Origin of the sequence: Vibrio hippocampi (genome assembly GCF_921292975.1) — a bacterium.
GTDB classification, from domain to species: domain Bacteria; phylum Pseudomonadota; class Gammaproteobacteria; order Enterobacterales; family Vibrionaceae; genus Vibrio; species Vibrio hippocampi.
The window spans coordinates 749,727-807,397 of sequence record NZ_CAKLCM010000003.1 but is presented as its reverse complement, the minus strand read 5'-3'; the positions used below and the strand labels follow the sequence as shown (position 1 = coordinate 807,397).

The 57,671-nt window shown below is 44.0% G+C and carries 48 protein-coding genes (2 of these 48 cut by a window edge); 19 read left to right on the top strand and 29 right to left on the bottom strand.

Annotated features, from left to right (window positions below):
* Together L9Q39_RS16730 and L9Q39_RS16725 are read left to right on the top strand one after the other, a co-directional pair.
* A protein-coding gene (locus L9Q39_RS16730) for a VWA domain-containing protein (protein ID WP_237486235.1) crosses the window boundary here: on the top strand, nucleotides 1-91 show its 3' end. The gene continues 1,607 nt to the left of window position 1, outside the view; only the last 91 of its 1,698 coding nucleotides appear in the window; its start codon lies off the left edge, out of view; it ends in the stop codon at nucleotides 89-91.
* Nucleotides 88-1,422: a hypothetical protein gene (locus tag L9Q39_RS16725; protein ID WP_237486234.1), complete on the top strand. Its 1,335-nt coding sequence runs from the start codon at nucleotides 88-90 to the stop codon at nucleotides 1,420-1,422. The genes L9Q39_RS16730 and L9Q39_RS16725 overlap by 4 nt, the downstream gene beginning before the upstream one ends.
* Before the next feature lie 248 nt (nucleotides 1,423-1,670).
* Here the strand turns inward: L9Q39_RS16725 and focA are convergent, their stop codons facing one another.
* Nucleotides 1,671-3,119, bottom strand: coding sequence for a formate transporter FocA (focA, locus tag L9Q39_RS16720; RefSeq protein ID WP_237486233.1), 1,449 nt, complete (start codon nucleotides 3,117-3,119; stop codon nucleotides 1,671-1,673).
* 349 nt (nucleotides 3,120-3,468) lie between these two features.
* Between focA and L9Q39_RS16715 the strand changes: the two genes are divergently transcribed.
* A complete protein-coding gene (locus tag L9Q39_RS16715; RefSeq protein ID WP_237486232.1) occupies nucleotides 3,469-4,365 on the top strand; it encodes a LysR substrate-binding domain-containing protein in 897 nt (298 codons plus the stop codon).
* Between the two features lie 177 nt (nucleotides 4,366-4,542).
* Here L9Q39_RS16715 and L9Q39_RS16710 read toward each other — a convergent pair whose 3' ends face one another.
* Nucleotides 4,543-6,174, bottom strand: coding sequence for an ATP-dependent endonuclease (locus L9Q39_RS16710; RefSeq protein WP_237486231.1), 1,632 nt, complete (start codon nucleotides 6,172-6,174; stop codon nucleotides 4,543-4,545).
* A 275-nt stretch (nucleotides 6,175-6,449) separates the two neighbouring features.
* Here L9Q39_RS16710 and L9Q39_RS16705 point away from each other — a divergent pair, with 275 nt between their 5' ends.
* Nucleotides 6,450-8,165, top strand: coding sequence for a bifunctional metallophosphatase/5'-nucleotidase (locus L9Q39_RS16705; RefSeq protein WP_237486230.1), 1,716 nt, complete (start codon nucleotides 6,450-6,452; stop codon nucleotides 8,163-8,165).
* 123 nt (nucleotides 8,166-8,288) lie between these two features.
* On the opposite strand, the gene L9Q39_RS16700 is transcribed toward L9Q39_RS16705, so the two are convergent.
* Together L9Q39_RS16700 and L9Q39_RS16695 are read right to left on the bottom strand one after the other, a co-directional pair.
* Nucleotides 8,289-8,525, bottom strand: coding sequence for a YgjV family protein (locus tag L9Q39_RS16700; RefSeq protein WP_237486229.1), 237 nt, complete (start codon nucleotides 8,523-8,525; stop codon nucleotides 8,289-8,291).
* A 336-nt stretch (nucleotides 8,526-8,861) separates the two neighbouring features.
* Nucleotides 8,862-9,179 carry a DUF496 family protein gene (locus L9Q39_RS16695; RefSeq protein ID WP_237486228.1) on the bottom strand — a complete coding sequence of 106 codons (318 nt, stop codon included), beginning with the start codon at nucleotides 9,177-9,179 and terminating at the stop codon, nucleotides 8,862-8,864.
* Nucleotides 9,180-9,461: 282 nt separating this feature from the next.
* On the opposite strand from L9Q39_RS16695, the gene L9Q39_RS16690 reads away from it, so the two are divergent.
* The 4 genes from L9Q39_RS16690 (at nucleotide 9,462) to L9Q39_RS16675 (ending at nucleotide 14,452) form a co-directional block, all read left to right on the top strand.
* Nucleotides 9,462-10,145 carry a YceH family protein gene (locus L9Q39_RS16690; RefSeq protein ID WP_237486227.1) on the top strand — a complete coding sequence of 228 codons (684 nt, stop codon included), beginning with the start codon at nucleotides 9,462-9,464 and terminating at the stop codon, nucleotides 10,143-10,145.
* Nucleotides 10,146-10,171: 26 nt separating this feature from the next.
* The gene (locus L9Q39_RS16685; protein WP_237486226.1) at nucleotides 10,172-10,462 is read left to right on the top strand and encodes a GIY-YIG nuclease family protein; all 291 of its coding nucleotides are present in this window, start codon (nucleotides 10,172-10,174) and stop codon (nucleotides 10,460-10,462) included.
* Between the two features lie 271 nt (nucleotides 10,463-10,733).
* The gene (locus L9Q39_RS16680) at nucleotides 10,734-11,831 is read left to right on the top strand and encodes an autoinducer 2-binding periplasmic protein LuxP (protein WP_237486225.1); all 1,098 of its coding nucleotides are present in this window, start codon (nucleotides 10,734-10,736) and stop codon (nucleotides 11,829-11,831) included.
* Complete coding sequence (locus L9Q39_RS16675; RefSeq protein WP_237486224.1) at nucleotides 11,831-14,452, top strand: LuxQ periplasmic sensor domain-containing protein; 2,622 nt, start codon at nucleotides 11,831-11,833, stop codon at nucleotides 14,450-14,452. The genes L9Q39_RS16680 and L9Q39_RS16675 overlap by 1 nt, the downstream gene beginning before the upstream one ends.
* Before the next feature lie 54 nt (nucleotides 14,453-14,506).
* On the opposite strand, the gene L9Q39_RS16670 is transcribed toward L9Q39_RS16675, so the two are convergent.
* The 3 genes from L9Q39_RS16670 to yccS all read right to left on the bottom strand — a co-directional run bounded on the left by L9Q39_RS16670 (nucleotide 14,507) and on the right by yccS (nucleotide 18,563).
* Nucleotides 14,507-15,766, bottom strand: a complete 1,260-nt coding sequence (locus tag L9Q39_RS16670) for a hydroxymethylglutaryl-CoA reductase (protein ID WP_237486223.1) — start codon at nucleotides 15,764-15,766, stop codon at nucleotides 14,507-14,509.
* 137 nt (nucleotides 15,767-15,903) lie between these two features.
* Nucleotides 15,904-16,065, bottom strand: a complete 162-nt coding sequence (locus L9Q39_RS16665; protein ID WP_237486222.1) for a hypothetical protein — start codon at nucleotides 16,063-16,065, stop codon at nucleotides 15,904-15,906.
* A 305-nt stretch (nucleotides 16,066-16,370) separates the two neighbouring features.
* Entirely contained in the window at nucleotides 16,371-18,563 is a 2,193-nt protein-coding gene (yccS, locus tag L9Q39_RS16660) for a YccS family putative transporter (RefSeq protein WP_237486221.1), read from the bottom strand.
* A gap of 169 nt (nucleotides 18,564-18,732) precedes the next feature.
* On the opposite strand from yccS, the gene helD reads away from it, so the two are divergent.
* Both helD and L9Q39_RS16650 read left to right on the top strand, forming a co-directional pair.
* The gene (gene helD / locus L9Q39_RS16655) at nucleotides 18,733-20,841 is read left to right on the top strand and encodes a DNA helicase IV (RefSeq protein ID WP_237486220.1); all 2,109 of its coding nucleotides are present in this window, start codon (nucleotides 18,733-18,735) and stop codon (nucleotides 20,839-20,841) included.
* A gap of 472 nt (nucleotides 20,842-21,313) precedes the next feature.
* On the top strand, nucleotides 21,314-23,380 hold the full coding sequence (locus L9Q39_RS16650) for an ATP-binding response regulator (protein WP_237486219.1): 2,067 nt from the start codon (nucleotides 21,314-21,316) through the stop codon (nucleotides 23,378-23,380).
* Nucleotides 23,381-23,444: 64 nt separating this feature from the next.
* Here the strand turns inward: L9Q39_RS16650 and cqsA are convergent, their stop codons facing one another.
* The 3 genes from cqsA to L9Q39_RS16635 form a co-directional block, all read right to left on the bottom strand.
* The gene (gene cqsA / locus L9Q39_RS16645; protein ID WP_237486218.1) at nucleotides 23,445-24,626 is read right to left on the bottom strand and encodes an alpha-hydroxyketone-type quorum-sensing autoinducer synthase; all 1,182 of its coding nucleotides are present in this window, start codon (nucleotides 24,624-24,626) and stop codon (nucleotides 23,445-23,447) included.
* 252 nt (nucleotides 24,627-24,878) lie between these two features.
* Nucleotides 24,879-27,077, bottom strand: a complete 2,199-nt coding sequence (locus L9Q39_RS16640; RefSeq protein WP_237486217.1) for a TonB-dependent hemoglobin/transferrin/lactoferrin family receptor — start codon at nucleotides 27,075-27,077, stop codon at nucleotides 24,879-24,881.
* Between the two features lie 204 nt (nucleotides 27,078-27,281).
* Nucleotides 27,282-29,942, bottom strand: a complete 2,661-nt coding sequence (locus L9Q39_RS16635) for a bifunctional acetate--CoA ligase family protein/GNAT family N-acetyltransferase (protein ID WP_237486216.1) — start codon at nucleotides 29,940-29,942, stop codon at nucleotides 27,282-27,284.
* A gap of 233 nt (nucleotides 29,943-30,175) precedes the next feature.
* On the opposite strand from L9Q39_RS16635, the gene L9Q39_RS16630 reads away from it, so the two are divergent.
* From L9Q39_RS16630 to yciH, 4 genes are all read left to right on the top strand, one after another.
* Nucleotides 30,176-30,769 carry an SPOR domain-containing protein gene (locus L9Q39_RS16630; RefSeq protein WP_237486215.1) on the top strand — a complete coding sequence of 198 codons (594 nt, stop codon included), beginning with the start codon at nucleotides 30,176-30,178 and terminating at the stop codon, nucleotides 30,767-30,769.
* 148 nt (nucleotides 30,770-30,917) lie between these two features.
* A complete protein-coding gene (locus L9Q39_RS16625) occupies nucleotides 30,918-31,916 on the top strand; it encodes a D-alanine--D-alanine ligase (RefSeq protein ID WP_237486214.1) in 999 nt (332 codons plus the stop codon).
* A gap of 132 nt (nucleotides 31,917-32,048) precedes the next feature.
* Nucleotides 32,049-32,426 (top strand): DUF3319 domain-containing protein, encoded by a 378-nt coding sequence (locus tag L9Q39_RS16620; protein WP_237486213.1) that lies wholly within the window; start codon nucleotides 32,049-32,051, stop codon nucleotides 32,424-32,426.
* Nucleotides 32,427-32,433: 7 nt separating this feature from the next.
* The gene (gene yciH / locus L9Q39_RS16615; protein WP_237486212.1) at nucleotides 32,434-32,745 is read left to right on the top strand and encodes a stress response translation initiation inhibitor YciH; all 312 of its coding nucleotides are present in this window, start codon (nucleotides 32,434-32,436) and stop codon (nucleotides 32,743-32,745) included.
* Between the two features lie 518 nt (nucleotides 32,746-33,263).
* Here yciH and L9Q39_RS16610 read toward each other — a convergent pair.
* The 9 genes from L9Q39_RS16610 to L9Q39_RS16570 all read right to left on the bottom strand — a co-directional run bounded on the left by L9Q39_RS16610 (nucleotide 33,264) and on the right by L9Q39_RS16570 (nucleotide 42,540).
* Complete coding sequence (locus L9Q39_RS16610; RefSeq protein ID WP_237486211.1) at nucleotides 33,264-33,692, bottom strand: excinuclease; 429 nt, start codon at nucleotides 33,690-33,692, stop codon at nucleotides 33,264-33,266.
* 789 nt (nucleotides 33,693-34,481) lie between these two features.
* The gene (locus L9Q39_RS16605) at nucleotides 34,482-34,634 is read right to left on the bottom strand and encodes a YoaH family protein (protein WP_237486210.1); all 153 of its coding nucleotides are present in this window, start codon (nucleotides 34,632-34,634) and stop codon (nucleotides 34,482-34,484) included.
* 93 nt (nucleotides 34,635-34,727) lie between these two features.
* Nucleotides 34,728-35,822: a conjugal transfer protein TraF gene (locus L9Q39_RS16600; RefSeq protein WP_237486209.1), complete on the bottom strand. Its 1,095-nt coding sequence runs from the start codon at nucleotides 35,820-35,822 to the stop codon at nucleotides 34,728-34,730.
* Between the two features lie 83 nt (nucleotides 35,823-35,905).
* A complete protein-coding gene (locus L9Q39_RS16595) occupies nucleotides 35,906-36,781 on the bottom strand; it encodes a DUF2861 family protein (protein ID WP_237486208.1) in 876 nt (291 codons plus the stop codon).
* Entirely contained in the window at nucleotides 36,781-37,440 is a 660-nt protein-coding gene (gene vxrB / locus L9Q39_RS16590) for a response regulator transcription factor VxrB (protein ID WP_237486207.1), read from the bottom strand. The genes L9Q39_RS16595 and vxrB overlap by 1 nt, the downstream gene beginning before the upstream one ends.
* On the bottom strand, nucleotides 37,415-38,809 hold the full coding sequence (vxrA, locus tag L9Q39_RS16585; RefSeq protein WP_435532847.1) for a sensor histidine kinase VxrA: 1,395 nt from the start codon (nucleotides 38,807-38,809) through the stop codon (nucleotides 37,415-37,417). Before vxrA ends, vxrB begins: the two co-directional genes overlap by 26 nt.
* Nucleotides 38,810-39,033: 224 nt before the next feature.
* A complete protein-coding gene (gene pntB, locus L9Q39_RS16580) occupies nucleotides 39,034-40,410 on the bottom strand; it encodes a Re/Si-specific NAD(P)(+) transhydrogenase subunit beta (protein WP_237486206.1) in 1,377 nt (458 codons plus the stop codon).
* Nucleotides 40,411-40,419: 9 nt separating this feature from the next.
* A complete protein-coding gene (pntA, locus tag L9Q39_RS16575; RefSeq protein ID WP_237486205.1) occupies nucleotides 40,420-41,958 on the bottom strand; it encodes a Re/Si-specific NAD(P)(+) transhydrogenase subunit alpha in 1,539 nt (512 codons plus the stop codon).
* 303 nt (nucleotides 41,959-42,261) lie between these two features.
* Nucleotides 42,262-42,540, bottom strand: a complete 279-nt coding sequence (locus L9Q39_RS16570; protein WP_237486204.1) for an HlyU family transcriptional regulator — start codon at nucleotides 42,538-42,540, stop codon at nucleotides 42,262-42,264.
* 261 nt (nucleotides 42,541-42,801) lie between these two features.
* On the opposite strand from L9Q39_RS16570, the gene L9Q39_RS16565 reads away from it, so the two are divergent.
* Nucleotides 42,802-44,034, top strand: a complete 1,233-nt coding sequence (locus L9Q39_RS16565) for a GGDEF domain-containing protein (RefSeq protein WP_237486203.1) — start codon at nucleotides 42,802-42,804, stop codon at nucleotides 44,032-44,034.
* Between the two features lie 3 nt (nucleotides 44,035-44,037).
* On the opposite strand, the gene L9Q39_RS16560 is transcribed toward L9Q39_RS16565, so the two are convergent.
* Entirely contained in the window at nucleotides 44,038-45,081 is a 1,044-nt protein-coding gene (locus tag L9Q39_RS16560; RefSeq protein ID WP_237486202.1) for a Solitary outer membrane autotransporter beta-barrel domain, read from the bottom strand.
* A 48-nt stretch (nucleotides 45,082-45,129) separates the two neighbouring features.
* Nucleotides 45,130-46,113: a diguanylate cyclase domain-containing protein gene (locus tag L9Q39_RS16555; protein ID WP_237486201.1), complete on the bottom strand. Its 984-nt coding sequence runs from the start codon at nucleotides 46,111-46,113 to the stop codon at nucleotides 45,130-45,132.
* 247 nt (nucleotides 46,114-46,360) lie between these two features.
* Here L9Q39_RS16555 and L9Q39_RS16550 point away from each other — a divergent pair, with 247 nt between their 5' ends.
* Nucleotides 46,361-46,798, top strand: a complete 438-nt coding sequence (locus tag L9Q39_RS16550) for a DUF3069 domain-containing protein (RefSeq protein WP_237486200.1) — start codon at nucleotides 46,361-46,363, stop codon at nucleotides 46,796-46,798.
* A 123-nt stretch (nucleotides 46,799-46,921) separates the two neighbouring features.
* On the opposite strand, the gene modC is transcribed toward L9Q39_RS16550, so the two are convergent.
* Genes modC through L9Q39_RS16530 form a run of 4 tightly spaced genes read right to left on the bottom strand, consistent with a single transcriptional unit; the run spans nucleotide 46,922 to nucleotide 50,983 of the window.
* Nucleotides 46,922-48,022, bottom strand: coding sequence for a molybdenum ABC transporter ATP-binding protein ModC (gene modC / locus L9Q39_RS16545; RefSeq protein WP_237486199.1), 1,101 nt, complete (start codon nucleotides 48,020-48,022; stop codon nucleotides 46,922-46,924).
* Nucleotides 48,019-48,714, bottom strand: coding sequence for a molybdate ABC transporter permease subunit (gene modB, locus L9Q39_RS16540; protein WP_237486198.1), 696 nt, complete (start codon nucleotides 48,712-48,714; stop codon nucleotides 48,019-48,021). The genes modC and modB overlap by 4 nt, the downstream gene beginning before the upstream one ends.
* Nucleotides 48,715-48,719: 5 nt before the next feature.
* Entirely contained in the window at nucleotides 48,720-49,478 is a 759-nt protein-coding gene (modA, locus tag L9Q39_RS16535) for a molybdate ABC transporter substrate-binding protein (protein ID WP_237486197.1), read from the bottom strand.
* 35 nt (nucleotides 49,479-49,513) lie between these two features.
* Complete coding sequence (locus L9Q39_RS16530) at nucleotides 49,514-50,983, bottom strand: cobyric acid synthase (RefSeq protein ID WP_237486196.1); 1,470 nt, start codon at nucleotides 50,981-50,983, stop codon at nucleotides 49,514-49,516.
* 287 nt (nucleotides 50,984-51,270) lie between these two features.
* Between L9Q39_RS16530 and L9Q39_RS16525 the strand changes: the two genes are divergently transcribed.
* Together L9Q39_RS16525 and L9Q39_RS16520 are read left to right on the top strand one after the other, a co-directional pair.
* Complete coding sequence (locus tag L9Q39_RS16525) at nucleotides 51,271-51,660, top strand: YgiW/YdeI family stress tolerance OB fold protein (protein ID WP_237486195.1); 390 nt, start codon at nucleotides 51,271-51,273, stop codon at nucleotides 51,658-51,660.
* 221 nt (nucleotides 51,661-51,881) lie between these two features.
* Nucleotides 51,882-52,418 carry a hypothetical protein gene (locus tag L9Q39_RS16520; RefSeq protein WP_237486194.1) on the top strand — a complete coding sequence of 179 codons (537 nt, stop codon included), beginning with the start codon at nucleotides 51,882-51,884 and terminating at the stop codon, nucleotides 52,416-52,418.
* A 66-nt stretch (nucleotides 52,419-52,484) separates the two neighbouring features.
* On the opposite strand, the gene L9Q39_RS16515 is transcribed toward L9Q39_RS16520, so the two are convergent.
* The 4 genes from L9Q39_RS16515 to nrdD form a co-directional block, all read right to left on the bottom strand.
* Nucleotides 52,485-53,177: an ATP-dependent zinc protease family protein gene (locus tag L9Q39_RS16515; protein ID WP_237486193.1), complete on the bottom strand. Its 693-nt coding sequence runs from the start codon at nucleotides 53,175-53,177 to the stop codon at nucleotides 52,485-52,487.
* A 48-nt stretch (nucleotides 53,178-53,225) separates the two neighbouring features.
* The gene (locus tag L9Q39_RS16510) at nucleotides 53,226-54,410 is read right to left on the bottom strand and encodes an amino acid aminotransferase (RefSeq protein WP_237486192.1); all 1,185 of its coding nucleotides are present in this window, start codon (nucleotides 54,408-54,410) and stop codon (nucleotides 53,226-53,228) included.
* A 143-nt stretch (nucleotides 54,411-54,553) separates the two neighbouring features.
* Nucleotides 54,554-55,021 carry an anaerobic ribonucleoside-triphosphate reductase-activating protein gene (gene nrdG, locus L9Q39_RS16505; protein ID WP_237486191.1) on the bottom strand — a complete coding sequence of 156 codons (468 nt, stop codon included), beginning with the start codon at nucleotides 55,019-55,021 and terminating at the stop codon, nucleotides 54,554-54,556.
* Between the two features lie 188 nt (nucleotides 55,022-55,209).
* A complete protein-coding gene (gene nrdD / locus L9Q39_RS16500) occupies nucleotides 55,210-57,330 on the bottom strand; it encodes an anaerobic ribonucleoside-triphosphate reductase (protein ID WP_237486190.1) in 2,121 nt (706 codons plus the stop codon).
* 297 nt (nucleotides 57,331-57,627) lie between these two features.
* Here nrdD and L9Q39_RS16495 point away from each other — a divergent pair, with 297 nt between their 5' ends.
* Nucleotides 57,628-57,671, top strand: partial view of an endonuclease/exonuclease/phosphatase family protein gene (locus tag L9Q39_RS16495; RefSeq protein ID WP_237486189.1) — the 5' end (the start) only. The gene runs 850 nt beyond the window's last position; only the first 44 of its 894 coding nucleotides appear in the window; its start codon is at nucleotides 57,628-57,630; its stop codon lies beyond the right edge, outside the window.

The window sequence follows — 57,671 nt, the reverse complement described above, 5'->3', positions numbered from 1 at the left end:
GTGGCTGCGTAAGGTTGAAGCGGATCCGCAAAAATTTCTTCGCGCTAAGTTTCAGCTGCAACTGAATCAACAATTGGAGGGGAAACAGTGAATCGATGTAAAGGCTTTCCCCGGTTAGCGCTCCCAAAGACCGTTGGTTTAGGGCGATTAGTTGTCGCACTGATGTTGGTGGCGGTGGCTAACAACGCCTATGCCGCGATGACGATAAACCAACTTGAACAACAAGGGGGCGTTAAGTTAAATGCTTGGCTCAGTGATGGCACGGATGTATCCGAGCCGGCAGCGGTAACGCAGCAGGTTATTATGGTGATTGAAGTCGCCACGCCACGTTGGTTTACTGGAGGAACCCGTATTTCTGCGTTTGGTTTACCTGAGCTGATCGTTAAACAACGTAACCCGTTTGCCACTAATTACACTCGCCGAGAAAAGGGTCAAACATGGTCCTATCAGCATTGGGAAGTGACGCTCTATCCTCAGCAGAGTGGTGAATACCAATTGCCGAAGGTCGCGGTTAAGGTGCAAGTCTCTGCGCCTGATGGAAGTAACGTATCTGGAACACTCTATACTGAGCCCATGTCTCTGTTTACCTATCTGCCAGATGCAACGCTGACCCAGCAGCAAGCGTGGTTTGCTGCCAGCAATGTCAACGTGCAGCAGTCATGGGACTCATCGTCTGACTCATTGCAAGCGGGAGACACCATCAGTCGCCGCATCACGGTGAGCGCTGACGATACACTATCAATTTTATTGCCACCCACAAATCAATTAAGTGATGCATTAATAGGCTTAAAAGCCTATCCCAAACCATCTGAGTTGCTAGACAGCCAGAGTCGAGGGGATTATCAGGCGAAACGCGTGGATGAAACCGTGTACCTTTTAGCACAAGGAGGCGATTTCACTCTACCAGCGCAAACTGTGACTTGGTGGGATACCGACAGCCAACAAATCAAAACGGTGGAGCTTGCTGAGAAAACCATCCATGTTGCTCACACTTTGCGCTCTTTGACCACTCAATACTGGCAGCAGATTGTGTTCGTTGGCTTTGGTCTTATCGTAGCGATAGCGACGTTGTTGGCAGTGTTGCGCTACTACCGACATCGACCTAAGCCACAAGTATGGCAACTGTTACGCCAAGTAAGTCAGAGCAATTGGCCCCAAGTGCGTACCTTGATTTATCGTCGTGTTAGAACGCGAGCTAATACACGCCAGTTGAAACAGGTTTCTTTTAGCGATACTGGTGAACAAACGGCATGGCAGGATCATTCTCATCGCATACAAAATCAAACACCTACCGCCAAGCAGAGTCTTTGGTTGTGGCGACGAATTAAACAAAGAAAGTCGTTAAAAAACAAACGTATTCTCAAACAACTAGAACAATGGCGACCATCAATAAACGGCGATGTCGAAATTGGTGGTGAGTGAAAAATGCTAACATTAACCAGCTTCCTGAATTCGTGACTATTGATGAAGAGTAGAACCTATCTAACGCAGCGAAACGTTTGGAAATAGGATAACCCGCGGTAAGTGCGACAAGTAAAGCATTGGAATGACGGAGAGCGGTTTAGAAGAGTTGCTGGTTAGAACATGAGCAAGTGATAAATATGGGAATGCCCCGACACCTCTGCCGGGGCTATTTTGGCCAAACGACTTATTTTCCAGCCAAAAATTCTTTACGCTGTTGCCAGTTCTTCAGTGACAACGTTTAGGCGCTCGCCATAGATAGGGCGCATCGCTTTTAGTACATCAACGCGAGTCAACATACCGATAAATATACCGTTCTCAAGTACAGGTAGGTTTTGTGGACGACTTACCTTGATGGCTTTGGCACGTTCTTCAACCGATAGTGTGCTAAAGCGCGTCGCAATACCCATTGAAGTGGTTGGGTATAGTTGGTCTTTGTCGATACATAGGTACTCAGCAACATCGACGAGCTTTTCGTTGGCATCAATGGCAATGACGTCACGAGTCATCAGATCCACCACCTTTTGACCAGCTTCAGGTAGGTAGTCTTGGCACCAAAGGTCAACCATCACATCGTGTACAGAGAAGAAACCAACAAGGCGCTGTTCAACATCGATGACCGGAGCGCTGATCATGTTGTTCTCCATAAGCGTGTCAAGAGCTACAGAAGTTGGCATCTCTACGCTAAGAGTGACAGGTTGAGTGTTCATAATGTCTTTGATAATGATGTTGCTGTTCATAGTGGTTTCCTTAACTGACGTAATTTCGGTGGTTTGGGTAATGGTTGTAACGTTGGTTGCTTTTAGTTGTGGTCTACGGTAGATGCTCCAGTTCGCAAGGCCTACCAGTACAGAACCACCAATGATGTTGCCAAATGTCACAGGGATTAAGTTGTTCGTTAAAAAATGCATCGGGGTTAAATCGCTAAACTGTGCAGCCGTTGTCCCTGTTGCGCTCCAGAACTCTGGACTCGCAAAGTTTTGAATCACAATACCTAGTGGCACCATAAACATGTTTGCGACACAGTGTTCAAAACCCGTGCTGACAAACATCGCCACAGGCAATACCGTCATTGCGGCTTTGGTCATGGCATTGGCTGAGCTAAACGTTAGCCAAATCGCGAGACAGACCAATAAGTTACACAACACACCTAAAGCAAAAGCCTGTAGCCATGTGTGATGCAGCTTATGCTGAGCAATATGCAGAGCATTGAGCCCCCATTGACCGTTGTCGAGCTGATATAAGCCAGCAGCTGCAACAATAGCGAGTAGGAACATCGCGCCGATAAAGTTACCGATATAGACCTTGCCCCAGATAGAGAGCATCTTGCCGAAGCTAATTTGTTTGTTTGCCCACGAGATGCTAGACAAAACAGAACTGGTAAATAGTTCACCGCCGCATATCACAATGAGAATTAACCCCATACTAAATGCGACACCGCCGGCTAATCGACTGATCCCCCAACCAGCATCTGCGCTGCCTGTGGTCACAGTGATGTAAAACAAGAAAGCCAGTCCTATAAACGCGCCCGCCATGATTGCCAGACCAAAAATCATACTGCTGGTTTTCTTTGCCTTACTTAGTGCAAACTTTTCTGCTTCTGCCATCATTTCGACAGGAGAGAAAAGTAGACCATTGTCAGAGCTAGCTGTTGCCATTGATTACTCCTTTATGGATTCGAGATAATTGCCGCTCTTGTTCATTGCCTTAGATAAGAGCGAGAACTAAGCCCCATGCTTGGTTCGTAATTAGATTAAGGCGGTTTTGGGGTAGTAGTAAAATTGATAATTTTTAGAAAACGCATCAGATAATTTGATACATTGAGAAATCCAGTTAGAATAGGGGTCGACAGGGGTTTGGCGTTAAGGATCTGTAAGTAAAGGATTAGAATTTATAGTTAAAAACAGTCTCCAAACTCTGTGTTTTAGCCTAGAAACAATTCAGTATAAGCGAAACTGATATTTTAAAATTCGAACCACTTTGAATTGTGTAAGTAGAAGGAATTCAATGCGTTATTCATTAAAACAGTTGGCAGTATTCGATGCGATTGCTGACACTGGTAGCGTGAGTCAAGCGGCAGACCGATTGTCGCTTACTCAATCCGCCACCAGTATGTCACTTGCGCAGTTAGAAAAGATGCTTGGACGACCTTTGTTTGAAAGACAAGGCAAGCAGATGGCACTCTCTCATTGGGGAGTTTGGTTGAGACCGAAGGCAAAACGCCTGCTACAAGATGCTCAGCAAATAGAAATGGGGTTCTATGAGCAGCATTTATTGAGTGGCGAGCTAAAAATTGGCGCAAGCCAGACACCAGCTGAACACTTAGTGCCTGATCTTATCAGTGTTATTGATAATGATTTCCCAGAAATGCGTATTTCACTGCAAGTCAGAAGTACCGATTCAATTATCGATGGTCTGTTAGATTACAAATACGACTTAGGCATCATAGAAGGGCGCTGTGATGATCACCGTATTAACCAAGAAACTTGGTGCAGCGACCATTTGACGGTCGTCGCCGCTGCACATCATCCTTTTGCACAACGCGATAAAGTCAGCTTGGCTCAACTTGAGCAAGCACGCTGGGTTCTTCGTGAGCATGGTTCCGGTACACGGGCTATCTTTGATAGCTCGATCCACCATTTAATCGCCGATTTAGATGTATGGCGAGAGTACGAACACGTTCCTGTACTGCGAAGCATGGTGTCAAATGGTCAATATCTCACTTGTTTGCCTTATCTCGATGTAGAACGTTTTATTGAGTCGGGGCAACTGGTGGCGCTTAACGTGCCTGAGTTAAAAATGGAAAGGACACTTTCCTTTATCTGGCGTGCTGATATGGCGGAAAACCCGTTAGTCGAGTGTGTTAGGCGTGAAGGGCTACGCATGATGAAACATAAGCGGTAGCGAGAAACATATAACGTTAATAAGAAACATAAGGTAACAGGTTGGTCATCATTAAAATTGATGATCAATTTATTACCTTTTTTTTGGTTTCACCGATTGGCACTTATACATCGGAACCTATTCATTCAAGCTTATTCATTAGAGCTTATTCATCAGAACATATACATCAAAAGCAACTTACACATTGCCATTTGCCATAGTGACCACGCGTTTTAAAATCCAACGTATTAGCAATGGTATTGATTCCGTTCCGCGGTCTTCACACTCGGCAACAATCGCTAAGGCTAAATCAGGCTTGGCGAATTTCTTCAATACTCGCATGACGACTTTTTTAGCCGGAACTGGATGGTCGAGTGGTATTTTGACTAACTCACGGAAAAAGTCTTCAAATCCATGTTGATATAGGAAGTGTTCAATATCTCTATCGGGTAATTCGGTCAGATGGTGGCGGGGATGATCACCGCTAAGTTGGTGCATGACGGTGGCGGCATACTTTTTACCCGCGGGATCACCATCTGTCACCACATGCCACTCAATATCGAGGGATTTGGCCACCTTAATCAACGATTTTAAGCCGGATTGTGCAAACTCGATGATTTGCACCCCTTCAGCCGCAAGGTTATAGCCACATAAGTTGGCTAATTCATTAAATAACCATACCTCAGTTTCGCCTTCAACCAACAACCAACAGCGAGCAAATAGCGCCCTAGAGCGATGAAATCGAATATGGAATCCAACGCGGCGTAACTCATCTTTACTGAATTGTTCGACGGCAAGTTGCGTCGCGATGGTACGGTCTGACTGACGTACCAAGCGGCGAATAGAGCGCATGGGCACGGTGCTGATGAGATCACTGCTGTTGGTAGTGACGATTTTTTGCATCGGCAACATTTGTAGCAAGCTCCATGCTCTCGCTAAATGAGTAGGATGCAGTCGCCCTTCGGGATCTTCCACAATCAGTATCGGACGCGCGCAGCGTCTCAATTGGTTTGGTCCTTTTGCCTGTAGGTAGGCATTGAGCAACCCGAGTAGCAACAAACGTGTCTGTTGACTACTGGTACTATCAATCAATTGCACCAGATTTCCATCATGATTAACGCGATTGTAAAACACACCATCACGATTATGCTTGTGGGGTGAGCGTGAGTGGCTTTTAAAGGAAAAGTAATGCTCAACTAGGTTTCGCATTGAATTAAGTGTGCTTTTGATTTCGGCTTTATCGACATGTCCCGGTTTAGAGACCAGCCTGCGACAGGTATTGTTAATGCGTTTCTCAATCCGTGAGTTACTTTGTATCGGGCTTGTGTCGGCGCGATAAAAGCGGCGTGAATCACGTAGACGGATAATAGGGTGCAGAGTCATTAATTCTTGAGCCAGCTTTTCACTGTGATGCAATGGTAGGGTATTGCCTTTAATGTCTAAAAATGCATAACTTTGGCTAATAGTATGACCATCGCGACTGGCACTAATACGGTAGTAGATTTTCTGTTGTTGATTATCGTCTATTTGCCATAACGGCTTCAGCTTACGATAGCGACCGGAATGTAGCTCTTGTGTGTCGATAGCACCGAAAGTAAGGACAATTTGAATACTCTGAGATTGAGGGTGAGCAACGGAATAATCCACATGAAAATCGCGAATCTCAAACGAATAAAGAGAACCGTTGGATGGCAGTGCAACAGACAGTGCATCAAGCAGTGACGATTTACCCCAGGTATTTTCACCAATCAGGGTAGTCAACTCGTTAAGAGGCAGGGAAAGACGTTTAATACCTCGAAATCCGGCGATGTCGACTCGCTCTAGTTTCATACCATACTCCCAAAAAATATTTGTGACTTTTACAGATAGATTTACCAGGTATATTGCCGATAATAAGCGTGCCTTTTTAAGGTTGAACCACACGTTATCTCATTAAATTATAAGAGGTTTGCCTGTTTGGATGTGTAAGCTTAGTCATAAAACTGAGCAGTAACATTTATTTGTTTGCACTCATCGCTAGTTCCTTTGATAATAGTTGGCTTGTGACCGGGCTTCATCTATCTGTCATATAATTAGGTTTAACATCGCAGAAGAGAGAATGAGATTTGCTTATGAAAAAACAACAGAAACCTCTTACTGTGAGCATTGCCCATATCAATGACACGCATTCCTATTTTGAACCGACACCGCTGCAATTGACCGTGAATCATCTCGGTCAGGACTATCACCCGTTCGTTAGTGCTGGGGGCTTTGCTCGTATCGCGACCCGAGTAAAAGCGTTAAAACAGCAGGCTGATACCGATGGTTTCCTGTTTTTACATGCGGGCGACTGCTTTCAAGGCACGCTGTATTTCTCCTTGTTCAAAGGGGAAGCGAACGCGGACTTGCTCAATCAACTTGACCTTGATGCGATGGCGTTAGGTAATCATGAATTAGATCTTGGCAACGAGCCCGTCGGGCAATTTGTTCGACGTATCAATTTTCCTTTATTGGCTGGGAACTGGAACTTAAGCCAAGAGGGCAAGAAACAGTATCCGCTGGCGAATCAATCTAACCTTTATCACTACGATCCTGAGCAACAGGTCGCTCAGTGGATAGAGAAGCGCATCAATGGCGATTCGGTGGCGATTTTTGGTCTGTCCCTCGACAAAATGGCGGATATCGCCAATCCCGATAGCGATACGTGGTTTGAGTCAGCCCAGCAGACGGCAGAAAATACGCTCCGCCAAATCCGTCAGGCGGGTATCAATAAGATTATTTTGCTGAGTCACTTAGGCTATGACGCTGATCTTGAATTGGCAAAGGCTGTCTCAGGCATCAGCTTAATTATCGGTGGACACAGTCATGTGTTACAGGGTAACTTTTCTGAGCTGGGTATTGCTAGCCAAGATCAATACGGTGAAAAAGTCGCTGATACTTATGTGGTTCAGGCTGGATACCACGCATTAACCTTGGGTCACTGTGAAGTTACCTTTGATAGTGAAGGCGTGATTAGCCAGTTTGCCGGTAACAATGAACTGTTGGTGGGAAGGCGACTATTTGTAAACACCGAAGGGTTTGAAGCTGACAATGACTACGATGCGATTAAGCAGCGCGTACAACAACACCCTAACGTTGTGGTTTGCCGTAAAGACCCGCAGATAAAGCGTCTTTTAATCGAGAAATATCAAACCAAAGTACGAGCGTTGCAGCAAGAGAAGTTGATCTCTTTGCCCAAGGACCTACGCCATATTCGAATTCCAGATGCTCAGGGAGGCAGTGAAGTGGCTCCGCTCGTTGCACGATCGTTTTATTACGCCATGCGTCAACTTGGCTATCAAGTCGATTTTGCCATGCATAATGCGGGAGGCGTGCGTACATCACTAAATCAAGGACCTTTGAGTGTCGCCGATGTCGCGGGTCGCTTATTGCCTTTTGTTGTACCTATTGGTGTCTATGAGATACAAGGCGAGCATATCGCCGCTGTGATCGAGGGGGCGATTAACAACGCTTTAGGCAATGGCGTTAACGGCACGGGATCAGGCAGTTATCCTTACACCTACTTGTTGACATTCCAATATGACGCCGATGCGCCTCAGGGTAAACGTGTCACTGATATTATGATTGCTGGAGAGCCGTTAGACTTAGAACGGCGCTATATGGCGACATCCAGTGCCTACACCATGAAAGGTAAAGAGGGTTATGACGCCATCTTGCAGATGAATGGTGAGGGGATTGTCACCGAGTGGTCTATGTCGGATTGCTTTGTCAAATTGCTATCAGAACAACCCGAAGTCGCCACCGTTTGTTTACCACAGTCTAAAGCGCAGCAGATGCGATAGGTGGGTTCGCTTCCTTGGTATGATGATTGTAAAAATAAAGAGACCAAATCCGTCACATGATTTGGTCTTTTTATTTTGCGTAATCGAGATAGCTTCTCTACGCCGCTTTAATTTTGCCATTTTTTAGCCGCGACGCTTTTGTTGTTTGTAGGTTCTCAGTAGATAGAACACATTCACACCAGCAATGAAGCCGTTAGTGATGATGACCGGAACAGAATCAATAGCGAAACCGTAGAGTGTGAATAGTACGCAGCCGATACAGTTAATCACGCGCAGTCGCACAATCTGTTTCATCGTAAATGAGATCGCAACAATAATGGACGCTGCATAGCCAAGGAGTTCGACGGTTTCAATATTCATAATTGTCTCTCGTACGTTCGAGTACCCAATTGGGGAGAATTGATGCGGCGAATATAACAACAAGCGTGGTGTGATGAAAGCCACGTTTTGCTTTTCGCTATCGCAAGCGATTACGCAAACGTTTTGAGTATATCGTTAGGCAATGACGTGACAGAATGGTAGAGAATGGCAAGTCAATGTGTCAGGTTCGGTTTGAATGATTGAATTTAGTTAACATCAAAAAAAGCCCATAAGAGGGCTTTTTATTACATAACCATTTGCACAGAAACTATTAAAATAGGAAGTATCCGCACAGGAAGCACTTACGTCACTAATTGCTGCCTGGTATTAGTTGGATTACTTTTTACCTTGAACCGCTTGTTTGTCTTCTTCAGTCAGTTCACGAATGCGGCGGCTGATATCACGGCGTACTTTAGAAATCTCAGCACTTTTGATGATGTGATCGTCAACACGATCTTCGTAGTCAGCCTTCATGTTTTTGATGATGGTGACGATTTCATCATGGGTCATCTCTGGCTTGATGTAGTCCATTAGGTTTTCAAGCAAGTCAACGCGCTTGCGGTTGTCACGAACTTTCTTTTCATTATCGAGCAGTTCGCGTTTTAGTTTATTTTTACGACGTGCCTGTGCAACGATTTCAAATACGCTACTCATAACTGGATTCCTACCTTGATTGTCAAAAACTAAGGAAATTAAAACACAAGAGTCTAAGAGAGAACAACATAAAACTGTGGAATTATTTCATAGCTCATAATAATAGTGTTAAAGATTGAGTTATGTCTCCAATTAGCGCTATGATTCCTTAAATCAATGATAGTTTAATCTTGTATAAAAAGTAGGCGACATCAGGTTGTTATTGTAAATCGTGACACAAAAAGGCGAGTCTTTAGTACCAATGACACGACGATTGTTAGCCAAAATAAAAAGGAACCCGCAATGAACATTGAGTTGAGCCAAGTAGAAGCGCGAATTATCGGCTGTTTAATCGAAAAGGAAGTCACCACACCTGATCACTATCCTCTTACCCTCAATAGTCTCACCAATGCATGTAACCAAAAAAGCAACCGTGAACCGGTTATGAGCCTCAGTGAAGCCGAGGTTCAAGATGCAGTTGATGCTCTGGTTAAACGACGCTTAGTGAGTGACGAGAGTCAATTTAATAGTCGCGTATCTAAATTTCAACATAGATTCTGCAATACAGAATTTGGTGATCTTAAACTTACCGTTCAAGAAAAAGGCATCGTCTGCTGCTTATTACTAAGAGGGGCTCAAACACCCGGTGAAATTCGTACCCGTACCAATCGTTTATGTCAGTTTAGCGATGTGAAAGAGGTAGAATCGTTACTTGATAAAATGGCCGCTCACGATTCTTCTGGCTCATTGGTCGTCAAACTTGAGCGTGAACCAGGAAAAAGAGAATCCCGATATATGCACTTGTTTTGCGGTGAGGTTGACCCTGCATTAGCGGCGTCAAGCACTGCTGCGTCGACCATGAGCGCCTCAGCCGGATTCGACGCCATTCAAAGTGACCGCGTCACAGAGTTGGAGCAAGAATTAGCGCAACTGCGTGAGGAATTTAGCCAATTTAAGCAGTGGGTTAATGAACAATTGGCTGACTAGTACTATTTACTGAATTGTTATCAGCAATGACCAGTCAATCTTTAGCATCCCAAGAGCAACATTGGTACGTGTATTTGATTCGTACCAATGAGCAGAAACTCTATTGTGGAATTACCAACGATCTCGCTCGCCGCTTTAAACAGCATACCCAAGGAAAGGGCGCGAAAGCGTTGCGTGGTCGAGGACCTTTAGAGTTAGTGTGGAGTCAAACTCAAAGCAGTAAGAGCGAGGCACTGAAAGTCGAGATTGCTATCAAAAAGCTGCCTAAAGTCAAAAAAGAAGCGTTAGTCAACCAAGCACGCCGATTTGAACTGTAATCAGCAGGACATCAACAAGTCACTTCATAACTCTGCATCTAAGCTATATTATTTGGACATCAATTATTGGGTCTATAATATTTGTATATGCATCTGAATGTGTAGCGGCAACGTATTGTCCATCTTCAATTGTTGAATACGCAATAAATCAATCAACACGACTCGCAATGGGTAAGATTTAGTCGTGAAACAGAGCGTATGAACGGAAAAGCTAGAAGTGTAACAATATGTTGTATAAACTAAATTTAAAACATTGCATGGTTGATTGCCAATGAAGCAGCACTTACTTCGTTTCTTATTGCTCACCGTTCCTTTCCCGATGTCGGCGAACGCCCATGACATCCTACCAAGCTATTGGGATTACCATGCATTTCTGGACGCTCATCCGGAACAGCAACAACTTACAGAACAGTTAGCAGAAACGGTAAGGGAAGAGGCTGTCGCCATTAGTAAAAATTATGATCCGGTCACTATTTCCGTTATCTACCCGGGTCAACAGGTGTCAGATTATTGGGTTCGCAACATTAAGGCTTTCGAGTTAAGGATGGATGAACTCGGTATTGATTATGAAATCAATCAGGTATTTACCAGACCAAGTACCGACACCCGTGAACAGAGCAGTTCGTTGCGCGAAGCCATCAAAGCCCAACCTGATTATCTAATTTTCACTCTTGATACTAGCCGCCACAAAAAATTTATTGAGCACGTTCTCAATGCCTCTGATTCTAAGCTGATTCTGCAAAACATCACCACACCTTTACGTGCTTGGGACAATAAGCAACCTTTTATGTATGTGGGTTTCGACCATGTAGAAGGGACAAAGTTGCTGGCGGACTATTTCCAACAGCGATTTAAAGGGCAGCACAGTTATTCGCTTCTCTACTTTTCCGAAGGGTACATCAGCGACGCTCGTGGAGAGACGTTTATTCATGCCATGGATAGTACAGGTCGCTATCAACTTGCTTCGTCTTATTATACGAGAGCGGACCAAGAAACCGGCTTTAAAGCCGCTCAAAATGCAATCTCTCAGTATCCTGATATCAGTTTTATCTACGCATGCTCAACCGATGTCGCGTTAGGAGCGGTTGATGCACTGGCAAAACATCAGCGTGAAGATGTCTTTATTAACGGTTGGGGCGGTGGCTCTGCTGAACTCGACGCCCTACGCAATGGACAACTCGATGTTACTGTCATGCGTATGAATGATGATACAGGGATTGCGATGGCTGAAGCGATAAAACTCGATTTGCAGGGCAAGCCGGTACCGACTGTTTACTCAGGTGACTTTGAATTAGTGACAAGTGATGACAGCCAAGAAAGAATCAATACACTCAAACAACAAGCATTTCGCTATTCTGATCAAAACTAATGAGTTTAACGTACTTTAATAGCAGAAAATCACTCGCGACACTCATCACACGCACTGTAGCGTGGGTGATTGGCACCTTCACCTTAGCGATCTTGTTGCAAAGCTGGAATTTAAGTCGCGATATCATTACCCAAGAGGTCCAACGCACGTCTAAGCAAACACGACAGTTGGTGCTCAACTTTTTCGATTACCGACTCGCGTCACTACAAATTCTACAAGACAGTAATGCCAAAAGTGACGCGGTGGAGCAGTACTTTCAGGACGTGGACACCAAAGCGTTAGATTACTTCTTTTTACGTGAAGACAACTTAGAGCCTTTACACTCTCCGGATTTTCGTTTTATTACCCACCTGCGTGATGTTATTTGGGATGATGGCAATGCCTTGTTCTATGGTTTAGAGGACTATAGCCTGTTTGAATTACGCTCACAGGTTGAATTCCAAAACCAATGGGCGGTCGTGAGTGTCAGTTCGCAGTTGGGAGAGCGGCATATCTTAGTGCGAAAAACCCCCATAATCGCCAGCGAATCTGGTGAAGTGTTGGGGTATCTTTACGTTGGTTTAGTGCTGAACGATAACATTGCGTTGCTAAGTCGATTGATGGAAGGGACCAATAGTGACGATGTTATGTTGCTACATAAAGGGCAATTTATCGCGTCGACTATCTCAAGTGACGATCATTACACCCTAGACTCGATATCATCACATATCGACAGTGGTGAGTTGGCCTTTGATAAGGTGCTCATCACGGAAACCGAATTAGACATGGGTGAAAGCTCTCTAAAACTCAATGTCTACTCGATACAACGTAATCCGGGCGTATTGGCGCTCAAGCAAAGTTATTTGCTTTGGATTGTCTGTTCGATTCTGGTGATCATTGTGCTATCGCTGGCGCTTCGTCGCTGGTTAAACCGCAAAGTGACCACCGAACTTGCATCACTAATGCAATATACCGCGATAGCGGGCAATAAAGATCGTTTCACGCCTTATGACGGCTCTTCTATTTACGAGTTTAACCACATTGGGCGCACGCTAAGTAATACCTTTGAAAGACTCTCCGAGCAAGAGAAGCTATTTCAAGACTTATTCAACTTCTCCCTATCTCCTATTATTGTTTGGAAAGAAAATGGCAAAATCCTGCAAATCAACCCAGCAGGTCGCAAAGCCTTGGGGGTTGAGGGCGTCGATGAGGATACGGCGCAGAATGAACTCATGGTTCAATTCGTTGATTTGATGACCCTGCACGTTATCAAAGCCAAAATGGGCGCGACCCTAACCGGCATCGATGTTCCTATCGGTCATCAAACCTATCGCTGGAGTTTCTCTGCTATTTCTGCTCATAACGATAGAGTGTTAATCTTATCGCAAGGTCAGGACATTACCACTTTGCTTGATGCTGAGCGTCAAAGTAATAAAGCACGCCGCTCAGCAGAAGCGGCAGCAAAGGCGCGTTCTGATTTCTTAGCAAGAATGAGTCATGAAATACGTACGCCACTTAATGGTATTTTGGGTATCAGCCAACTGCTGCGTGTGCAACAGGGCGACAAGCGCTTTCATGAGCAAGTGGATGTTCTTTACAACAGCGGTGAACATTTACTGGCGGTCATTAACGACATTCTTGATTTTTCTAAGATCGAAAACGGTCGTTTTAAATTGGAAATGCATCAATTCCATTTTAAAGATGTATTGGTGGCATTGGAGGGGATCTTTAAGCCATTGTGTGATAGCAAAGGCATAACGTTCAACTTAACCACTAACCTTGACCAAGACATACTGGTGACCAGTGATCAGGTTCGACTCAATCAAATTTTGTTTAACCTAGTCAGTAACGCAATTAAGTTTACTCATGAAGGTGAGGTCTCCGTCGCCTTTGACTATCGCAGTCACAGCCAAAACAAGCAAGGCGTCACCCAAGGTGAACTACATATTGAGATAAGAGATAGCGGGATAGGGATCCCAGACACTCAATTGTCGACGATTTTTGACCCATTTATCCAGTCGGAGTCGACACTAACCCGTGAATATGGCGGCAGTGGACTTGGTCTCGCGATAGTGAAGCATCTCGTGTCAATGTTTGGCGGTGACATTCAGCTGCATAGCCAAGTGGGGATCGGGTCGATATTTAATCTCTTTATCCCTATGGATAGTCAAAAGGGTGATAAAGGTGCATATCGGGTCGAAAACACCCTAGATTTTGACCTTTTTGAACGACCGTTGCGATTGTTGCTGGTCGAAGATAACCATACTAATGCCTTTATTGCTCGTGCTTTTTGTGAAAAGTACGGTATGGAAGTCGTCTGGGCTAAAGATGGTCAGGAAGCGTTAGATTGTATCGCTAACCAAGCCTTTGATTTGGTATTGATGGACAACCAATTACCATCCATGTCTGGTATCGAAGCGACGAATATGATTCGAAATACCTGGCATAAACAAGTGCCGATCTACGCCTGTACGGCGGATAACCAAGAGAGTACTAGGCAGCAATTCATTGACGCGGGTGCGGATTATATTGTCGTGAAGCCGATAAAAGAGAAAGCGCTCAATGACAGTCTGCGATACTTTAAAAAGCACTTCTTTGACCCATCACCTGTATTAAAGGTTGATCAAACCCGTCCGTTATAACATTGCCGTTATTTGAAGACTTCCGCCTAGGATGTAACAGCTAGGCGGAAACACTTAACGAGCCAGTTTGTGATGCGCTCGAGCAAAATGACCCGCACAAAACGCGCCGACAATGGATAATTCACCTGCCAGACAAAGTGCAGCGGTGACTTCCGCAAGTGCTTGCGAATGACCTGTTCCATATAAGCCAAGAAGGTCTAAACAAGCTTTTTGACTCGGTAATCCGGTACCGCCACCCACTGTTCCTACCATTAAATTCGGCAGCGTAACACTGGCATACAAATCCCCTTGTGAGGTTTGTTCAATACGTGTCATGCCTATCGCAGATTCAGCGACGCATGCGGCATCTTGACCGCAGGCAATGTAGAGCGCGGCTAACGCATTGGCATAGTGGGCATTAATACCAATAGTGCCACTTAATGCGCCACCAACCGTCGTCATTTGCGCAAACTGAGCCATGCGCTCCGGTGTGGTATGCAGGTGTTTCTCAACCAAAGCCGCTGGAATCGTCACCTCGGCCGTAACCTTTTTACCGCGAACGCTGCGCAGTGTTTGCGCGCTAGCTTTCTTGTCACCAGAAAGGTTGGCGTCTAAAAAAGCAAATTCAGGCGTCACCGGCGTTTTAGCCAAGATGAATTCGAACACCGCATTGGTGGCTATCGTCACCATATTTTGTCCAGACGCGTCGCCAGTGAGATACTCAAAGACTAAATAGACATGGTTTCCTTCGATATTGACATTGATATCGCTTAATTTTCCGTGTCGAGTAGTCGCTTCAGCTATTTGCTTAAAATCATCAAATTGTGTGACGGCCCATGCGACAAACTGTCCGGCTTGAACTAAGGATTGGAATGCAAATCCGGGGGTTCGCGTTACGCCTTCATTCAGTAGCATCGCACTCGCTCCACCGGCTTCGGTGATCAGGTTCGCGCCACGGTTGTAGGAAGCGACAAGGGCAGCTTCGGTCGTCGCAAGGGGGACTTGGTAATCTCCTTTGGCAAAAAGACCATTGATGCGTAATGGACCTGCCGTGCCAATAGGCAGTTTTACTGTGCCAATAAAATACTCAATATTCTTCTCATAAGCAGACATGGTTTGCTGAGTATGCGCATCAAATAAATGCTGCATCGCCGCAGGGTTGTTGAGCTTATTCCAGCGATCATTGAGATTTCTTTGGTTAATATAAGGGCTTCGATTCACGCGTTGTGTGATTGGAGCATGAGATGGAGAGAGGCGTGCCTCAAGTTCTGATTCAGTGACATCCTGACCTAGATTAGTCAAGTAGTCTCGCTTATGGAGATTAAGTTTTGGCATGGTGATTATTAGCGCTTTTTAGGTATGGGGGTGCGTTAGGTCACGCAAAACGGTGTCGCTATCTTAGCGGTGGCTACCAAGACATGCAAATTTCGCCCTCGGCAGGGCAAATTGTGAGAGGTGGTGCTGTGACAATATTAGCGGAACAACTGAGCTAACGCTTGCATCTCTTCATCACTAATCAACTCAGATTGTACTGGCGTTAGCTGGCTAGAGATCTGACCTTGTAACATTTTAAGTTGAGAATTAGAAAGTAGTTTTAGTTGTTCTTTAAGCTGTTCAAACTGTTGCTTCGACATAAGATTACCTTTCGAGCGATTTACAAAATAAGCAGTCTGAGTTCCTTTCATCACAATAATCCCACCATTCACCGTTTACTGCTTGTATCTTTGGTGCCGAGAACCTTTGGTATTTCATTTAAGAGTTAGCGCAGTCTAACCAAGGTTCCTTGTGATATAGGTCACTAATTTAGAGGTATTTAGGGTAGGATTTGTCCGAGTTTTGTAAGAAAAATGGAAGTTTGCTGTAACCAGATATAAACCATCCGAGCCCGTATTGGGTTAAAAGCTCGAATGGTCAGTGAGTTAGCAAAATAGACTAGGCATTAAGCTTTGTCAGAGCTTTTGTCATTAGGATCGGAGTCGCTCGGGGCTTGGTCTGCTAAATGGTTCGCTAAATTATGCAATTCGGGGAGTAAGCGATAGATCAGATGTAACTGTTGTAACACCATTCGAGCTGAGCGGTCATCGTCGTCGCGCCATTCAACCAAACGTCGATGAATGTCGAATTGATCGACAGTGGAAAACTCATGGTCTTGAATATGCGAACTTAGTTGATAATTAAGCACCTCAAGGTGACGGTTAATCGTGCGGTGTGCCTGCAATACCAGACAGTGAATTGATTCGTCGTTTAGACGCTGCCTATGCGCGCCGAGCGCAGAAATGTAACTCAAAAGGGCGTGATTCAACGTCAGAAATCGGAAACTCTGTTCTGTTGATTTTTGGTATTGTCCCGGCTCTGCCAGCATATTGGCAATGGTGCTCGCGAGTTGAGCGTCGGTATCATGGGCGCGTCGTCTGGCAATACGATAGGCAAGGGTATCCTGTTTACCAATACGATATTGAGCGATAATTTGCATAAGATACTGGCGATTGGCTTCAATCGCATTTGACATCGTTTTGCTTAGACGTTTCGACTCCCAATCGGGCAAGATAAAATACACCGCCCCCACCGCAAGTAGACAGCCTATTAGCGTGTCAAACAATCTGGGTAATACCACCGCATAACCATCGCCTAGTTGATGGAAACAGAATAAAACCAACACAGTGATAAAGCCCGTCGCATAGCCATAATTATTGAGTCTAAGTGCGAAGAACATCACCCCAGAAATGACGATAAAGAACAATTGGCTTTCAAAGGAAGGGAATAAGGTAAGCAATGGCACACCCAGCAGCAAGCCAACAACCGTCCCGATGATCCTCGCGTAAAGTTTCTGTCGAGTCGCACTGTAGTTGGGTTGGCACACAAACAGTGTTGTCAGCAGGATCCAATAACCATGTTCCAGATTAAGCGCCTGAATCACGCCGTAACCCAAAGTCAGTGCCAACGAAAGGCGAGTAGCATGTCTAAATAACAGCGAGTCTTTATTGAGGTGCGTTTTGATCCTTGACCACATCGCTGACAACGTATGCGGATTGGTATCATCCAGCACCGCCTCCTCAATCGACTCAATATCTGGGTTGCTGACATTACTTAGCAGCTTTTCGACGGTTGCCATGTTATTGAATAGGTAATTGAGTTGTTCCAGTTGCTCACTGCAATCTGGCAAGGATTGTTGGTTTAGATATTCAATGGAGTCTTGCAGTTCAGCCAGTGCTCGAATTGAGTTTTGTCCATGCGTGTAAGGCTGACCAAGACTGATTGCCGATGCAATGGCGGCGCATGACTCTGATTGCATCTCTAACACATGTTTGAATCGGAATAAGACATCGGAACGAGCAAATTTTTTGGATAGCTCCTGATAACGATAGTGGCTAGAGCTAATCCGTTCATGAATATCTTGTGCGATAAAGTAAAGCTGTAAATAACGATCGCTCGGTCCATCAACATGCCCTTTTTTAGAACGATTGAGCAGAGTCATTTTGCACTGATTGAGGGCGGCAACGGTTTTTACATTTAGGTTGGCTTCGGAAACTCGTAAAGGTTGCAGTCTAAGTTCGATGCTGGGATGAAACATCGTACGTTTTCCAGCGAGATAGCGGGACAGTTGATTGAACACGGCAGAAAGACTTAGCTGAACCGGTTGCCACGGGGCAATACTCGACCAAATCATTGACATGAAGAAATAACCCAAAGCGCCTGCCAACAGCATCACAGGTTGAAACCAAAGGTCGGTACTTTGTGTGGCACCAATCATGGTATAGATCGCGATCAGTAATGAACCGAATGCAATACTAGAGTAACGGGGACCGATCGCGCCAAGCAAAATAAACGCAAAACTCGAGCAAAATAAGCCGATAGCAAATAGCACGGGAGTATCGAACAAAATTTCGATAGAAAACGCGGCGATGGCAAAACAGATAAGCGTCAGTAAGATGGCTTTGATACGACCAAAAAAGTTATCATCCGTTTCCGACAGTGCAGCAGCGATCACTCCCAAGATTAGGGGAGTGATCCAAGTCTTTAAACCAAGATACCAAGTTGGAATGACAATACCCAACAGGGTGATCAAAATAAGGCCACTGTAGTTGACGGTCTTGTTTGCCCATTGTTGGCGGAGTTGTGCAGATAAATTCAAACTAAAACTTGCTTATCATTAATATCAAACTGAATAGAAATTGTAGCCGCTATGGGTAACAAATCACACACATTTCATCAGGTTACTAGAAAATCGACCATTATCGATGTTAATCGCTGATTAATGCAGTAAACTAGTTTGAGTTTTTTCCAAATTATTACTGTTATTCATGCTAATCAGCGCCTCTAATGCAGCTCAATTTTTCATCTCTAAGGAATTTACTTCTATTGAGTTGATGCAAGATTCACTTATTTTACATTCAAGTCGTGTCGAAGTGTCGATTCCATTTAATCAGTGGAGTGGCAAGTTAAAAATTAACAGAGGTATGCTTTGGTCGAGCGTCACCGTTGTGTGTCATCCTGCACAGGACCAACAAGTACACTGGAAAGTGATGGGGCTTGATTGGCAAACGGTGCAATCTTTTGCCTCAAGTGCATTGGACCGCTATCAGGAATGGCATCACCAACAGTGTCGCAATCTTTATCAGTATCTACCGCAGTGGCAAAATGAACTGACACAACTTGTCAATTTGCCACGATTTTTACCCGCATCGGATGTTCAGCAATGGCGAAGTAAGGTTCAACGTGAATTCCAGCAAATGGAGATGTCACTAGAAGAAGCCCATCGTGTATTACCCGATCATATCGCCTACCTGCAAACATGGATTGAAGATACTCAGCAGCAACTACAACAACGTAATGATCAATGGATCGCCAACGAACGCCAAAATTGGCAAGTGTTGTTTTCTCAATCTGAACGTTCGCCGCTTAATGAATCGCAACAGCTCGCGGTACTGCACAACAACGATCAAAACCTGATCCTAGCAGGCGCGGGCAGTGGCAAAACCAGCGTGCTGATGGCTCGGGTCGCTTATTTACTGCAAAGTCACATCGCTCAACCAGAGCAACTGCTAATGGTTGCGTTTGGTCGTGACGCAGCACAAGAGATGAAAGCGCGCCTTGAGAGCAAATTTGGTCAGAGTGCAGATGCGGTGAGCGTACTTACTTTTCATCAACTCGGTTTAAAAATTATCAATCAAGCGGGGCAGCAGTCGGTGAGTCTCGCGCCCATTGTGACCGATATGGCGCAAAAGAAAGCTTGGTGTATTGATTGGTTGAAGAAACACTGGATGACGCCCGCTAACTTTAAACGTTGGCAAAAACACCTTTCTACTTGGCCCATCGCTTATTTAACTGGTGACGATGAGCTAGGAAGCCAGAGTGAAAATCCTAAGTTAATTGCTTGGCTTGAACAGCAACTGGACCAACTCATCTCTTCTTCATTGAATAAAAAAGACATTCAACAGAAGATAATCAATCACCCAGACTATACCCGCCTGAATAGTGAACTTGCGCTTTGCTGGCCGTGTTATCAGGCTTGGCAAAAGATGATGCGCGAGAATAAGCAGGTCGATTTTACTACGATGATCACCCAAGCCACTTCGTTAGTGGAGTCGGGGCGCTTCACTTCACCATGGCGATTTATGATGGTGGATGAGTATCAAGATATCTCTCCAGATCGTTTAGCATTACTTGAAGCACTTTGTCGTGGTAGAAAGACAGCTAAAACGGATACAGGCAATGAACATCATAAAGATGAGCAGAAAAAGCCTGAGGCGACACTGTTTGCGGTGGGCGATGACTGGCAGTCCATCTATCAATTTACCGGCTCTGACGTCGATTTAACCACAGGTTTCCAACGTCGATTTCCTGATGCCTCAATCCATCAATTAGATACGACCTATCGCTTTGCTGACAACCTTGGTCACGTTGCATCAGAATTTATTCAGGCAAATCCAGCGCAATTGAACAAACAACTGAACAGCGCCAGAACCGTGAAGCAAAACGCGGTTGTGATTGAGCATGGGTCTAAGATAGAAGGGATCTTAACGTCCCTTAACAACAAAAAATCATCCAGTCGAGTGCTGTTACTGGGCAGGAATCACTATCACAAACCCGAGCAACTGGAAAACTGGCAAGCACAATTTGAGCAGCTCGATTTAGAGTTTATGACCTGTCATGCCAGCAAAGGGCAAGAAGCGGATTTTGTGATTATCGTTGCGGTTGATGAAGGACAATTCCCGAGTAAACAGAAATTTGTTCATTTAAATAGTGCATTGACCGCTGGCACAGACGACTTCCCGGATGCCGAAGAACGCAGACTGTTTTATGTGGCATTGACGCGTGCTAAGCAAAAGGTATGGGTATGCTATCAATCGCAACCCTCACGCTTTGTTCGTGAGCTAGCAGAAATGAAACGGGTAACGAACAAGGCTTAACGGTGTTCGTTTCATCGTGATTAGGTTAGATAGCTCCCCAAAGCTAGCACTAATCAAGACTGGAATGATTGCGCAATAAATTAAACCAAGGTGTTTGTTACATAAGGAAGGTTTGTACCTTCCTTTTTTATGTCGATGGATTTATCTCTAACTGGATACTGGACAAAGACCGTATTCAACATAACCGGCATTTTTAATATTAGCGCCATAAAGTAAGTAACTGTTACTTGGTATTAACGTAGAAACGCAGTAATATTGGCAGCGCTAAATCATGTATATCAGTTATTTAACCATCTTTTAATGGTGTTGGCCGCATTGGTGCTTAACTGTCTTAGTCTAATAAGAGCGTTGCAGCTCACCTCGGCACTGCGTTGGTCGTCGATAAAGCGATTTGTAGTCAATAGAGTAATAATGTCCGGAAAGCCGACCCTATCTGACTTGGGTGACGTGTTTAGGCCGGTTGGTGGATTTGATGTTTAAGGATGAAGTTCAAAAAATATATCGCTATTCCGAACCTAATCTTAGTTTGGTGGGTTGGCTTGGCTTTATTGGTTTCCCACTGTATTACTTCATGTGGCACGACATTTTTCCTCAGCCCTACGAAAATATCTGGCTCAGGCTATTTGGCTCGATACTGCTGGTTACTGTCGCGTTACGCAAACATTTGCCATCATTTGTTCAACCTTATCTCCCGTATCACTATCTGTTTACTATCAGTTACACACTGCCATTTTTCTTCTGTTATATGATGTTTAAAAACGAGTGGACAACCGTATGGGTCACTTCGTTTATGGCATCTATTTTTCTGCATATTTTGCTTGTTCATACCACCAGAGTGATGATGCTGCAGAGCTTGTCTAGTATCGGTGTGGCTTATTTCTGTGCCTATGGCAGCGACTGGTATAAGTTTAATGAACATATCACTTGGTCTTATGTACCCGTCTTTGTCTTCACGTATATTTTTGGCAATTTGTTTTTCTTTAGAAACCAAGCAGAGCATGAATCTAAGATGTCGATTGCAAAGTATTTTGGTGCTGGCATAGCACATGAAATGCGTAATCCATTAAGTGCATTGCGCGCGTCTAATGATGTGTTAAGCAGCGTGCTACCGAAACTCGATGCTCATGGGACGGGTGAGTTTGTTATGACTAAAGAGGAAGTCATATTAGCAAAAGAAGTATTGAATGATGCTAACAATGTTATTGAGTCGGGTAATGAAACGATTGACATGCTGCTTACCTCAATCGATCAAAGCCGTATCGCGACGGGAAACTATGTTAAACACTCCATAAAAGAGGTGGTTTGTTCGGCGGTGGACGGATTTTCATACAAGTCCTTAGTCGATCGTCAAGCCGTGAAGGTGAATGTTCGGCAAGATTTTGCTTTTTTAGGAAGCGATACGTTATTTAAGTATGTTATCTACAATCTATTAAAAAATGCTTTTTATCATCAAGGGAATACGGGGTTTTCCATTGTTATCGAGATCGAAGCGGACAATGGTTATAACTGCATCCGATTTAGAGATAATGGTCTGGGCATTAAACCGGAAGTGATGGAACACATATTCGAAGATTTTTACTCAACCGGAAAACGCAATAGCTATGGATTGGGTTTGCCTTTTTGTAAAAAAGTGATGCAGGCGATGGGCGGAGAGATCAGTTGTCGCTCTCGACTTGGAGCATGGACCGAGTTTAGTTTATCGTTCTCAGACTATGATTCTGCAGAAGTACTTGAAATCAAGAAGCAACTTGTGAAAAACAAGTCCGTCATGTACATCGGATCCAAACAACAAGTTGTCTTTAAGATCCTGAATAGCCAATCGTTTTATTTGGGTTATCATTTTACTGCAGTGACGGTAGAGCAAGCCTGCCAGCGATCTGAATACGAATTTGAATACCCATTGATCTTTGTTGATCTTGATGAGTTTAGTGACAAACCACAGCGATTCAGGCAGTTGGAAAAGCTGCTGCATTTTACCGAGGCTCGTCTGGTCTTTCTTTACAACTCAAGCAATCGTTACCTTGGCGACTATGATCGTCATCTTAGCTTTGCAGCAGTAGAGAAAAGTCAGCTAATCGACAATGTTAAAAAGCACCTATTTGAACTATTTTTTGAGAACAGTAATCAACATTTTGCTGACCGAACAAGTATACCGAAACTAGAATCGGTATCAGGCAAAACCATTTTGATCGCTGATGATAACCAGTCCTTGCGTGTCTATACCGCGATATTGCTGGGTCAACAGGGCTTTAATGTGCTGCAGGCAAAAACCGGTCTTGAAGTTTTAACCCAACTTGAGTCGAACTCGATAGATTTAATTATTATGGATATAGCGATGCCTGAAATGGATGGTCTAGACACCACCAAAGCGATACGCAAGCTAAAAGATTCTCGTTCAGCGGCTATTCCGATAATCGGTTACACAGGCAGCTCGTCCACTGCGATAATTAAGAAGATACATCAAGCGAATATGACGGACTACATCGTTAAACCCGCCGCGACAGAAAAATTACTGGATAAGATCGCTGATTGGATTTAACCCAATCAGCGACTTGGTCTTATTATTCAGCCCAATCCTTGCGTGTTCGCTTTGCGGAAATGGTCTATCGGAATGTAAACGCCTCTATCTGATAAGCCATCTTACACACATCTACGACGCGCTGGATTTGCTGTTTTGTAACAGAGCAATTGATAGAAAAGCGAATGATGTTTTGCGTGGGTGTCGTTGCTGGGCGGCAAAACACCGAGCCAAATACGCCTTTAGATTCTAGGAAATCACGGACTTTTTTGGTGTTACTCTCGCTTCCGGTCTCCAAAGAGACAATATGAGATTCACTACGGATGTTAAAACCAATCTTTTGTAACTCTTTCGCTAACAGTTTGGCATTATTTGCAAGCCTTGCGCGTCGTTCATCCCCATGAATAATAACGTCTAACGTAGCATCAATACGGCAGATTTCACTCGGTAAAAGTGTCGAGCTAAAAATCGAAGGGTAGGCGGCATAAGGAATCACCTCATTGGTACGGTTGTTACACCAAACCGCACCAGCACGATAGGCAAATGCTTTTGCTAAGCTCGCGGTCATAAAATCGACTTGGTGGCTCAGTCCTAATTGCTGTAATAGCCCAGCGCCTTGGCTACCATGAGTGCCGAGTGAGTGAGACTCATCGACGACGATGGCACAGCCATATTGTTTGGCAATTTCAATCATTTTCTTTAATGGTGCAATAGTACCAAGGGTGCTGTAGATTGAATCTACAATCAAAATTCCCGGACCATTTCGTTTCACCAGTTTTTCAAAGTGGCGCACATTATTGTGCATAAATGGGTGCAGGTTCGCTCCCGCGGTTCTTGCTCCTTCCCAAAGAGACGCATGAGCAAAAAAATCAATGTAGACATGGGTCGTTTGGTCGCAAATGGTTTGCAGCAAAGCAATGTTTGCAATCCAACCAGATTGAAATAGAGAACAACTCGAAAAGTGCGCAAAATTCGATAATCGTTGTTCGACTACCTGTTTAATATCACCATCGTGTAGAAATACCCCTGACATAAACGTCGACTGCTGCGGAGTCAGTATTGCATCCGCATGACATCGGTTTATCTCTTCATTGTTGCTCAAATCTAAATAGTCATTGCTCTGCAAAACGATATCTTCAGGATTTGGCTGCTTGCCTACCACAAGGTTTTTGCCGCTATCGGGAAGATAGATTAACTGTTCAAGATGCTGTTCAACCTTAGTTGACACAAACTCAGGCAAGGTGGTGGCGTTATTGATTATATTCATAATAAATATCTCTTTAAAATATGATGCGCTCAAGGCAATAGAGATATAAATCAGTAATATACATTAAAACAAATAATTTAATTATTTGTATGCAGTTACATGCAAATAAAGAAAAGGTGTGGTGAAATGTTATTTTTAACATGCAGGCGGGAGAGGGTGTGGCAATACAGCTAAATGATAATTTAATAATTAACTGTACATAAAAAAGGGTGGAAATTTACATTTCCACCCTTTAATCAGTTTTAGATTATATTAGAATTGATAGTCTAAACTCACACCCCAATTTCTACCTGGTTGAGAAAGACGTTGGTAATTATCACTGCTATCGTAACCGGATAAATCCTGATAATCGAAATACTTCTTATCGAATAAGTTAAATACACCTGCTCGTAGCGTCAGGTCTGTAGCTGGTTGATAATAAGCCGTGACATCAAATACACCGTAACCCGCTGTTTCAATGTTGTCGTCGCTGTACCAATCTGTTTTACGATCAACCACTTTCAAAGTTGCTAATCCACCAAACCTATGTGCAATGTTGTCATAACCGAATCCAAAGACACCCGTTAGAGGTGCTATTGAATCTAGGCTTTGTCCTGTGCTCTTGTCCTCACCTTCAGAGTATGCAAGTGAAACAGTAGAATATATGCCCTGAGGAACAAAACTCAGACGATCAAGTAACAATGTTTGCGAGTATTCAATACCTTTAATTTCAACTTTATCTAAATTGACAACAGTCACCTGATCTTTGCCAGTTGCTGCATTTTCGCCTAGATCAACCGTTGCGATAAAGTCTTTATATTTATTGAAGTAACCAACGAGTTCGAATTGAGTAAAATCATTCTGTCCACGTAGACCAATTTCATAGGAAGTACTTTTCTCAGCTTCAAGATCAGGATTTGGAATATATTCGGAGCCTGTATCATATTCAAAATAAAGCTGCTTAACGGTAGGTGCTTTGAAACCTTGGCTAATTTGTGCAAACGTGCTGAGATTTTCGTTAAAGTGATAAACAGCACCAACCTGACCTGTTAAAGCATCGTTACTATTTTCATCGAACTCAGTTTCAAAGCCAGCGTCAGCGCTTGGAGTTGCTTTAAAAGAGTCATAACGAAGACCAAGATTAATCACTAATGATTCATCAAGTAAGAACATGTTGTCTTGCGCGAACACACCCCACTGAATTAGTTCAGCGTCAGGAACCGTCGTAGAACCCGGACCGTTTAAACTTGAGTCTTCAAAGAAAATATCACGGTTATAAAGGCTAAAATCAGTATGAAGGTAGCTAAATCCATAGGTTAACTCGTGGTAATCGTTACCAAATTCAAGCAATTTGTCGAATTGGCTATCTATTTGCCAAGTTTTTTCTTCCGCTTGTCGAATACGGTTTCTTCCGCCATCGTAAGTAAATCCAGGAGTATAGCCAAAGTAGCCAGCAGCATCGTAAATGGATACGTTGGCATAATTTTCGTTTGTGGTTTCTGTTGTTTGATAATTAACTTGCCAGAATAAGTTATCGAAAATTACGTTGTTTGCTTTCCATTCATGGTTGATACCATAACGAGTCCTTACGTTGCTATCATTACTGGTTGAGTCTTCATAACCGAAATGACCGTATGGACCATAATCATTGAATTCGTTGCCACTTAGACGGTTTTCATCATATTCATAGTCATAACGCTCAAAAACAATGCCTACGCGGTTTGCGTCATTTAGATTGTAATATGCTTTAGCTAATACGTTATTCAGTTCTTTATCCGCAGGGTCAACCGAAGTACGGTCATCACCTTCAATATTGTTACCGCCGTAGTTTTCAGTTTCGCTACCTTGAGCGTAAGTACCAATCAAGATCGTTTCTAAATCACCCTGACGCATCGCCCAAGTGAGGGTGTTTTTGAACTGCTCATCTTTAGACGAATAGGACGACTTAAGACCGAATCTATTTTCATCGCCATCCGTAACAAGGAAATCTTCTGGATCTTTGGTTTTAAGAACAACTACGCCGCCGAGTGCATTTGAACCGTAAAGTGTTGACGATGCGCTTTTATTGACTTCAATAGAAGTAAGAGTATCTAACTCGATAGCATTTGGATAAATAGCTTGAGTTGCACCGCCACCCGGGTTGAAAGGAGTGACTTGTTGGACCCCATCAACAACAACTTTAACGCGATCACCATCCATGCCACGAATGTTAAAACCAGATATACCAAAACGTCCAGAAGTTGTCGCGTCTACACCCGGCGTGGTTTTAAGTGCATCTTTTAAATCAGTTGAAAGAGAACTATCTATTTGTTCTGAGTCGACAGATTCAATCGAGCTTGAAACATCAGTTTTATTTTGTTCTGTGCGTGTTGCTGACACAACGACTTCATCAAATGTATAAGCTTCTTCAGCGTGAGCGCCTTGAGAGAGAGCAAGGACGATAGAGCTGGCTAAAATGGTTTTATTACGCATCGATTAAAATACCTTTTAATATCCTAATTGTTGTTTTTTCCACAAATCCAATGTGTTGACTTACGCAAGTCAATGGCAATACCACTGCGGGGTAGATATCGAAAGTGGGGCAGTACACAGACTAATGTGCCTGTGCGTTAACAGGAGGGAGTGTATGAAATCTAAATGATAATTGCAATCATTAACATTATTATTAATTTGTAACTATTGGTTTTCTAGCGTTAATCGCATATCAGCAGTGCCGTCTTCAAAGCTTATATCGATCTCAAAACCGAGGGATTTTGCAAGGGCTAACATGCCGGAGTTGTTGGGCATCGTCATACCCACAAGATAGCGGGTGCCTTTTTGCTGACAGTAGTCAACGAGTTGTTGCATCAAAATACGACCTAAACCATGACCTTTCAGTTGTGACCGAACTAAGATACCAAATTCACCATCATGATTATCAGCGGAAAGCATCACGCGGCAAACACCGATAATTTGAGGTTGCGGAGTATTAAAATCTTCTATGGCAACAAAAGCCATCTCTCGGTCATAGTCAATTTGGGTAAGGTTAGCCAAGGCGGCATGGTCAAATTCACCCACATCGGAAAAGAAACGTTTATAGAGATCTTCTCGCGTGACATGAGTGAGAAATTCGGCGTGCAGTGGCTCATCTTCCGGTTTTATTGGACGAAGTAGCACAGGCTTTCCGTGTTTAAGGTTGACCACACGTTCCATTTCGACCGGATAAGGTCTGATCGCTAAACGGGTGTGTGACTCACCGTTAAACTTAGCAATCTTGATCGCGGCATCAAGGATAGTGAGTTCATTACCATCGATCAGCAATGGATGAATATCGAGCTCCTTTATCTGCGGACAAGCGACAATCATTTCTGACAACTTCACCAAGAATTGAGCAATGATGGCGAAGTTGGGGATCAGGGCGCTGTGTTCAAAACGGATATCGCCGTTATTGACAGCCTGTACCAGCAAATACTGAGAAAGTGCCATATTTACGGGCAGTAAACTCACGACTGATTGAGAACTTATCCGCCAACCTGAACCGCCTTGACCGATAAATAGAGTCGGACCGAATACCGTGTCATCGACAATTTTGATCCTTATTTCTTGCGTACCAAACAATCGCGCCATCGGCTGTACAATAAAGCCAAGTATCACTGAATCCGGTTGAACACTATTCGCGCGGTCGATAATAGAATCCACGGCTGTGGCGACTTCTTCAGCACTATTTAGATTTAACGCAACGCCTTGCACGTCGGACTTATGGATAATATCGGGGCTTGCCAACTTTACAGTGACAGGGTAACCAATATCATCCGCAAACTGGGCGGCTTCCTGCGCAGATTTCGCCAATTGAGAGCGAAGTATAGGAAGTTGGGCAAGTTGTAACAGCTCTTGACTCGACGTGATATCGAGAGTGATCATTTCGTTGCTTTGATCACTGTGCTCTGTTTTTTGTTCAAGCCAAGCCCGAATTGATTGCAATTGTTGCTGAGTGTAGCTTTCTATCGTGGCGGGGGTTTCTTTTAATTGCCACTGATTTCGTCGGTATTCCACCAAATGCATAAACGCAGTCACTGCACTCTCTGGTGTGCGATAGGTCGGGATCCCATGCTGGGTAAATAACTGACGCGAAGGCGCACACGTTTCGCCAGTCCAGTTAGTAAAAATGTTAAAACGTTTGGCGCGCGGGTGAGAGTGAATGATCTCAATTAACCGATGGGATAACGCTTGATGCTTGACGGCAAAAGAAGGGCACAAAATGATTAAGATCGCATCGACATCGTCACTGTCTAATAGTGTTGAGAGGGCAATTTCATAATGCTCTATCCCGCCACTATTACCGACATAAATCGGCGTCTGTGCATATTGAGGAATCGACAAGCTTTCGGTCAATGTTTCTAGCGTGTTATTGCATAAATTACTTAGCTTGCCCCCAAGCGTATCAAGCTGGTTGATTGCCATCATACCCGTGGCTTGACCATTGGTGATCACCGCAAGTCTTTCGCCTCGTAATGGGATAGAGTGAGTGAGAGTCTCGATAGCAGCGAACAGTTCATGAGTGTCGTACACTCTTAACATTCCCGCGCGCTTGATGGCCGCATCGTACACTAAATCGGAAACAATGTTTTTACCTAACCCGAGTTTGTCCGTGGGCTTAAAGACTAAGATACGGCGTTTACGCGATGCAGCCCTTGCGGCAGACATAAATTTACGCGCATCTTGAATAGAATCAATCTGAAGCAGAACAGCTTCTGTATGGCTATCTCGGCATAGGTAATCAAGCAGTTGATCAAAGCTAATATCGTAACTTTCACCAAGGGAGATACAGTACGAAAACCCAATACCTCTTTCACTGGCCCAGTCGAGAACCGTGGTACAGACGGAATTCGATTGAGCAATAAAGGCAAGCTTACCGGGATGAGCACTGACTGGCGAGCATGAGGCGTTGAGGTTTCGCCATGGTGCAATAACACCAATACTCTCAGGTCCCAGTAATTTGATACCAAATTGCTGTGCCAGTTGAAAAAGATCAGTATTGATGGTCAATGTTGATACCGAACTAACTGGCATCAAAATGACGCTATGACACTGCTGAAGATGTAGCTGTTGCAGTAACTCTTGGTCGAATAATGCGATATCACAAATGATCGCAAGGTCCGGTTTAATCGGTAGTGCCTGAACCGACGCATAGCAATAGATGCTAGCCACCGATTTATGTCTTGGGTGAACGGGGAGTATCGTACCCTTAAATTGGCTATTTAGCAGATTCGTCATCACAATATGACCAAGATGATCGACTTGTTCCGAAGCCCCAATAACAGCGACAGCGTTTGGATTGAGTAGGGCATCTAACAGCATATTGACTCCTGCTTTAGTTAACGATAACTAAGTAATCATGGTCATAGTTGTGCATTACCAACTGGATCGTCGGTCAAAAATGACGTTATGTTCAATATTAGTTCAGGAATTTTATGGGTTCGTTATGCAAATTCCTAAATTTAGACATAACATATTGATGAGATACAAATAATGTGTAACATGTCACAAGGCATTCAATCATGCCATAAGACTCATTAACTAGGCAGCAAGAAATGAAAAAAGTTGTTATCGTCAGTTTAGCGGGCTTACTCGCCGCATGCTCTTCAAGCAAATATACAGTGGACGTAAAATCGGAGAGTTTTCGAGAAGATTACACACCCGTTGTTGTTGCTCAAGAACCCGTTGTGACATCAGAGCCAGTGATGATCGCTGAATCTAATGTCACACCAACGCAAACGCCTATTATAGCGAACAGTGCGCCAGTGATTACCGAAACCAAGTCACAACCGACACCAGTTGCGACGCGCCAAGAGCCAGTGGTAAAAATTGTTCCGCCTTCTAAATCACAGTCTAAAAACAACTATCGTTTTGGTTATACACTGCAGGTAGTTGCTGTCGGTAGTAAGGACAAGGTTGAGCAGTTTTCATCAAAGCTCCCTCGTTCAGGACAACCTATTTGGGAAAACTACAAGGTTGTAAATGGGACAAAATGGTATTCAGTGCTTTATGGTGATTATGCGACTCGCACTGAAGCGAAAGCAGCGATCAGCACATTACCTGCTGAGTTCAAACAACTTAAGCCTTTCGTGAAGAGCATTGATAAAATCAAACAGTCTGATTATCCAACGCTGACCAAGTTAAACTAGCCCTCCTTTTGTGAGCCCTGATCATCTAACGTGATGTTCAGGGCTGTGCATTTCCTGAGCAAAAGCATCCATCCGTACAACATTTTCACTGATTTACAATGCGGGTTGGTTTATCATGCTACCAACTCAGTTCATTAATAGGCATCGCATGTCAAACTACAATATTTTATTGCTCTGCGGCGGGGGATCTTCAGAGCACGAAGTATCGCTTGTCTCTGCAGATTATTTGCAAACACAATTAGAAGTAAACCCGAACTATTCAGTCATTCGAGTAGAAATTACCACGTCGGGTTGGCGATGCGAAAATGGCGATTTGGTTGTCTTAGATATTAATCAACGTGAGTTAGTCGCCAGCGATCAGAAGATAAAAATAGACTATGTCGTTCCATGTATTCACGGATTCCCTGGCGAAACCGGCGATATTCAATCGCTGTTTGAGTTAGCGAAAATTCCTTATCTAGGCTGTGGACCTGAAGCAAGCAGTAATAGCTTCAATAAGATCACCTCTAAGCTTTGGTATGACACCTTAGAGATCCCTAACACGCCTTACTTATTTTTAGCTGAAAATAGTGAAGCAGGTTATCAAAAGGCTAAAAGTGCTTTCGAACAGTGGGGAAAGGTGTTTGTCAAAGCAGCCAAACAGGGCTCATCAGTAGGATGTTACAGCGTCACTGATATTGAGCAATTAAAACAAAAAATTGACGCCGCATTTGGCTATTCCGACCAAGTAGTGATTGAAAAATCCGTTAAGCCACGCGAACTTGAAGTGGCAGCGTTTGAATATCAAGGTCAATTGCATATTACTCATCCCGGTGAAGTGATTGCGCCAGAAGGCGATTTTTACTCATACGAAGAGAAATACAGTGCTGATAGTCATTCAACTACCGTCATAGAAGCGAAAGGCTTGACCAATCAACAGTTGGAATTAATCGAACTAAGTGCACGTAAAGTCTTTACCCAAATGAAATTACGTCATTTATCTAGGATTGACTTTTTCCTAACGGAAGATAATGAAATCTACCTCAATGAAGTCAATACATTTCCGGGTATGACGCCAATCTCAATGTTCCCTAAAATGGTTGAACACGCTGGAGTGAAATTTTCTGATTTATTGAAAGATTGCATTGAAGAATCTATCAATAAATAGCACTTAAATATTAAATTCGTGACCTCTGGTCGGCTTTTGTTAAGCAATGCGTCTAGTGATAATTGATCCTAGTCCCAAAAATGCTAATATTGTTCTGAAAATGAATGTTACAAATTTCAAGAGATATACCTTATGGCATTAGCGAGTTATCGCGGTTGTACGCTAAAATCTGTGGGAACTTCGGACCAAGTTTGGAAGGTTGTCATAAAAAATAGAGAGCTTAAGGGCTCACTGGCAGCAGTAAAAAAGTCCATTGACTGGTGGTGCGATACTTCGCAAATAGTCGATCCATCAGAGATCGCTAAGCCTCAGGTCAGTCGCAGCGGCAAGGCAACGCAAGAATTGTTTCATGGTTTCAATATTAAAAACGACACCGGAGAAGCCAATGCTTGGTATTGCGTGTTTAATAGTAAGTTGATAAAAGGTAGTAAAGTTGCTATCCAGAAACATATCGAAGCGTATTTAGTCGCAAAGCAAAAAGCGCTACAAGCACAACAAGCTAAGAAATAACCATATTATGACTCTTGTATATTCAACAGAAACTGGTCGAATAAAGCCAGAAGAAGAAAAAGTTCAACGTCCCAAAGGTGATGGTGTTGTTCGAATCCAAAAACAAACCAAAGGACGCAAAGGAAAAGGCGTCTCAATTGTGACAGGATTAGACCTCGATGATGCACCCCTTAAATTATTAGCGGCTGAATTGAAAAAAGTATGCGGCTGTGGCGGCTCAATTAAAGACGGTACCATCGAAATCCAAGGCGATGCGCGTGATAAAATCAAAGCGTTACTTGAGAAAAAAGGTTACACCGTGAAACTGGCGGGCGGCTGATAGGTCTCCGTTAGTGACGATAAACAATAGAAAACCGTTAGTGCAAAACTAACGGTTTTTTTTGTAGCTGGCATTTTTGGAACTTGAAGCTAATAGCACTTGAAGCTAATAGAAAGCGTTAACTCAAAGCAACAGATCGTGATTACAAGTCGTCACTACCAATAGTCTGCGGCATTAGACCTAATAATCCGTTTTCAACCGTCAGGTTGAATTAACTGATTATTAGGTATTTTATGGTAAATAGCCGTTATGTTTAATTGTGCAGAGAAAGTGGGTGATTATCGAAGGATTAGGCACGTAAAAGCGAATAGATTCAAGCTAAAGTGAATCATATTTAACATAAGATAGATAATACGCACCAGCAACATAAGATCAAAGCACCAATGACCGAACATTACCTAGTGAACCTATTCTAAATCAGTTGGGTGTTTTAACGATGTCAGTCACCATTAGTTATACGGTCTTGTTTAAACGGTCGCTTTAAAGCCCGACCGTTTAAACATGTTGTATTCAAATGATTACAGTTTTACCACATCACCAATAAGCGCGACGCCGGCGATTACGTTTCCGGCACCACACTTGAAATGTGTGTCGCTAGACGTCAGGTTATTTTTATAGTTCGAGCGGATATTAATTACCGCATTACCGCCTTCTTTAATTGCTCGCTGCTTTAAAGTTTTCAACGCACCAGCGAAAGCCCATTGGCAAGCAAACTCATCGGACTTACCGAATGCATTGGTCTTTTTGTTGGTACTCCATTCACCAAATGTTTGCTTGACCGTGTCGTGGCTTTGTCCGCCAAAATAAAACTGAACACCATCGCCAACCGCTTGAGACACTTTGGCATTAGCCATCGCATCCGCCACAGATAGCTCCAATACATCGTCACGAGCTGATGCCGATGTGGCAACCAAAAGTAATCCTGCTGCTACTAAGATGTTTTTCATTTCAATCAATTCCTTTACTTGGTTGTTCGTATATCGTTGTTACTTCGACTCGGTTAATAATATGGCATAAATTTCAATGTGTTGTAATACATAGATCAATAAAATCGGTTCATCTACCCAATATCATGTTAGAAAAGCGTGACAGGATAACGTTCCGTTTTTGCTGTATGTATGTGTCAGGATAATCACCTATTGTTCGACGACTGAAGCGTATCAAGGATACCTAACTATGTGACAGCGTCACTCGCTGAGCTATTGCACGAACAAAGCAAGCGATATAGCTCAGATATTGCTATTCACAAAACAAAAAAACTGCGCGCCACAGTGGTTTCTTCATTCAACTCCCACCGTAATTATCGCCAGTTACCGATTTAAATATCATGCTTAGTGTGCATTTCATCGCCAATTTAACGACTATTTGGTGGCTTACTGCGACGAGAAGTGCCAATACGGATAGAGATCTTAAATGATTTGACGTAAACACTTACTTTCTCTGTAGGTCAATAAAAACAACCAGCATAAAACACTGGTTGCTTGTACTGATGTTGAACGCACCTGTAATTAAATTACAACTGCCAACAAAAGCCGATCGTTACCAGTTAATTATCCTTTAGTAAGATGTTGAATTATTTGAATTTAATTCATTTATAGAGGCTGTTTTTGCTGCCACCTAAGCTCAACTAAGCCAATACTCTCAATCTATGCATTAAGTGCATAGATTATCATGAGGCATAAAAAAGCCCTCTGTTAAAGAGGGCTATGGGCAGAGCTATATCTGATCTAGAGAATTTATGGCTGCTGGGTTTGTTTCTCTGCGCGTATTTGATTTGCCACAGTTTGGATAGCTTGTGCTGTGCTCATCCCCTGCTGCATCAATTGCTGTATTTTTTCTACCGCTTGTTGCTGCTCTTGGTGAGATAAAGTTGGTAAGTCGTCAAACATAAAAAAGTCCTCCCATTGTTGGGGAGGACTATATTACAAAAGCCGTGTCGATCAAACACAATTTCGATATAGATGTTGTTGAGCAAACAATCGCTAGTAGGTCGTGACAAAGTTAATCGAAGCGCCCATAGCATCAGCATTGGTATATCGAGCGGATATATCCATTTCTATCAGATTAAGCGGCGTTAAACCGATACCCGCGGTAATCGTACCGTCGCTATTATCCTTGGCTAAGTTCTTATAGTACCCTGCCCTAAGCTGAATCTGTCGAATCAGGTCGACTTCAAGACCGGCACGAATCATTTGGGTGTCGTCGTCAAATTGCGTGAACTTCGTTTCTTTATTCAAATCGTAATCGATAGAGAACTGAAAGTAGTCTGCGACATAACCAGCCCCCACTGTATAAAGTGGTTCTAGGTTGTACTCATAACCATAATCAACAGCACGACCGCCGACCAACGTCGTACCTTGAGCAGTCTTTATGTTTCGCGAAAGAAGGTTGGTCGCAGATACGCCTGCTCTAAATGGACCAAAAAACCAAAGTGCGCCTGCATCAATGTTAAATGCACTTTCACCCTCTTTATTATCTGTCACATTTTCGAGTGCAAAATCCTGCAAACTGCTGACTGAGGTGAATGTGTAGATGCGTTGAAATTTAGGTGTCACGCCAAATGACCAATGTTGCCCCAGCACGGTTTGATACTTAGCCAACGAAAGTCCGATTTCTGTTATCGCAACAGAAGCCGATTTGACGGCTGAATTCGTAACGGTACTGCCCATATCTGGCTGAGCGACGTTTTCTACATAGGCTTTACCAAATATATTTGCTGCAACAAATCGGTTTGGTAGACCAAATGCGACTGCACCACCAAAGTCTAAATTGGCAACGGAGTCGTTCGAAATTGCGCTGATATCTCCCGTCGCAACAGCTTGATCAACTTGATCGATTAATCCATTTTGATCGTCATAGTTGATACCAAGGCTTGGAAGGAGCATGCCTGCATCATCATTGCGTCGGTAAATTGCCACCAAAGCAGGGTTATAGAATGGTGCTGTTAGATAGGAAGCTGACACGACACCGACGCCACCCATTGCATCACCTCTTGCCTCGATAGACAACGTGGTTGCCGATGCAGAAAAGCTCGATAGAATTGCAATTGCGGAAAGGGTTTTAATATGATTTTTCATTGAGTTATAACGTTTGTAAACAACCTTGTTATAGGGGTTAACGGCGAGATAACTCAATTCTTTAATTATTTACCAAAAATTCTCTAGTCTTCGGCGGAAACATCAAAGGTCTTACTGATAATTTGCGAGCGCTCAAAAAGAATCTGCCCCTGCCAGCGACTTTGTGTCATGGCTATCGACAACACATAACGATCGGGGGCGATGGTTTTATTCTCGATCGTTGTCGGATAATCTGATTCATAATTTCGAGTCCATACAGGGACGAACTCGTTATCAATGTAATCATAAACCCCAACTCGTAACATAGGTAAAGGGCAATACGAGTTCACTAAGGCGTGTTTTTCTATACGCCACTCATCTTTAGAGGCCCATCGAACCGTTTGAACCAGTGATTCTTCACTCAAGATTACCCATTGGCTCCAATGCTCGCCACCCTCGTTATAGATGTTGAGTTGATATAACCCAATCTCTAACGGTGCAACTAGATTGTATCGAATACCATACTCGGTCGACTCAGTTACAGCGTCACTAATGTCATTAACAAACGCTTCCTTGTCATTAGAAATATCGCCGTCTATCCACTTATTTAGGCTAATTTCCTGAATAACGCTATCAGACATGACTTCAACCGTTGTCACATAGGTATCACGACCTGGGCTCTCACGGTATTGTTGATTGATGACAACGCTTTTGATCCATTCTGGAAAGTGTTGTTGAGTCAGGCTTTTGCCACAATCGACTTCAAGCGACTGTAAGAACAGTTGGTTGATGTGGGATTGAAGACTGGGAATCGGTTGTAACTGCCACTCTTCTACCAACGACTGAAACATCGCATTGAGATCTTTGTTGAGTAGATGCTGATGGACCTGTGTCACCGTATTGGTATTTTCGAACCAAGCGGCATTTACCGCAGGTGACACTGAACATACTGACAGAATAGCCGTGAGTAACTTTTTCATTACGCCTTCATTTTATAACCAACACCACGAAGGGTTTCTATTTCTAGACCTGGTAACTTTTGGCGCAATTGCAACACGTGCGTATCAACGGTTCTTGTCGTTGGAAAGTGGTTATATCCCCAAACATGATCAAGCAGTTCATCACGGGTAAATACGCGACCTAGGTTACTGGCTAGGAATAATAAAAGATCAAACTCGGTGCGCGTTAAGGTAATCGAATCACCTTTGTAAAACACTTCGCGGGTCGTTTTATCGATTTCCAAATGTTCAGTGGTGACTTTAGTGCTTTCAGTCTCATCAGATTCCGGTGTTCTTAACTGAGCTCTGATGCGCGCAAACAATTCTGCTTCAGCAAACGGTTTGGTTAGGTAGTCATTGCCTCCGGCATCAAGTCCTGTCACCTTGTCTTTAACGGTGACCAGCGCCGTTAACAAAATCACGGGAACATCTTTCTTTTCTTTCCATCCGCTCAAATGCTCTACCGAATCACCATCCGGAAGTTGTCGGTCTAAGATCACAAGATCTGCTTGTTCCCAGAGCGCACTCACGTCAGCGATTCGTTCTGCGTGTAAACATTGGTAGCCTGCGAGTTCGAGGCTTACAAGCAAGCCATCGGCAAGGTTTTTGTCGTCTTCAACAAGCAGCAGTGTCTGTTTCACAAGGTATCTCCAATATAAAAGTAGTTGGTGGACCAACAAGAGTGAGTTTACCACCCATGCGTCCTACCATAGATTCGACGATGGTAAGCCCAAGACCTAAGCCTGCTTGACTAACGAAAGGTTGGCGTAATTGACGCCAGTCCTTTTCGGTCAGTTGACCCTGATCTTGTACTTCGATTCGCAGTTGTCCATTGGCTGTTTTAACATTAATGGTGACGGGTGCGACACCATATTTAATGGCATTTTTAATTAGGTTATCGATACAAGTGCCCAACCAATAAATATTCACTTTAACCGCTCGGTCTTGATCGAGATTTATCGCCACTTGACCATCAAATTCTTCTTCTGCTTTAAAGCTTAACCACTCTTGTACAGAAGGTAACCATTCGGTGGCTAATGGTTTATTGTCAGATTGTAAATAGTCCTTGCTCGCTTCTGCAAGTTGTCGAAGGCGGCGGGTGTCTTCACACAGACGTCGAAATTCATCATAAACACTTTCAGGCAATTGCTCAAACTCTCGCCTAAAGCCTTCGACCGTCAGTGATAAACTGGCGATAGGTGTACGCAATTCGTGAGTTAAAATTTGCAGCACTAACATACGTGCTCTTAGCTCTTTACGTTTACTATTCCAACGATAAATCGCCCAACCGCTCACCAATAATATATTGGCAATGATCAAACTGATCATGCCTATTTTTAGTAAGTCGGTATGATCTTCCGTTTCCCAACAAATATTGCCACGGCGAACAAAACAAGTTTCTGAATTTGAAGCCAGTTTAAACCTTAAACCTGAATCTTGGGCATTCGCATGCCAAACTTCGGCCGAAAACAGGTAATACCTCTCACCTCGCCTAATCCAAAGCTCTTCATTTTCGACAAACATGGTTGATCCACGAATAAGAGAAATTACCGTTGACTCGCCCATGGTCTGTAAACGACCAAGTAAAGAGTTCATTGGTGCCTGATCACGCTCTTTAATGTGCATATACTGTTCCAGCACATATTTCTGCTCTGGATGGGAGTTAATATAACGAGCCGCGTAGGTCCCGCCACCCGGATGGATTAAACCACTGCGAGCGAACCAACGCTGCGCTAATTCTCGACCGTTACAGATAGCGCGGGTGAACACCAATGGTTCAGTGATAAGAGGACTTAGTGGTAAAGGACCGCTGCAGTTTTGTGCCAAATGGTACAGTTGCTGGACTTCTTTGAGCGGATATTTTGTTGTTTGTGGCAACATGGATTCAGGCATCAGCAACTGAGTGGGATAATCCGCTTGAATGATTCGAACATCATAGGACGCGTTGGCGTTGGTATAGTCGAATTGACCGACAAAATTATCGATACGCTCTGGGAGAGATTCCGCCATTACAGGGAACATACACAGGAGTGAGCTAACAAGTGCGAATGTGCGGATTAAAATATTCAATACAGAGTTCTTTTGGATCGAGTCGGTTTATTTGCTGTTACATTTGTAATTATTATCAACTATATACCACTTAGCGCGTCATGGTTTGGTAAAAATTTGACTTTATGGCTTGAAAATAAACAAAAAAGCCAGCAATGCTGGCTTTTTTATCGACGATCACACTATTACAGTGCTTTCGATATGGCATCAACGCTTTCTTTTGCGTCGCCAAACAGCATGGATGTGTTTTCTTTAAAGAACAATGGGTTTTGAACACCCGCGTAGCCAGTGTTCATTGAACGTTTAAAGACAATCACATTTTGAGCATTCCAAACCTCAAGAACCGGCATCCCAGCGATAGGGCTATTGGGATCTTCAAGTGCTGCTGGGTTGACCGTATCGTTAGCGCCGATAACCAACACGGTATCGGTCTCTGGGAAATCGTCATTGATTTCATCCATTTCTAACACGATATCGTAAGGCACTTTGGCTTCCGCTAACAGGACATTCATATGGCCAGGTAAGCGTCCCGCAACTGGGTGAATACCAAAGCGCACATCAATACCTAACGAGCGCAGCTTTTCGGTAATGTCTTGGACTGGATACTGTGCTTGAGCAACCGCCATACCGTATCCCGGAGTGATGATCACCGACTTACTGTTTTTCAGTAGCTCAGCCACATCGTCAGCTGTGATCTCTCTATGTTCACCCTGCTCTTCATCGGTAGAGATGACGACCTCTTGACCAAAGCCACCAGCAATAACACTGATAAACGAGCGGTTCATCGCCTTACACATAATATAAGACAGGATAGCCCCTGACGAACCGACCAAGGCACCGGTAACGATAAGCAGATCGTTGGCAAGCATAAAGCCCGCTGCCGCAGCTGCCCAACCCGAATATGAGTTCAACATTGACACAACCACTGGCATATCTGCACCACCAATGGAAGCCACAAGGTGGTAGCCAAACGCAAAGGCAATCAAGGTCATGATGATCAACGCAAACATGCTGCCATCGGCTTTGACAAAGTAGATAAGCAGCAAGACTGAAACAACGATCGCCGCTAGATTCCACTTATGTTTATGCGGAATGGAAAGTGGTGAAGACGAAATGACGCCTCTTAATTTACCAAACGCAACAATTGAGCCGGTGAAAGTCACGGCACCGATAAACACACCTAAGAACACTTCAACTAAGTGGATGACATGCTCAGCATGCGTTGCCGCTTCTGGTGCATCGATATAACTGTTATAACCGACCAAAACCGCTGCCATACCAACAAAACTATGCAGTATCGCTACTAATTCGGGCATTTCCGTCATTTCGACTTTTTTGGCGTAATAGATACCGATAGAAGCACCGATCACCATGGCGATGATAACCCAAGTAAAACCTTGGGCATCTGGACCAAAGATGGTGGCAATGAGCGCAATCGCCATACCGGTGATACCGTAATAGTTTCCGGAACGCGCCGATTCTTGCTTAGAGAGTCCGGCTAGACTCATGATAAAAAATAATGCAGCGACAATATAGGCTGCTTGTACTAATCCTGATGACATGTCGCCCTCCTATTTGTCTTTGCGGAACATTTCAAGCATGCGTTTTGTGACCGTAAAGCCACCAAAAATATTGATACTGGCGATCAATACCGCAATAAATGACAAGACGGTCACCACACCACTGCCTTGACCTATTTGTAATAAAGCACCAACAACAATAATGCCCGAGATAGCATTGGTCACCGACATTAGCGGTGTATGCAGTGCATGGGTAACATTCCAGACCACGTAATATCCAACCACACAGGCAAGAACAAATACCGTGAAATGCGATAAGAAAGCCGCCGGTGCGACTGAAGCAATCCAAGCAAAAGCACCCACCGCGACCACAAGACCAGCGAATTTCTTAACCGGTGATGTCGGTTCTGGCTCAGGTTTAACCTTAGGCTTATCCACTGGTTTAGCGGGCGCTGGCTGCGCTGACACTTGAATAGGAGGCGCAGGCCAAGTGACTTCGCCCTCTTTAACGACCGTCACACCTCGAATCACTACGTCTTCAAAGTCGATATCCACTGCGCCATCTTTGTTTTTACAAAGCAGCTTAAGCAGATTGACCAGGTTTGTGGCATACAATTGAGAGGATTGAGTTGGTAGTCGACCGACCATATCGGTATAACCAATGACTTTAACGCCATTTTCGGTGGTAATCACCTGATCAGCGACGGTGTACTCACAGTTACCGCCATTCGCTGCTGCAAGGTCAACGATCACGCTACCCGGTTGCATGGCATCGACCATCTCTTTGGTAATCAATTTAGGGGCTGGGCGACCTGGGATAAGAGCGGTCGTAACAATAATATCGACGTCTTTGGCTTGCTGCATATAAAGTTCAGCGGCTTTTTTGTTAAAGTCGTCAGACATCTCTTTGGCGTATCCATCACCTGAGCCTGAATCTTCTTGATAATCGACTTCAAGAAACTCTGCCCCCATCGACTCAACTTGTTCTTTTACTTCCGGACGTACGTCGAAAGAGCGAACAATCGCGCCAAGACTCCCTGCGGCTCCAATCGCGGCAAGACCCGCAACCCCCGCTCCTGCAACTAAGACTTTAGCGGGTGGAACTTTACCCGCAGCGGTAATCTGACCGGTAAAGAAACGACCAAATTCATGTGCTGCTTCGACCACCGCGCGATAGCCGGCAATATTGGCCATCGAGCTCAATGCATCTAGAGCCTGAGCGCGTGAGATCCTTGGAACAGAGTCCATCGCCATCACATTGATATTCTTGCTTGATAGCTTTTCCATCAATTCAGGGTTTTGTGCCGGCCAAATAAAGCTGACTAAACTCGCACCGGACTTGATGAGATCAATCTCTTGATCGCTTGGCGCATTTACTTTAAGAATTAAATCGGATTGCCAAACTTCGTCGTGAGTGGCGATGGAAGCCCCTGCGGTTTGGTAGGCAGAATCGTCAAAACTGGCAAGCGCACCAGCATTGGATTCAATACAAACTTCAAAGCCAAGCTTTAAAAGTTGTTCAACTGATTTAGGGGTCGCGGCTACCCGCGTTTCTCCGGAGAGGCTTTCTCGTGGCACACCTATTTGCATAGCTATTCCTTAACTATTAATAGAGTCATTGTCCCTTTAGAAAACAATAAAAGGCTCTTAGTAAATCGTTTTGTATTCCTTGAGACAAATTCACTATCTACGCATGTTAAAATTAAGTGGCTTTGTCGTTGTATGTTGCCGAAGGTGGTACAACCTTTGCGTACTCATTACCTGAACCCCAAAGCCACAGCAAAGAACAGGTAACATTTTGAATTACAATCCTATACAAACAACGTTGACGCCGAGATGATATATATCAAAGCAAATTGTTAGCAATGATTGATTTAATGGTCAGCGCTCCGATCAGTTGAAAATATTGCCATTCATTTGATCGATAAACATTTTCGCCTTGCTTAACATTAACTCGTTTGCATCCCCTTTAGATGCCACAACGTCAGAACGTATAAAACGGTACTCTTTGACTTCACCTTCTATATCTTTGGTGATCCTACCCGCAACACGATACTGACCGCCCTCTTCGATTGCTTCTTGGTAGATTAAAAACTCGTTGTATTCGACCGGCTCAACAGAAGGTGATTTTTTGGCTTTATTGCCGCCGAATAACTTGGAAAGAAAACCCATTACTTGGTCCTTTTACTATGAAACTAATTCAACCCATGTTGTCGACTTTACGGTAACGGGTCAACTGGTTATGTAAAAAATATGCGATGTTAACCAACTAAATTCATAAAGATCTTTCGGGTTTACCACGCAAAGAAATAATTTACTAAATAGCAAACGGTTAACTGATAAAAAACACCATAAATCACTTGGCAAAACATCAAATTACCGTATCCTTAACCATCAACTTATCTCAGCCTAGCAATTGATTTTTTTACGATTATGTCTAACTCCCTACTTGGTTCACACCTCGTTCGCTTATTGCTTCCTATCGCGTTGATCATCGGCGTGTTATTGGGGCTGGGACAAATTGTGCAGATTGCTAACGCCAATGCTGGTTTTTCTACCAATCTACCGTATATCTTATTTTTGACCGCTATTGCTCTTGGGCATACCTTTAAGCAGTCGACGATGGCAATGGTGAGTATCGCAATGCTTGTCGCCTACTTTGTCATTCAACAACGGCTTCAAACGCCTCTGTCCACTGGCACCACGTTACTCGAAGTGTCTTTATTGTGTCTGTTACTCCCCGTTGCTTGTTGTCTTGCTTACTTGTTCCCTGATACTGGGTTGTTAAACAAAACAATGGCGTTATTTATCGCCATATTAGCCAGCTTTATCTTGTGGAGTTATCTGATTATTAGTCACCTTGCGCAAGGTGGCTTTGCCGACTTTAGTGATGCCTTATTGACATCGGTGCCACAGATTTCCAGTCTGCCGTTAGTGCTGGTGCTTTATTGCTTCGCCATCAGCGGTGCTACGGGGATATTTTTGTTGAAATATCAACGGGCGATTGACGCTTCCGTTTATTCATCGGTACTGCTTGCATCCACGACCTTTATCATCTTTCACTTACCGAGTATCTCAAGCACACTGTTTTCATTAGCCGGTATTTTGAACATTATCTATTTGATTTCAGCAAGCCATCAAATGGCATTTAACGACCGTTTGACCAATATTCCCGGTCGTCGCGCGCTCGAAATGGACATGAAGCACTTAGGTCGTCGATACGCCATCGCGATGCTGGATGTCGACCATTTTAAAAAGTTCAATGATACCTACGGTCACGACACCGGTGATCAAGTCTTAAAATTGGTCGCTTCTAAACTGACGTCTGTTAAAGGAAATGCCAAAGTCTATCGATATGGTGGCGAGGAATTCACAGTGCTATTCAAAGGCAAAAATGCCGCTGACAGTCACCAATACCTCGATGATTTACGTCAAGAGATCGCTGACTACCAAATGGTATTAAGAGATATGGATCATCGCCCTGAAGATAACAAAGTCGGCGCTGCCAAACGCGCAAAAAGCAAAGCAAGCCATGTCAGTATCACGATTAGTATCGGTGTTGCAGATACAAGCCATACCCGTAAGCCAAACGAAGTTCTTAAATTGGCGGATGAAGCCTTGTATCAAGCGAAGAAGAAAGGTCGAAACTGCGTACAAAGAGCATGATCCTCAGTCTTGGTTAAAAAACAGCACCAAACTTCCCCCTTTCAGCGCGCTGCCATAATTGATGCTTAATCCAATACCAATATTGTCGACGAACTTGATCGCAAATGGTGGTGTCATCAACCAACCTAGAGTCGCCTCGTAATAATAGGGAGATCCGATAGTATTAAAGGTATCGCCCCCAATATCGACCCGACGAATACTCGAATAAATGGTCTGTACTGAACGACCGAAGTCGGTGACATCAAAAAATAGTTTGGCTTCATTAGACCAATACCAACCTTCCGGATAGCCAACGTCTCCCTGATTCGCCTCTCCCCAGCCGACACCGTAAAAGTAATTGAAACTGGAATCAAAAGTCAGCTTTCCCCACTGTTTGAGTTTGAGGTAACTAAAACCAACTTCAGATTGAGCCGTCGTCGCCCAAGCATCGGTATTGACTAATACCCCATCAACAAGGGGTTTGAGGTACTGCTTTGATGCTGCAGAGTTATAGCTATAACGGCTTTTGTAATACTGAAGGTGAGCTCCAACGCCAGTATTAAATGACCAGTGATCTTCAAACTTGATTTGCTGCTGATAGCCTACGTAGCCACCCAACACATACTCGTGATGCTTGTCGGGCTTGGAACTCTGGAAATCAATGGTATCTCCATCGGCTTCTAATGCAGATAGGCGAAACACTAACTGATTATTGAATGTAGGCGACTGAGTCAGGGTTTCGGTCCAAGGAAGCGTATAAACATTGAGGCTTTTTCTTAAATCGACCGACTCAGGCGTGCCCGCATCTTCATCGTCGATATTGAGCCAGTTATTCGGATCAAAATCTTTAAAACCCAACGTGACGGCGTCACTGTCTGATAGTATCACCGCGCCAGCGAAAGCATTTTCAAACAGCTTACTAAATCTCGGATCGGCTTTTATTGGGCTAGATATCAAAAGCAAGCCAATACACAGCGGGCTAAGATAACCAAAGCGCCGAAAATAAATACGTTGATAACAAAAGCGTCGATAACAGAAGCGTTGATAACAAAAGCGTCGAGCGATCACGAGGTAGCCCTGAACATAGAAAGATAACAAACAGTATAGTCGTGCTAACTACTGAACTGCTTGCAACTTGTCGCTGTCCCCGACACAAACATAGCGGTTTCTACCGCTGCGCTTTGCTTGATACAGCATCTTATCAGCATTTTCGTAAAGTTGACTGATTGCTTCCGTGCCGTCAGGAATAACAGAATAGACTCCCAGTGACATTGTCACGTTATGACTGGTGTCAGAGTGTTCATGAGGAATGGCAAGTTGGTTTATCCCCTCACGAATGCGATGCGCGTTCTCTTTTGCTTGCGCCAGGTTACATTGAGTCAACAGCACGACAAACTCTTCTCCCCCATAGCGCCCCACATATTCACCACTGCGAATAAAGGTTGCGTCAAGGAACTGAGCAATACCAATCAGGCACTGATCGCCTTCGGTATGTCCATAGTTGTCGTTGTACGCTTTGAAATGATCCACATCCATCAGGATCACTGACAGCGGACTGCGATGACGCCCATGCCATTGCACCAATTCTTGCAGCTTGCTATCCATAAAACGACGGTTAAACAGTTTGGTCAATCCGTCTTCGTTAGCTTGATGTTGTAACGCTCGGTTGGCTTCTTCAAGTTGAGCACTGGCTTGTTTGAGTTCACGTCTCATTTGAGCAATACGTTGCATGGCGACCAGTTTAGATTGTAAAACGATCTTATTAACCGGTTTGACCAAATAATCATCGCCACCTGCTGCAATTGCTTTGGCAATCATTTCGGGTTCATCGTGGCTACTTAAGAAAATAATCGGCACCCAATCTTCACTATAGGTGTCTCGTATTTTCGCGGCGACCTCAAAGCCATCCATATCGGGCATGGAAATATCCAATAATACTAACTCAGGGTCAAACGTTGGATAGCGTTGCAGCGCCTCTTCACCACTTGCCGCGGTTTCTACCTCATGCCCTAACTGCTTAAGTCGGATTTGAAGTTGCATGCGCTCCAACTGAGCATCGTCGACCAGCAAAATTTTCATCGACGCGTCTATCGAAATCATAACCTTTCCTATACCTTCACTCTGATTATGTGTCGCTCACTTGTCTATACGTTACAACAAGTGTCACCTGCCTCATAATCAAAACCTTGTGTTATATGACTATATTAGAACACAATTTCCATAAGCCCATAATTTTACTGAAATTAGTCTATATATTCACCGATGCACATCATAATCTTCTTCTTGAGATAAGACATTAAAAAATGTTAGCGTTATAATTACGTTTTAAAAATATCGAGATAGAAGTATGTCCGAAACACAAAATAATGAAATGGTCGCCGTAGACCTAGATGCAATTTCTCCGGAATTGCGTAAAGTCATTGAGTTTGATGCAGTACCAGCAGAAATGCACAACATGGTCGTTTCAATTCATGAGGTGACCGAAGAAGCGGTGCAAGAATCTTGGGAAGGACTACCGGCAAGTGCGCAAAATATTCTTGATAACTTTGAGCAATTTCACGCCCTTATTTCGGTCAGCCAAGCCTTTGCTGGCGTCAGCACCATGGAAGAGATCAATTCGATGGAAATGCCCGCAGATATGAGCGACGAAGAGAAAGAAGATTATCGTGCTCGCCTGCTTGATCAAGTGCTACAAAACTGTATTAAAGATATGGTGAAGCAGCTTAAAAAAGCGCGTCGCGATGCCATTCTTAAGCGCGACTTTAAAGACGTATTTGCCAAGTAAGGCGTAACACCACGCTTTGAAAATATCATACCCAAGCGAGTTAGCTTGGGTATTTTTTGTGACGTCAATAACGGTATTTGGCGATTGTTACTGCAAGGACAAGACTGAGCGATATTGCAAGGACTAGTGATACTCCAAGGCGATATCTTTTTGCGAAACACTGACCCCTTTGATTTGTGCGTAAACCCTCTGCCCGACTTGCAACTGCAATTCATCGATAGCCCAAAGCGTCACGGTTGCTAATAAGTGGCAGTTTTCCCCCAAATCCAATACCACTTCTGCACTCTGCTTTGCGCCTTTTTTACCATAATGAATCGCCATGATTTGACTGTTTAACACATTACGAATTGAGGTATTTTTCGGGCGCTCTAACACTAATGACACATCACTGGCTCTGACTCGTAGGCGCACATCATCATTCGCTTGACCATTAATATGCTGAACCCAGAGGTAATGATCACGATTGAGCATGACTTTGGTTAACCCATAGCGCTCATTTTGTTCGGTAATTTTCCCGCGAAACAACATGCTGCGATCAGAAAATGACTGCCAACTCGACATGGTGCGCGATGCCCATACGGTTTCAATATCACCACACTCCGTCACTTTGCCCGAATCGATAATCACCAAATGATTAGCGAGTCGCAGTATTTCATTCAAACTGTGGGTCACGTACACCACAGGGATAGAAATACTATGTGACAGCTTCTCGATAAACGGCATCAGTTCCCGTTTGCGTTCGATGTCCAAAGAAGAAAGTGGCTCATCCATCAGTAAGATATCCGGCTTGCTTAACAGCGCACGTCCTATGGCAACACGCTGCTTCTCGCCACCAGACAAACGGCTTGGATAGCGGTTAAGTAGATGATTTATTGATAGTAGTTGGCAAATCTGAGCGAAATGTTCAGCATCAAACTGAGTGACGCCGTAACGCAAGTTGGCGGCTACCTTCATATGAGGAAACAAGCGTGCGTCCTGAAAAACGTAGCCGATGTTGCGCTTTTCCACGGGAACATTAATCCCAGAATCATGATCATAAACAAAGCGATCATCCACTTTAATACTGCCGCCATCTGGCGTGACCAATCCGCTAAGAAGGTTGATTAACGTGGTTTTACCCGCCCCTGACTGACCGAATACCGCCGTGATCCCCGAGGACGGCAGTTGCGCCTTTAAGTGAAACTCTTGCTCTGAGAAGCGTTTAAACACGTCGATTTCTATCATTTTTGGCTTACTCCCAACTTCTGAGTCATCCAATGATTCAACCGTTCAGAAAAATAGAGTGATGCCAGTGACAGCAAAATAGAAATAATACATAAACGCATCGCTTGCGCCTCTGCGCCCGGAGTTTCGAGAAAATTATACATCGCTAACGGGATGGTCTGGGTTTCTCCGGGAATATTGGAAACAAAACTGATGGTGGCTCCGAATTCACCGAGGCTGCGAGCAAACGAGATCATTGCGCCGCTGAGAATACCGGGAATGATCAGAGGTAAGGTAATGGTGAAAAAAATCTTCCATCCTCCCGCCCCTAATGTTCGAGCAGCCTGTTCATAGCGATAATCAACCGCCTCCATTGATAAGCGGATGGAGCGCACCATCAGAGGCAACGACACCACAATGCAGGCAAGCGCGGCACCACGCCAACTAAAACTGAAACTTAATCCGGTCGTCGCATAAAGCCACCCACCCAAGATCCCTTGACGACCCATTGTGACCAGTAATAAATAACCAACAACAACGGGCGGTAACACCAAAGGTAAGTGAATCAGGCTGTCTAAAAGGCTCTTGCCGACAAACTGTTTCTTGCTGAGCAGCCACGCAAAAAATACGCCGATAGGTATCAGCCATAACATACTGACACTGGCGACTTTTAAGCTAAGTAGTAGCGCTTCACGCTCGTAATCTGTCAACATTCCGCTTACCGGTTAGGATCGTGCGATCCACTGATAGGTTGAAATCCAAAGTCGAACAAAATATTTTGCCCTTGTTGCGATAACACAAATTCTCGATAACGACGACTCGCATTGGTCTCTTTGATCATAGCCATAGGATAAACGATTTCAGCATGGCTATCTGGTGATATTGATTTGATAATACGCACTTTTTTACTCGCTATAGCATCAGTATAGTAAACAATTGCAACCGGCACTTCGTTGCGCTCCACTAAAGCGAGCACCTGCCTAACATTGTTCATTTGTGCTGTACGCGGCTGGATGGTTTGCCAAACACCGAGGGCTTGTAACGCTTGCTGGCTGTATAGACCAACAGGCACAGAAGAAACATTGCCCAACGCAATCCGTTGGTTGGCGAGCAGCCTTTGCCAAGACTCCGGGCTAGTCAGATCAAAATCCGTTAATGGTGGATTGCGATTATTGGTGATTAGAACCAATTGATTGCTGACTAATGGATAGACCCTGTCTGGCGTCACTCCAAGATCAGACACCTCGCTTTGAGACACTAAATAGTCGACCCATTGCTGATTGGCGGAGATAAAAACATCAGCTGGCGCTCCATGTGCGATTTGTCGTGCCATAGCTGATGAACCCGCAAAAACATTGACCACTTTAAACCCTGTTTGCTCAGCGAATGTCTGACCTAGGGCTTCGACTGCGTTGGTCATTGATGAGGCGGCATAGACGTTGACGGTTTCCGCCCTCACGCCAAGTGACACTGTCACTAAAAGTCCAGCAACCAGTAACTTATTTAACCATTTCAAAGTGATTGGTGTCCTATTTCTGTCCATAAGCGTGTTAAATCCATATGGGATTCAATCGCGTCGGCAATACGGTCGATGGCACTCTCTTGCTTGTGTTTGATCCCCGCCTCTGCGATTGCTTCACCATTGACCCAATTGACGATAGTTGGCAATACCTTTTCAGCATCGAACAAACCATGAATATAACTGCCGAAAATTTGTTGGTCATAGCTGATCGCCCCTTCAGGTCGACCATCTGCGAGTATGATTGGCTGATGCTCATTGACCTGTGATTGACCCACATGGATTTCATAACCGCTGACCGCAATTGCCGCGCCATCTAAGTTAAGCGTGGCATGGGTTTGAGTAAGCTGTTTTTCCTGCTTGAGTTCCGTGGTGATATTGAGCAACTTGAGTCCCTCTGTCGTTCCCGGTGTTCCCTCAACACCCAATGGGTCGGCAATCTGTTGACCTAACATCTGATAGCCACCGCAAATACCAATGACTTTACCACCATAGCGTAAATGCCGATAGATATCGCGGTCCCAGCCTTGTTGTCGCAGGTAATCGAGATCATCTCTGACCGATTTACTACCCGGCAGAATAATCAGATCCGCATTATCCAGAGTTTCACCTTTACCTACATAGCGCAGCTCGATATCTGGATGCAATCGCAATGCGTCAAAGTCAGTATGATTGCTGATTCGGGTTAACACCGGCACCGCCACCTTGAGTTTGATATTGTCCGAAAGTGGCTGGTCGGAAATGATGGCATCTTCGGCTTCGATATTCAGTCCATGGAGATACGGCAGAACCCCTAATACTGGTTTACCCGTTTTTTGCTCCAGCCATTCGAGTCCCGGCTCAAGTAAGGCAATATCGCCTCTAAAGCGGTTGATAACAAAACCTTTCACTCTTTGTTGTTCCGATGGTGACAACAGAGCCAAAGTGCCATACAGATGAGCAAACACCCCACCTCGGTCGATATCTGCAACGATGATAACAGGAATATCCGCCGCTTCCGCAAAGCCCATATTCGCAATATCGTTTTCTCTCAGGTTTATCTCTGCCGGACTGCCCGCTCCCTCAATCACCACGGCATCAAAGCGTTGAGTGAGTTTATTAAAAGAGTCCAAAACATAGGGCATAGCGAGTTGTTTGTATTGGTGAAAACCGCAGGCATCCATATTAGCGTAGGGTTTACCTTGGATAATGATTTGCGCCCCCGTATCGGAGTTTGGCTTGATCAAAATCGGGTTCATATCAACCGTGGGCGCAATATTCGCGGCTTGTGCTTGAACCGCTTGGGCTCGACCTATTTCGCCACCATCTTGAGTCACTGCACTATTAAGCGCCATATTCTGTGGTTTAAAGGGAGCTACTTTGATGCCTTTGCGCGCTAATACGCGACACAAGCCTGCGACCAAGACACTTTTCCCCGCATCGGAAGTGGTTCCTTGAACCATAATCGCTGTTCTATTTTGCATGTTCGAAGCCTATTCATTCCCGTCGCTAACCCCGGATTACACATGGGTCAAAACTCACCGGGTACTTGGCTCTAAGTGTAACTGTTTTCATCGTTCAGCGACAACAAACTGTGTGGCAAAGCGTCCGTAAATCAAACAGTTCGCTTCAATACTAAACAGGTACAACGGAATATTGTTCAATAACTCGCGATCATTAATTTGCAAAATGAATAAGACATTCAGAATCGGTTAAGCTTGGGTTTGTTTTAATGTCCTCAATCCAAACACAAAGGGTAAAGGACAATATTATGAAAAACACAACGATTCTAGCTATCGCAGCGACAATGATTGCAGCACCGACACTTGCATTAGCTAAAGACGGACATGGTAACAAACACGACGCTCACATCCATTATCAAGGTCCAGTGACAACCACTCAGGTTGCAGAACTCCTCACTGATACCAGTCGATTTACTGAAAAGAAAGTGGTCGTTGAAGGCAAACTAGTGCGTCAGCTTTCGGCTGATACCTTTATATTCAGTGATGGCAAAGCCGAGATTCAGGTTGAACTCGAAGATATTAACTTCAAGCACTCTCTTGATCATCAAACCCCAGTACGTCTGTTTGGTGAATATGAGGGCGGCAGTACACCAGAAATTGAAGTAGAACATATCCAATTGGTAAAAACGGCTTCTTAAGCTTTTGAATGGAAGACAATTTGAGTGAAAACTTATTAGGTAAAAGCGTTGTTAGGTCAAACCTCTATAAATTAAAGCGGCGTTGACTGAAAAATTTGAACTCAGTAGTGATTAATTTAATCATGTTTAAAAATGGTCTGTATTTTGCAGACCATTTTTTTATATACTAGGCGCTCTAAAGTTAGGTTCAGTACCTAACGCCACCACCCAATGGAGTATTCATGCTAGGTAAAGTGACACGTATTAGCCTATTAGCCATGACTTTCGCAGTCCCAAATTTGGCGAGCGCTAATAACTTTAATTACAATTCTTTTTCGGTAAGACTTGGCGCCAGTCCAGGCACTATCGGTGCAGAGTTTTCGACTTTCTTTACTGAAAATACCCACTTTATTGTGCGCGGAGACAGCCGCTTTGAGGGTGATTGGGATTTTGCTGGTGGTATTGGCTTCAACGGACCACTGGGTCAATTTGCTGACGTCTATGGTCAGTTAATGGCTCACAGTGTTAAAGGCACAGATAACGATAATTACGATAATGAATTTTTAACCGAATTTAATATGGGTACACGTATTTGGTTGCTTCCTAATGTTGAAGCAGGTGGTCATATTGGTATGTTGAACGGTGCGGATGACACTAAGTTTATCTACTCTGCGGGTGCACGCTTTCATTCGACGGAAGCCCTGTCTTTAGGCGCTGCCATCGCTGACAATGGTCTGTATGGTTCACAATTACAGATGTCCGTTCGCTTTGAATTTTAAAGTAAATTAAACCGCATTATGAAAAATAAAGGCTTCCAATTGGAAGCCTTTATTTTTGCGTGTCATTTAAGGTTTAGGCTGCACGTATTTCTGTGCTACATCAACAACAGCAACGTCTCTGAAGAAACTGCGACCAAGCAATATCGGGAAACTCAAATGCGTTCTATCTGCAAGAGTAAACTCGGTACTGCTGTCCATATCACCAATCTTAATGACGGTGGCGATCACTGGTCGTTTATCACTCTCTTCACTGCTCGATTGTTTAATCTTGACCCAACGCTTAATCGGTAAACTGATCTCTTTTGACTCGATGCCTTTGTGCTTGACTTTAAACTTCACCCAATCTTTGCCATCGCGTTCAAACGGAACAATATCAACGGCACTTAGAGAAGATGTCGTCGCTCCGGTGTCGATTCTTGCTTTGGTGGTGATTTTAAAATCAACCAAAGACACAAACTCCTCTTCACCGAGAATTAATTTCCCATCTTCGGTTTTGGTTGGTTTTGCAACGACGGGCGGCTTCTCTGGTTCAGTTTTTGGCGGTTTGTTCTCGACAACCGGCTTTTCAACCTCAGCAGGCTCCGTGACTGACGGCTCTACCACGACGGGTGGCTGAGAGACTTCAGGCATTTCTGGCTGAGAGACAACCGGTTGCTCGGGTGGTTGCGGCGCAACCTCAACGTTTGAGGGTTGTGTTGTACTACAAGCGGCCAACGCACTGGCAATGGCGACGGGTAATAGGCGTTTCCAAAAATTCATTCCTGCACCTTTTTATTCGTTTTATTATCACTTCCTTGTGAACGGGATCTACTGACTTACCGTGATCAGTGCATTGGCAACATAAGGCAATTGGGACTCAGACAAACCAGCGATATTAATTCGTCCATCATTGACACCATAAATACCAAAATCGTCGCGCAGTTTTTGCATCTGTTCTGCAGTAAAGCCTAGCACAGTAAACATCCCTTTGTGACCGATAATAAAATCAAATTTATCAGAGGAATGGACCGTATTTAGTTGTTTGCACAGCCCCTCACGCAGAGACACCAAACGCTGCTGCATTTCTGCTAATTCCGTTTTCCAAACCTGAGTCAGATGGTTGTCGGCAAGAATAGTCTTAACCAAAGCGGCCCCATGATCGGGTGGCATGGTGTACGTGGAACGTGCAAGGGTAAGCATTTTGCCGCGTGCATTCGCTGCTTCAGCTGCATTCTTAGCGATCAAAACGGCAGCCCCCGTGCGTTCACGGTATAAACCGAAATTCTTAGAACAAGAGGTCGTCAACAACATCTCTTCAACGCGCTCCGCCATATAGCGCAGACCATAGGCGTCGCTTTCTAAGCCGTCACCAAAACCTTGATAGGCAATATCGACAAAAGGGGTAAAACCTTGAGCGACGCTCATCTCAGTAATCAGTTGCCAATCCTCAAGTGCGATGTCTGCACCTGTCGGATTGTGGCAACAACCGTGCAGTAACACAACATCCTTAGGTCCCGCATTGCGTAAATCGGCAAACATAGCGTCACGATTCACTTGCTTGGTGTCAGTGTCGAAATAACGATAGTACTTCACCTGTAAACCTGCTGCTTCCATCACGGGTTTGTGGTTCACATAGCTTGGATTCGAGAGCCAAACGGTCGTGCCCGGTTGCGCAACAGCCATTAAGTCACCCAACATGCGCAGCGCTCCGCTGGCACCTGGTGTTTGGATAACCGCTAGACGGTCATAGACCGGCGTTTCACCGAATACGACTTTGGCGATGCTTTGGTTAAATTCTTCACAACCCGCCAGTCCGACGTAGGCTTTCGTGGTTTGTTCACTAGTGACAATAGTTTGTGCTTGAGCCACCGCTTTCATGATCGGTGTTTGACCTTCACTGTTTCGGTAAACACCGATGCCTAGGTCGACTTTTTCAGTACGAGGATCATTTTTAAAGGCAACAGAAAGAGACAGAATGGGATCGAGCGTTGGCTCGGGTAACTGGGAAAACATGAAATCACAACCCTTTGAAATTCAAGTAATGACCTTCACGTTATCATTAGCGCGAATATTTTGAAATATTTTTTATTGCAGTGATTCTCACCCTATCAAATTTGCCTGTCACCACCGAGTTCAAGTCTTAAACAATTTGACGCTTACAGCTTAAACCTGTGGATGATTTGATTGGCACTGCCCCGCCATTCTAGCTCTGGATCCGCTAGATCTTTCTCGAATTTTCCATCAATAAGCACATCAACCAAATTGACGATTTGTTGCTGCTCTTGGCTCAGTTCCGACAATAGGTAGCCACTCCAAAGCCAAATGTCTTTGTCTGGGCACTCAGCACGCACACGTTGAACGAGTTTAAGCACCGCTTCTAGGTTCGCTGGATGTAAAGGATCACCGCCAGAAAGGGATAAGCCGCGACGTTTAATACGCTCATCGTTCAGGTCAGCGATGATTTGATCTTCTAACTGCTGAGTAAATAGATGACCAGAATGTAACGACCACGTTGCTTGGTTATAGCAGCCACGACATTGATGAATACAGCCAGAAACAAACAGTGTGCAGCGAGTGCCTGGACCGTTGACTACATCGATGGGATGGTATTGATGATAATTCATATTTTACTCTGCTATTTTTCCAAGGCGCTGTTCTTCAAGGTATTGGATTTGGCTTGTTAGAGAGCCATGTTCAATAAAAAAGGGATCGAGCCTAATTTTAGCTCAATCCCTGATTTGCAACGAAACCGAGTCGTTGATGATAAGTGCTTATCAATTATAAATGCTTGTCGATCACAAATGCTTGTCGATTATAAATGCTTAACGCGACGTATCACTTCTTCTTGCTTACCGAAGTTGAATGGTCTTGCATCTGGGCTGCCAAGGTATCCGCAAACACGTCGTGTTACCGACACGCGAGTTGAGTCATGGTTGCCACATTTCGGACAGGTAAAGCCCTTACTGGTACAATCAAATTCACCGGTAAAGCCACATTCATAACACTCATCAATTGGTGTGTTAGTCCCATAATATGGCACGCGAGTGTAGCTGTAATCCCAGACGTTCTCTAGTGCTTCGATATTGCGTTGCATGTTAGGGAACTCACCATAACAGATAAAGCCACCCGACGTGATTTCTGGATATGGCATCTCGAAATCTATCTTGTCATAAGGGTTTACTTTCTTCTGTACATCAAGATGGAAACTATTGGTGTAATAACCTTTGTCAGTCACCCCATCAATAACACCAAACTCTCTGGTGTCAATTTGGCAGAAACGACTGCACAAGTTTTCACTTGGCGTACCATACAAACTAAACGCATAGCCGGTCTCTTCTGCCCAGCGATTGACGGTTTCTTTCATATGTTTGATGATGTCGATACCCATATCGCGTAGCTTACCATCATCGTACATGTGTGTTTCTGTGCCAAACAGTGCCGTCATGGTTTCATGGATACCGATATAACCCAGTGAAATTGACGCACGACCATTCTTAAAGATTGGAGCAATCGAGTCGTCCGCTTTAAGACGAACACCACACGCACCTTCCATATAAAGAATCGGCGCAACACGAGCTTTCACTTTTTCTAGGCGGCTAATACGTGTTTCTAGTGCACGACGAGCGAGCTTCAATCTATCGTCAAGCAATTCATAAAACTTGCTAATGTCACCCTGAGCTTTGATAGCGATGCGCGGCAGGTTCAAGCTAACAACACCTAAGTTGTTGCGACCTTCATGCTGCAATTCGCCATTTTCTTCATAAGTGTTTAAGAAGCTACGGCAGCCCATCGGCGTCTTAAATGAACCCGTGACCTCGACAACTTTGTCGTAGTTGAGGATATCTGGGTACATACGCTTAGATGCACACTCTAGAGCCAGTTGCTTAACATCGTAGTTCGCATCGCTTGGCTTGTGGTTTAAACCATCTTTAATTGCGAATACCAGTTTAGGGAACACCGCTGTTTTGGCATTTTTGCCTAAGCCTGCAATACGGTTTTTCAGAATCGACTGTTGAATTAATTTCGATTCCCAGCTTGTACCTAGACCAAAACCAAAAGTGACGAAAGGCGTCTGACCGTTAGCGGTATGCAGCGTATTGACTTCATACTCGAGAGATTGGAACGCGTCATAACACTCTTTCTCTGTGCGAGCCGTAGCGAATGCTTCAGGATTTGGGATATCCCACTCTTTAGCGATCTCTAAATGTTTTAGATAGCTCGATTGCACGTAAGGCGCTAGAACTTCATCAATACGGTTAATGGTCGTGCCGCCATAAATATGGCTTGCTACCTGTGCAATAATTTGCGCAGTGACTGCTGTCGCCGTTGAAATTGATTTTGGTGTATCAATCTCCGCATTACCCATCTTAAAGCCGTGCGTCAGCATGCCTTTAAGATCGATAAGCATACAGTTAAACATCGGGAAGAAAGGCGCATAATCGAGATCGTGATAGTGAATATCACCTTCTTCATGCGCTTTAACGATATCGCGTGGCAGAATACGAGTTTTCGCGTAATGTTTCGCGACGATACCCGCTAGCAGGTCACGTTGAGTCGGAATAACCTTGCCATCTTTGTTCGCGTTTTCGTTTAACAGATCGGCATTGCTCTCTTCAATTAAGCCCTCAATCTCTTTGGTTAGAGCGCTTTTCTTTTCACGAGCAATGTCTCTGTCATGACGATATTCAATATAAGAACGAGCAAGGTGCTTGAATGGACCCTGCATCAATTCGTTTTCTACTAATGTTTGGATTTCTTGAATATCGACATTTTCGCAATCCTCTAGCTTTAGCTCGACCGCTACAGCAACAGTTTTAGCATAATTGATCAGTTCTTGGTCTGAATGCTCTGCTGCACTAACGACCGCCGCTTCGATACGATCCTTGGTAAACGGAGCGCGAGAGCCATCTCTCTTGATTACGACTGTTTTCACCCTTTCTCCTTACCCCTAGAATACGCACAGACTTATCCACACATACACTATATAGGGCTTTTATTTGTTATGCTGACACAATATATTGTGGCGTATTAAACTTCAAAGCACCAATCAACAGCATTGATTTAGATCAATAAAACACGGTTCCTGAGTAAGAAGAAATCGATCTAATGAAGAAGATCTCGCTATGCAAAAAAAAACTAAATTCACCTAGAATTTTGTGATTTTTAGTTGCAATTTTGCCAAGGCTTGCGGCACATTGGCTCAACGCCAATTTCAAAAATTGAAAGCATTATGAATAGAACTATCAGCTATTACAAAAGGGTGTTGAGTATCGT

What these genes read in the sequence shown, in the direction of transcription:
- L9Q39_RS16510 (WP_237486192.1), bottom strand. Translation starts at nt 54,410, where the DNA reads ATGTTTTCCCAGTTACCCGAGCCAACGCTCGATCCCATTCTGTCTCTT.
- L9Q39_RS16650 (WP_237486219.1), top strand. Translation starts at nt 21,314, where the DNA reads ATGTTTAAGGATGAAGTTCAAAAAATATATCGCTATTCCGAACCTAAT.
- yciH (WP_237486212.1), top strand. Translation starts at nt 32,434, where the DNA reads ATGACTCTTGTATATTCAACAGAAACTGGTCGAATAAAGCCAGAAGAA.
- L9Q39_RS16520 (WP_237486194.1), top strand. Translation starts at nt 51,882, where the DNA reads ATGCTAGGTAAAGTGACACGTATTAGCCTATTAGCCATGACTTTCGCA.
- L9Q39_RS16680 (WP_237486225.1), top strand. Translation starts at nt 10,734, where the DNA reads ATGAAGCAGCACTTACTTCGTTTCTTATTGCTCACCGTTCCTTTCCCG.
- L9Q39_RS16635 (WP_237486216.1), bottom strand. Translation starts at nt 29,942, where the DNA reads ATGCTGTTAGATGCCCTACTCAATCCAAACGCTGTCGCTGTTATTGGG.
- L9Q39_RS16565 (WP_237486203.1), top strand. Translation starts at nt 42,802, where the DNA reads ATGTCTAACTCCCTACTTGGTTCACACCTCGTTCGCTTATTGCTTCCT.
- L9Q39_RS16555 (WP_237486201.1), bottom strand. Translation starts at nt 46,113, where the DNA reads ATGATTTCGATAGACGCGTCGATGAAAATTTTGCTGGTCGACGATGCT.
- L9Q39_RS16595 (WP_237486208.1), bottom strand. Translation starts at nt 36,781, where the DNA reads ATGAAAAAGTTACTCACGGCTATTCTGTCAGTATGTTCAGTGTCACCT.
- cqsA (WP_237486218.1), bottom strand. Translation starts at nt 24,626, where the DNA reads ATGAATATAATCAATAACGCCACCACCTTGCCTGAGTTTGTGTCAACT.
- L9Q39_RS16715 (WP_237486232.1), top strand. Translation starts at nt 3,469, where the DNA reads ATGCGTTATTCATTAAAACAGTTGGCAGTATTCGATGCGATTGCTGAC.
- L9Q39_RS16605 (WP_237486210.1), bottom strand. Translation starts at nt 34,634, where the DNA reads ATGTTTGACGACTTACCAACTTTATCTCACCAAGAGCAGCAACAAGCG.
- L9Q39_RS16690 (WP_237486227.1), top strand. Translation starts at nt 9,462, where the DNA reads ATGAACATTGAGTTGAGCCAAGTAGAAGCGCGAATTATCGGCTGTTTA.
- L9Q39_RS16550 (WP_237486200.1), top strand. Translation starts at nt 46,361, where the DNA reads ATGTCCGAAACACAAAATAATGAAATGGTCGCCGTAGACCTAGATGCA.
- L9Q39_RS16600 (WP_237486209.1), bottom strand. Translation starts at nt 35,822, where the DNA reads ATGAAAAATCATATTAAAACCCTTTCCGCAATTGCAATTCTATCGAGC.
- L9Q39_RS16525 (WP_237486195.1), top strand. Translation starts at nt 51,271, where the DNA reads ATGAAAAACACAACGATTCTAGCTATCGCAGCGACAATGATTGCAGCA.
- L9Q39_RS16685 (WP_237486226.1), top strand. Translation starts at nt 10,172, where the DNA reads ATGACCAGTCAATCTTTAGCATCCCAAGAGCAACATTGGTACGTGTAT.
- L9Q39_RS16570 (WP_237486204.1), bottom strand. Translation starts at nt 42,540, where the DNA reads ATGGGTTTTCTTTCCAAGTTATTCGGCGGCAATAAAGCCAAAAAATCA.
- vxrA (WP_435532847.1), bottom strand. Translation starts at nt 38,809, where the DNA reads ATGGCGGAATCTCTCCCAGAGCGTATCGATAATTTTGTCGGTCAATTC.
- focA (WP_237486233.1), bottom strand. Translation starts at nt 3,119, where the DNA reads ATGGCAACAGCTAGCTCTGACAATGGTCTACTTTTCTCTCCTGTCGAA.
- pntB (WP_237486206.1), bottom strand. Translation starts at nt 40,410, where the DNA reads ATGTCATCAGGATTAGTACAAGCAGCCTATATTGTCGCTGCATTATTT.
- L9Q39_RS16695 (WP_237486228.1), bottom strand. Translation starts at nt 9,179, where the DNA reads ATGAGTAGCGTATTTGAAATCGTTGCACAGGCACGTCGTAAAAATAAA.
- L9Q39_RS16515 (WP_237486193.1), bottom strand. Translation starts at nt 53,177, where the DNA reads ATGAATTTTTGGAAACGCCTATTACCCGTCGCCATTGCCAGTGCGTTG.
- L9Q39_RS16675 (WP_237486224.1), top strand. Translation starts at nt 11,831, where the DNA reads ATGAGTTTAACGTACTTTAATAGCAGAAAATCACTCGCGACACTCATC.
- L9Q39_RS16620 (WP_237486213.1), top strand. Translation starts at nt 32,049, where the DNA reads ATGGCATTAGCGAGTTATCGCGGTTGTACGCTAAAATCTGTGGGAACT.
- helD (WP_237486220.1), top strand. Translation starts at nt 18,733, where the DNA reads ATGCTAATCAGCGCCTCTAATGCAGCTCAATTTTTCATCTCTAAGGAA.
- L9Q39_RS16625 (WP_237486214.1), top strand. Translation starts at nt 30,918, where the DNA reads ATGTCAAACTACAATATTTTATTGCTCTGCGGCGGGGGATCTTCAGAG.
- L9Q39_RS16670 (WP_237486223.1), bottom strand. Translation starts at nt 15,766, where the DNA reads ATGCCAAAACTTAATCTCCATAAGCGAGACTACTTGACTAATCTAGGT.
- L9Q39_RS16630 (WP_237486215.1), top strand. Translation starts at nt 30,176, where the DNA reads ATGAAAAAAGTTGTTATCGTCAGTTTAGCGGGCTTACTCGCCGCATGC.
- L9Q39_RS16530 (WP_237486196.1), bottom strand. Translation starts at nt 50,983, where the DNA reads ATGCAAAATAGAACAGCGATTATGGTTCAAGGAACCACTTCCGATGCG.
- L9Q39_RS16665 (WP_237486222.1), bottom strand. Translation starts at nt 16,065, where the DNA reads ATGTCGAAGCAACAGTTTGAACAGCTTAAAGAACAACTAAAACTACTT.
- nrdG (WP_237486191.1), bottom strand. Translation starts at nt 55,021, where the DNA reads ATGAATTATCATCAATACCATCCCATCGATGTAGTCAACGGTCCAGGC.
- modC (WP_237486199.1), bottom strand. Translation starts at nt 48,022, where the DNA reads ATGATAGAAATCGACGTGTTTAAACGCTTCTCAGAGCAAGAGTTTCAC.
- modB (WP_237486198.1), bottom strand. Translation starts at nt 48,714, where the DNA reads ATGTTGACAGATTACGAGCGTGAAGCGCTACTACTTAGCTTAAAAGTC.
- L9Q39_RS16700 (WP_237486229.1), bottom strand. Translation starts at nt 8,525, where the DNA reads ATGAATATTGAAACCGTCGAACTCCTTGGCTATGCAGCGTCCATTATT.
- pntA (WP_237486205.1), bottom strand. Translation starts at nt 41,958, where the DNA reads ATGCAAATAGGTGTGCCACGAGAAAGCCTCTCCGGAGAAACGCGGGTA.
- L9Q39_RS16710 (WP_237486231.1), bottom strand. Translation starts at nt 6,174, where the DNA reads ATGAAACTAGAGCGAGTCGACATCGCCGGATTTCGAGGTATTAAACGT.
- L9Q39_RS16640 (WP_237486217.1), bottom strand. Translation starts at nt 27,077, where the DNA reads ATGCGTAATAAAACCATTTTAGCCAGCTCTATCGTCCTTGCTCTCTCT.
- L9Q39_RS16610 (WP_237486211.1), bottom strand. Translation starts at nt 33,692, where the DNA reads ATGAAAAACATCTTAGTAGCAGCAGGATTACTTTTGGTTGCCACATCG.